This window comes from Corynebacterium sp. AOP12-C2-36, assembly GCF_052379185.1.
Taxonomy (GTDB): domain Bacteria; phylum Actinomycetota; class Actinomycetes; order Mycobacteriales; family Mycobacteriaceae; genus Corynebacterium.
The window spans coordinates 1-56,908 of sequence record NZ_JBQSYJ010000015.1 but is presented as its reverse complement, the minus strand read 5'-3'; the positions used below and the strand labels follow the sequence as shown (position 1 = coordinate 56,908).

Here is a 56,908-nt window from a genome sequence, read left to right as displayed (position 1 = left end):
GTCAGCCCGTTGGACCGGCCGTCCTGGTTCACCGCGGAACCGGCGATCACGGCGAGCACGTCGTCGCCGTCGCGGCGGGCGTCCGACAGACGCTTGAGCACCACGACACCGGCGCCGTCGGAGCGCACGATGCCGTCGGCGTCCTCGGAGAACGCGCGGATGCCGCCCGTCGGGCTCAGCACGCCGAGCTCGGAGAAGGCGATGGTGGCGAAGGGGCTGGCCAGCAGGTTCACGCCGCCGGTGACGGCCACGGAGGCCTCCCCGTCTCGCAGGGCGCGCACCGCCTGGTGGATGGCCACCAGCGACGCCGAGCAGGCCGTGTCCATCGCGACCGAGGGGCCGCGGAAGTCGAAGGCGTAGGAGATGCGGTTGGCGATGATCGCGCTGGAGTTGCCGGTCAGCGCGTACGGGTGCGCCTCGGACGGGTCGGCGCTGATCAGCATGCCGTAGTCGTTGTTCGTGGTGCCCATGAACACGCCCACGTCCGTGCCGCGCAGGGTGTTGGCCGGGATGCCGGCGTCCTCCAGCGCCTCCCACGTCAGCGACAGCAGGATGCGCTGCTGCGGGTCCATGTTCGCCGCCTCGACCGGGGAGATCCCGAAGAACTCCGCGTCGAAGGAGGCGATGTCGTCGATGTAGCCGCCGGTGAGCACGGCCTCGGCCATGCGCCGGGACATCTCCGGGTCGTCGTCGTACTCGCTCCAGCGCCCCTCCGGGAGCTCGCCGACGCCGCTGCGGCCCTGCTCGAACATGCGCCACATGCCGTCGACACCGTCCGCGCCCGGGTAGCGCCCGGCCATGCCCACCACGGCGATCTGCCGGTCCTCCGGCTCCAGACCGGCACCGGCACCACCGGCACCGCCGCCGTGCGCGGTGCGTCCTCCCGCGACGCCGCGTCCGGTACGCGTGCCACCGGCGAGGACGAACCCGGCCAGTGTGGCGATGGTGTTGTACTCGTAGGCCACCGTGGCGTCCAGGGGCACGCCGGTGAGGCGCTCCAGCTCGCCGGACAGCACCACCACGTCGCGGCTGGACAGCCCGAACTCCTCCATCTGCCGGTCGTCGGTGATCTCAGCGGCGTCCAGGCCGGTGGTGGCCTGGACCCAGTCGCGCAGCCAGGCGCGCATCCCTGCCGGGGTGCTCGGTACGGCCGGTGCAGCGGGAGAGTTCTCGGGACCGGAGAGATCAGACGTTTCAGTCATATCGGGGACGATCATCCTTGTTTCATGGTGGACGGTTGGGAGGGGCGGCCTGAACGGGCACGACGGCCACCGTCAACATGCAATCGACGGTGGCCGTCGCCACGCTACAAAAAGGACGTCAACCACTCTAGTCGACGGTGACGGCGGGGACCGGTCACTACCGGTCGAAGCGGCCGTCCAGGTAGGCGGTGGCGCACACGCGGCGGGCGATCTTGTTCGCCGAGGACCGGGGGATCGTCCCCTGGTCCACGATGCGGATGTCCGCGGGCGTCACACCGTGGGTGGCGGTGACGGCCTGGCGGATGGACGCCACGGCCTCCGCGTCACCGGACGCGGGTGCCTCCGGGTCACGCTCGGCGACGAGGACGAGCTCCTCGGAGCCCGAGTCGCTGCCCGCACCGCTCACCGCGAAGGCGGCGAGCACGCCGGGCAGGACGTGGCCCTGCGTGGCGTCGGCGGCGGTGGCCTCGATGTCCTGCGGGTAGTGGTTGCGTCCGGCGACGACGACGAGGTCCTTGATGCGGCCGGTGATGTAGAGCTGGCCGTCGACGACGACCGCCAGGTCACCGGTGCGCAGCCAGTCGTCCTGCGGGGCGTCCTGGACGGCCGAGCCGTCGGAGAGACGGTTGGCCGCCGGCAGGGAGTTGCGGAAGGTCTCGGTGGTGTCGTCCTCGCGCTCGAGGTAGCCGGCGGCGATGTTGCCGCCGTTGAGCCACACCTCGCCCACGGTGCCCTCGGCGAGCTCCTCACCGGAGGTGGGGTCGACGATGGCCATGAACAGGGACGGGCCGGGCTCGCCGACGCTCATGATCGGCACGGCGTTCTCGGCGTCGTCGGCGACCTCCACGGCCTGACCCTCGGCGAGCTTCTCGCGGTCGAAGACGCGCAGCTTCGGGCGGTCCTCGGTCTGCGGGGTGGTCACGAAGACGGTCGCCTCGGCCAGACCGTAGGACGGGCGCATCGTGGAGCGGCGGAACCCGGCCGGCTCGAAGACGTCGCAGAAGCGGTCCACGGACTGCAGGCTCACGGCCTCGGCACCGTTGATGATGCCCTCGACGTGGCTGAGGTCGATGTCCGCCAGGTCCGCGCGCTTGGCCGGGTCGGCGTAACGCGAGGCGAGCTCCAGGGCGAAGTTCGGGACACCGGTGTACACGTTCACGCCGTCGCCGCGGTCGGCGAGCTGGCCGATCCAGCGACCCGGGTCCTGGATGAAGTCGCGCGGGGCCATGATGTCCTGCGGGATGCCCAGGATCAGCACGAAGGACGACAGGATGATGCCCATGTCGTGGTGGAAGGGCAGCCAGTTGACCAGGCGCATCGGCATCTGCAGCTGGCCGGCCTGGAAGACCTGCAGCACGTTGGTCACGATGCTGCGGTGGGTCAGCACCACGCCGGCCGGGGTGCGGGTGGAACCGGAGGTGTACTGCAGGAACGCCGCGTCGCCGGCGTTCGGCGCCAGCTCCGGGTGCTCCATCAGCGCCATCATCGGGTTCTGCCACTCCTCGGCGAGCGAGTCAGGCAGGGCGTCGATGGTGAGCACGCGGGGACGCTCGGAGGACGGCAGCGCGGCGAAGTGGCTGCGCACGTGGCCGGCGGAGGTCTTGTTCGTGAGCACCACGGTGGGCGTGGACGAGTCCAGGACGGCGGCGAGGTGGTCGGCGTGACCGGGCTCGGTGGGGTCGTAGAGCGGCACCGGGACCGTGCCGGCGTAGAGCGCGCCCATGAAGCCGAAGAGGTACTCCGGGCTGTTGTTGGCCAGGATCGCCACCCGGTCCCCACGCTCGGTGACCTGCTGCAGGCGTACGCAGACCGCCTTGACGCGGGTGTTGACCTCCGCGCGCGTCCAGGTGACGGTCTCCCCCTCGGCACCGGAGGCGAAGTCGTGGAAGGTGATCAGCGGGGTGTCGACCGTCCCCTCCATCTGGGCCATGGTGAACAGCATCTCGCACATGGCGGAGAGCGAGAGCTGGTCCGGGATGGCGATCTCGCCCTTGTCGTCGTAGAACTGCGCCATCGCGTCGCTGATGTCCATCAGGTCTCCCTCGTTACTGTCTGTCGGATTGCTTTCCGCAATGAATCCTATCGTCCCCGGGACGTCTCCCGTGACAATTACCGCCCTTCGGCGATGATGTCGCCGACCCAGTTGTTGATCCACTGCGGTACGGTGCCGCCGTCGACGACGGTGCCGTTGCTGGAGTACTCCGCGTGCACCTTGTTGGCGTCGATGAGGTCGTTGGCACGCTGCACCGCGTTGCCGATGTCCCGCGGCGCACTGCACACCAGGTCGGCCGGGGCGCAGAACTGCAGCGTGCTGTCCTGGAGGGCACCGAAGTCCTGCGGGCGTGCACCGCGCATCGACGCTCCCGGGACGATGGGGCTGACCAGGGCGCTGACGGGGCTGAGCGCGATCTCCGCGCCGATACCGGTGGCGTCGGGGCTGCCGACGAGCTCACCCTTGCCGTCCTCCCGACGACCGTCGGCGATCAACGCGACGCCGGCGACGGCGTCCGCCGGCACGCTGGACTGGCCGTTGCCGATGGCGGTGGCCAGGTCGCCGGTGAGCACCGCACCCTGGCTGAACCCGACCATGATCATGCGGGTGGCCGGGCACTGCTCGTTGACGGCCGTCATCTCGGCCTCGAGCGCGGCGTACCCCTGGTTGCGGGAGTCGTCGTAGGACATCTCGCGCAGCGCCTGGATGTTGCGGAACTGTGCGGCGTAGGGCAGCGTCCAGCTCTTGAGCTGGCCCCCGTCGACACCGTCGCCGAACTCCTCCTGCAACGGCTGGGTGACGTTGAGCAGCAGCGAGTTGGGGTGCGACGTCGGGTGGATCGGGTCGTCGTCCGCGGAGGACTCCCAGGTGCCCGGCGCGGCGAACAGCTGGTAGTCCGGGCAGGACGCCGGCTGCTCCGGGTCGGTGGTGCGGGTGGCGTCCGGCTCGGCGGTGTTGTCGGAGCCTGGGCCGCCGGCTTCGCGGGAGAGCCACGAACCGATGCTGACGACCAGGACGACGGCGAGGACGATGACCGCCGCGATGGTGAGGAACTTTCTCATGGGCAGTCAGAGTACCCCGTTTTCCTGGCAGCGCTCTGCCAGGTGGTGGGCAGCTCGCGTGAGTACGCGTCAGCTCCGGTGCACGGTGCCGTCGGGATCCTGCACCAGCGTGCCGCCCTCGAACTCCACCGAGGCCGAGCCGTCGGCGTGCCCGGTGTAGTCGCCGGTGATGAAGCCGAGCTCGCCGCCCTCGTACCCCTGGGCACGGTAGGCGTCGAACAGTGCGCCGTGGCGGATCACGAAGGTGCCCTTGTCCGAGGTGTAGAGCACCCCGTGCTCGAAGTCGCGGAACTGTCCGCGGGTGCCCTCCGGCGACGCCGCGGTGTCACCGGGCGTGCGGTCCATGTCCGGCAGGCCGAGGAGCCCGTCCGGGCCGTCCAGCTCGTCGTAGCGCTCGGCGATCGCACGGTTCGGCAGGGTGTAGACGGTGTTCCCGCCGTCGGCGCCACCGACGGTGAACAGGGTGCCGCCGGTGAAGTCGGCGCGACGCGAGCCGTCCGACGCGACGGTCTCGTCGCCGGTGAGGAAGCCGTAGCGTCCCCGCTCGAAGTCCTCCCGGCGGTAGGCGTCGAAGAGCGCGCCGTGACGGATCAGCGCCGTGCCGTACTCCTGGGACCAGTAGATGACCCCGTTGTCGAAGTCGGTGAAGTAGCCGGGCACGTGCGTGGCGCTGTGGTCACCGGTCGGGAAGCCCAGCTCCTCACGCTGGGCGACGCTCGTGGCGTCCGTACCGAGGTAACGCGCGGCGATCGCACCGTGCAGCAGGTGCACGTCCCCGTCCGGGGTGCGCAGCGCCGCACCGTTCTCGAAGCGCTGGACCTGGCCGGTGCGTCCGGCGACGGTGATGTCCTCCTCCGGGGCGACCGGGTAACCCCACGCGCCGTACTCCCAGTTCGTGGCGCTCCACTTGTCGACCACGTCCTGGGCCACGGTCACCGGGCCCTTGCCGTCCTGCACCTGCGACCAGTAGATGAAGCCGTGCTCGAACTGCGCCCACGCGCCACCGTCGCGGGCCCAGGAGTCCGGCTCCACCGGGTAGCCGAGCCAGGAGTTCGGGCCGCCGAGTTCGCGGTACTTCGCGCCGGTGCGGCCCCAGGTGGCCACCGCACCGGTCTCCTCGTCCGCGCCGTCCTTCAGGTAGACCACACCGCCACGGAAGTCCTGGGCGGTACCGGTGACCTTTCCGTCCTCGTTCCTGATCTCGTAGACCTCGCTGATGCAGTCGCCGAGGTCGTAGTTGTTCTTGTTCGTGCGGTAACGCTCCACCGCCTCGGCGAAGGCACCCTCGGCCTCGCACTGCACAGAGGTGTCGGACTCGTCGAGCCCCAGGGCGTCCGCCATGTACGGCCACGCCTGCTTCATCTCGTACTCCCAGTACGGCCAGGTGTGTGTGCCATTCGGACGGAACTTCGTCACGGTCTTCACCCCGGCGAGGTTGGCGAAGTTCACGAACGTCTGGCTGGTCACCCGCGACGCCGCCTCCATCGCACCGGAGTTGATGTCCGCCGCGCTGCCCGGGATGTCGCCCTGGGCGTCCCACGCGCCGGCCAGACCGTTGCCGGCGGCCACGTAGACGGTGGTCCCCGCGCGACGGAAGTTGCCGACCAGCAGTTTCGGGTCGTGGGTGAACCACTCCGGCGAGTAGTAGTTGCCCCACATCTTGCGGGCGTCGTAGCCGGCCTGCTCGGTGATCATGCCGAACGCGCGCGGCATCAACGGCGACGAGGTGTCCAGGTAGCCGGAGAAGGACGCCGCGAAGTCGAACATCTCCGCGTTGCGTCCGGCGAGCACCATTGCGCCGGTCGCGCCCATCGACAGCCCGCTGACCGCGCGGCGGTCGTTGGTGCGCCAGCCCTGCTCCAGGATCGGCGGCAGCTCCTTGGTGAGGAAGGTCTCCCACTTGAAGCTCTTGCCGCCGTCCGCCGACTGCCAGTCGGTGAAGAACGACCCGCCGCCGCCGATCGGCAGCACCAGGTTCACGTTCTTGTCCGCGTAGAACCGGACGGCGTCGGTGGCGTAGGACCAGGCGCTCTCGTCCTCGCTGCTGTAGAGCGGGCCGAGCTGCCAGACCGAGGGGAAGGTCTTCTCCGGGGAGCTGTACCAGTCGCGCGCCAGGTGGACCTGCACCTTCACCGTCTCCCCCGGCATGGCGGCGGAGTTGATGTGGAGCTTCACCCACCGGTCGGTGATCCACTCGACCTTCTCCACCGAGACACCGTCCGGCAGTCCCGGCAGGTCCTGCTCGGTGACCGACAGCGGCTCGCGCTCGGGGGCGGCACCGGGGTCCATGAACGCCAGCGGGGAGTTCTCCGGGGCGGTGTCCGTGGCCGCCTCGGCGGCCGCGGCGGCCTCCGGGGAGACCCCCGAATCGTCCTGGGCGGCTTCCTGGGCCGCTTCCTGGGCCATATCTTGGGCGGTCACTTGGCCGGTCTCTTCGGCGGATGCCGGTGCCAGCGGCGTGAAGATGAGGGCACAGGCCAGCAACGTGCCGGTTACCCGGGCATGCCGCGATGGGCGATGGGACACTGGGGTTCTCCTTGGATGGAAACGTCGGTACAACCCCTGCCTTATCGCCGGGCCCCAGAAACCGATACACGGTAATATAGATATCACTTAAAAAGTGACGCAGGACACCCTGCGGGTGCCCCCGTCTCCGCATGTCGAGAAGTGTTACCACTTTTTCCGGGTCTGCTTTTCAGCGACCTGCGGGTATACCGCGAAAGGGCCCGGAGAAGTGGTAGCACTTCTCCGGGCCCCTTCCCCTGCGCGGGTCAGCCGCAGTAGTGGTTCTCCGCGGCCTCGGTGATGATGCGCTGGGCATCCTCGGCGGACACGTCGGTGAGCTCCTGCACCTCGAGCTGGCCGGCGATCATCGGCACGGCGAACCCGTCGCGCCCCTCCTCGTTCGCCAGGCACTGCTCACGGGCGGCGGCGATGACCTGGTCCTGGATCGCCGAATCCTCCACGTCGATGCCGTTGTCCTTGATCTGGGAGAGGAAGGCGTCGTCCTCGTCGGTCCGGGGTGCGACCTCGCCACCCGGCTCCTCGACCTCGTTGACCTCCCCGTCGCGCGGGGAGTCGCCGGAGCCGGAGCCGGTGTCCGGCGCGGCGGACGTCGGTGCGTCCGACGAGGACGGTGACGCCGATGACGAGGCGGACGAACTCACGCTGGGGACGTTGGTCTGCGTGTCGTCGTCACTGTCGACCGTGGAGTCGCCGCCGCAGGCGGCCAGGGTGCCGGCGAGCAGCAGTGCAGACGCCGCAGCGCCGAACCGCTTCATCGGGATGCTCATCGCGGATCCTTCTCGACGTTGCCGTTGACCTCGCGGATCTCACCGTTCTGGAACTTCACGACCTCGCCGCCGGCGTCGATGGACTGCTGGTCCTCGACCGGGAAGCCGAAGCGACCCTGCTCCCACTTCTCCTCGCCCCAGGCGTCGAAGATCGAGCCGTAGCGGATGATGTGCGCACCGGTGGAGGCGGACCAGTAGATGTTGCCGTGCTCGAACTGGGTGAACGCGCCACCCTTGATCTTGATCTCCTCGGAGGTCGGGAAGCCGAGTCCGGAGTCGTCGGGGCCGCCGGCCTCGACGTACTTCGAACCGATCTGCCCCTCGATCATGCGGACCTTGCCGGACTTGTCACGCACGGCGACACCGTTCTGGAACTGCTGGGCGGCACCGTCCTTGACGGTCTCCACGGCGGAGACCGGGTAGCCGAAGGCGCCGCTCTCCCACTTGGTGGCACCCCAGGCGTCGACGATGTCGTTCTTCACCGCGACGGCACCGGTCTGCGGCGTCCAGTAGATGATGCCGTTCTCGAAGCGCTGCAGGATGCCGCCGTCCTTCAGTCCGGTCTGCTCCTCGCCGGTGGGGTAGCCCAGCCAGCTGCCGGCACCGCCCATCTCGGAGTAGCGGGCACCGATGCGGCCCCAGCTGGCCCAGGCCTTCTCGGCGTCCTTCTTCCAGTAGATGCGGCCGTTGCGGAAGTCCTGCACCTTGCCGCCGTTCGCGGCGTCGTACTCGTTGGTGGTGCAGGTCCCCAGGTTCTGGCTGCGCTGGCGCTTCTCTGCCTCGGCGATGCGTCCCACGGCGGCGCAGTTGGCGCCACGGTCCTCGTCGGACAGCCCGAAGGTCTGGGCGATGTACGGCCAGGCCTGGGTCATCTCGTACTGCCAGTAGGGCCAGTCGTGGGTGCCGGAGCTGCGGTACTTGGTGACCACGTCCACGTCGGCGCGGTTGGCTGCGTTGGCGAAGGTCTGCGTGGTCATCCGCGACATCGCCTCCAGGCCGAAGGCCGCCGGGTTGGCCGGGTAGCCGGGGATCGGCCCCTGCTGGTCGTAGGGACCGGCGTTGCCGTTGCCGGCGGAGACGTAGACCGTCATGTCCTTGAGCTGGTCGACGTGCTGCTTGGGGTCGTTCTCGTTCCAGCGCTCGGAGCCGTAGGATCCCCACATGCGCTGCGCGTCGTAGCCGTTGCCCTCGTTGGTGGCGAAGTTGATGGCCTGCGGCACACCGGGCGAGGTGGTGTCGAGGTAACCGGAGAAGGAACCGACGAACTGGAAGAGCTCCGGGTGGCGCTGCGCGAGGTTCACCGCGGCGGTACCACCCATGGAGATGCCGGTGATGGCACGCTGCTCGGTGGTGCGCCAGCCTTCACGCAGCACCGCGGGCAGCTCCTGGGTCAGGAAGGTCTCCCAGTTGTAGGTGGTGCCGTCCTCGGGGTCCTCCTCCCAGTCGGTGTAGAAGGACGATGCGCCGCCGACGGGCATGATCACGTTGACGTTCTTGTCGGCGTAGAACTGCTGGATGTTGGTCGACAGGGTCCAGCCGGACTCGTCGTCGCGGGCGCGCAGGCCGTCCAGCGCCCACACGGACGGGAAGTCGCGGTCGGGCTGGCTGTACCAGTCGCGGGCCAGGAGGATCTGCACCAGCACCGGCTCGCCGGGCATCGACGGGGTGTTGATGTAGACGTTCGCCCACCGGTCGGACAGCCACTCGACGCGGTCGACGTCCACGCCGTCGGGCAGTCCCGGCAGGTCCTGGTCGGTGGTCTCCTGCGTAGGACGCTCCGGCACGTCGTCCGGGTCGAGGTAGTTGCCGAGGCCGCCGAGGCTGCCGCCCTGCGCCGCGGCAGGCGCGGCGAGGGGCAGCGCCAGGGCCACCGAGAGCGGCACCGCCAGGATGGCGGCACCGACGCGCCGTGAAGCCCCACGGGACGAGGGGCGGCGGGCGAGGGACTTCCCGGTGCGGGTGTTCGCAGCGTTACTCATGGTGGTGGCGTTCTTCCTTCGTAGGTACGTCTCGACGGTCACGGCGGCATCGGCTGTGGAGTGACCGGTGCACCGGCAGCGGGTTCCCCGCCCACTGCCGACGTCCGGTCGAAAACCGGTGCCCGCCACCGCGGCCCGGCCCCGGTACGGAGGACGGACGGAGGGCGACGGCAACACCGGCAATTATGGCAACCGGGACGCGAAATGCCCCGGACAACACGCCAGAACCTTGAAGTTTTACTTGAGACTTAGTTTCTCCACGGAGTCTAACACCCCACCACACCCCCGCACAGCCTTCAGGACAGAACGAGGATCCAGATCGCGATGTGGTGCAGTCCCCCGGCCACGATCGTCGCGGCGTGGAACACCTCGTGGAAACCGAACCAGCGCACCGAGGGGTTGGGACGCTGCCGGCCGTACACCACCGCCCCGGCGGAGTAGACCAGCCCGCCGACCACGATGAGGATCCCCGGCACCACCGGGATCGACTCCACGAAGCCCCCGAGCTTCAGCACCGCCAGCCACCCCAACGCCAGGTAGACGACCACGTCCAGCCAGCGCGGGTGGCCGATCCAGAAGATGTTCATCGCCACCGCGCCGATCGCCAGCACCCAGCAGACCGGAAGGATCCACAGCCCGTCCGACCAGGAGTCGAAGGCGAACACGGCGATGGGACCGTAGGTGCCGGCGATGAAGATGGCGATCATCGAGTGGTCCGCCCGACGCCACGCCTGCACGGTGGCCTCGCTGCGCCACGGGGCACGGTGGTAGAGCGCGGACACCGCGAAGAGCGCGATCAGGCACAGCGAGTACAGCGCGGTGATCCAGGACAGCGCGGCATTACCGTGCAGCATGAATGCGGCGGCGGTCAGGGCCGTCCCGGTTCCCCCGAAGTACCAGGCGGCGTTCTCGTGGAGCCGTCCCCGCATGAAGGGCCGCGCACCGCGGTCCACCGCCGTGAGCCGGCGACCGTTCCCACTGTGCCCGACGTGCGCCCGCTCCCCCTGCTGCCCCGGTTGGTTCTCTTCTGTTTCCATACTCGCCGAGTGTATGCCTACGGCCCGGGAGATGGTGATCATCTCCCGGGCCGTGGGGGCACTGCTTCAGTCAGGCTCTCAGTCAGGTCAGCAGACGACCTGGCCGGCGCGGTAGCAGACGTTCAGCGCGTCGAGGATCGACGTGCGGGCCTTCTGCAGCTCCGGGGTCCACAGCGTCCAGTTGTGGACGCCGACCGTGGGGTAGCTGGCCGTCACGTTCGCGCCGGAGGCGCGGGCGGCGAGCTCGAAGGTGGCGGTGGATCCGCGGGAGCCCCACTCCAGGCCGATACCGGCGATACCGCCGACCGGGTTGGCCATGAAGTCGTCGCGCGGGCCGGGGATGCCGGCCGCCGCGGAGATGTACACCGGCATGCCGGACAGCTTCGGCGCGTTGAGCAGCGGGTCGTTGGCGAAACGCATCGGGTGCAGCGGGTGACCCCACATGTCCCAGATGTTCGCGCCGCGCGAGCCCTCGTTCATGGCGAACTGCAGGGCCATGTACATGCCCGGGGCTGTGGTGTTCAGGTAGCCGGACAGCGAGGTGACCTGCTTGAACTGGTCACGGTGACGCGAGGCGAGGTTGATCGCCGCGGTACCGCCCATCGACAGGCCCACCAGCGCGTTGTTGGTGCGGCTGATGTTGAAGTTCTGCGCCAGCTGCGCGGGCAGCTCACTGGTGAGGAAGGTCTCCCAACGCGGCTTCTTCGGGGTGGTGGAACCGTTGAACGGGCCGATCCAGTCCGAGTAGAACTGGGAGGCGCCACCGACGGGCATGACCACGTTGACGTCGTCGTTGACGAACATCTCCGGGGCGTGGCCCTGGTAGGTCCAGGCGTTCCAGTCGTCACGGGCACGCAGCCCGTCGAGCAGGTACATCGCGGCCTGGCTGTTCGAGCGCTTGATCTGGACCTGGATGTCCTGGTTCATCGACGCCGACCAGAACCAGCAGTTCTGGACGTAGTAGTTGTAGTTCGCCCAGGTACAGCGCGGTCCCAGCGTCGCCCGCTCGTCTGCCGAGGCAGTCGGGGCCACGACGGCGGCCAAGCCGAAGGCGGTGCCGATCGCGACGATCAGGGCCATGATCTTGCGGCCCAGCGAGCCGGTCGCGGACCGGTGCTTTCCGGTGGCAGTCGTCATGTTTTCCTTTACTTGCGGTTGTTCAGTCAGCGTCGTCAGGGTCGTGCAGGTCGTCTCTAGTCAACGAACCGGACGTTACCAAACAGTGATCTTTTCCGCCAAGAATATCGTCAAGCCCGCCCCAAGCGTTACGCCAGGGACGGGCCAGCGGGATGCCAGGTTCGACAGGCCCCTAGGTAACGGCCGGAATCACGTACACGGCCACCGCGATCGTGGCGACCCACAGCAGCGCAAGGGCCTGCAGCGTCCTGTCGCTCAGTGCGATCTCGTCCGGTGCACCACCCTCGCCCCGGTCGACGTCCGCGGCGTAGCGCAGGATCGCCACGGTGAAGGGCACCATGGAGACCTGGTACCAGACCGAGGCGTGACCCGGGTGCTGCTGGCTCATGTCGAAGCCCCACAGGGCGTAGGCCAGCACCACGGCCGTGGCGGACAGCGTCCACACGAACCGCAGGTAGGTCGGAGTGTAGCTCTCCAGCGACTTGCGGATCTTCGCGCCCGAGCGCAGCGACAGCTTGAGCTCCGCGTACCGCTTGCCGGCGGCCATGAACAGCGAACCGAACGCGGCGACCAGCAGGAACCACTGGGACAGGTCGATGCTCGCGGCCACGCCACCGGCCATGGCGCGCAGCATGAACCCGGAGGACACCAGCGCGATGTCGATGACCGGCTGGTGCTTCCAGCCGAAGCAGTAGCCCAGCTGCAGCCCGATGTAGATGGCGATGACGATCGCCAGCGAGCCGCCGTTGGACGCCAGGAAGCTCAACCCGATGGCGGCGACGATGAGCACCACCGCCATGGCGTAGGCCAGGCCCACCGGAAGCACGCCCGCGGCGATCGGCCGGTAGCGCTTCGTGGGGTGCTGACGGTCGGACTCCACGTCCTTGGCGTCGTTGACCAGGTAGATCGACGAGGCGCCGAGGCAGAACACGACGAAGGCGATGATGATGTCGGTGATCACCCGCCCCTGGAAGAGCAGGTCACCGCCGGCGGCCGCGGGCGCAGCGACGACGAGGACGTTCTTCACCCACTGCTTGGGGCGCAGCGCCTTGACCATCGCCTCGGGCAGGTTGCGCGGGGCACGGTGGCCGGTACCGGCACCGGTGTCCTCCGTCGACTCCTTGGCGTAGGTCTGGTCCTCCCACTCCGCCGGCTCCTCGAGCCCGGAGGTGTGCGGTTCGGACCCGATGAACACCTGACGCTCCCCCGGACGCTCGTTGGTGTCGTTGGACTCGGTGGGGTCGAATTCGGGGTCCGTCCCGGGTCGGGTCATCGGTTGATCTCCTTCGCAGTTCGGTGGACGGCCTTCTCGGTCGCCACCCCGAGGGCGACGCCGGCGAGGACGTCGGTGGGGTAGTGCACCCCGAGGACCAGGCGGGACGCCATCATCACCGGCACGCCGGCGAGCGGCAGCCGGGACCCGGTGACCCGGGTCAGCGACGTCAGCGCCGCGGCGGTGGACGTGGCGTGTGACGAGGGGAAGCTCAGCCGCGACGGCGTCGCCACCCCGACGCGGATGCGCGGGTCCGAGGGCCGGCGGCGTCGCACGACCCGCTTGAGGACGACGGACGCCGCGTGGGCGGTGAACGCCGAGACGCCCAGCTCCACCCAGGGTGCCACGCCGGCCGTCGCGCCGGCCGTGTCCTTACGTCCGCGCACGGCGGCGACCGCTGCGCCGGTGCCGGCGAGGGCGAACCAGCCGAGCGCGTGCTCGCCGAAGTGGCTCAGCCCGCGGGCGGTGGCGAGGACGGTACGGTCGGCCGGCGCCTTCAGGACGGCGTCCTGCACGGCGACGAGCACGTCCGCCTCGGAGCGGACCGCAGAGGTCATGACGTCTCCCCCGGCTCGAAGATCTTCGCCCAGGCGTCCACGCTGGTCAGCTCGGGGTGTGCCACGCGGTAGCGCTGCCGCATCTCGTCGAAGCGGGTCGCCACCTCCTTCTGCAGGCGCGCGGACTCGCGGGCCAGGTCACGGGCCTTGTCACGGTCGCGCTTGCGGTAGACCACGCCACGGCCGTCGGCGGTGGTCACGGTGACCCCGTCGAGACGGCCGAGGGAGAACCAGCGGGCCTCGATCGGGGGCAGGTTGACCTGCGGCACCTCGTGGTGGTGCGGGTCGGCCGGGCGCAGGTTGTTGGCCACGACCTTCGCCAGGCGCGAGACCTTGGCGAACGGCGACAGCGGGATGTCCGTCAGCTTCGCCGGTCCACCCACCGGGGCGGGCAGCTGCGCGGCGGACGGCACGACGACGGCGTCCGGGTACTGCTTGCGCAGCGCGTTGATGCGCGGCAGCGCGGTATCGAGGATGTCGAAGAGCTGGTCCGGGCCGGCGAGGAAGTCCTTCATCGCCTCGTTCTGGATCGCCACGGTGGAGTACTCCAGGCACATGAGGTGCTTGGCGGTGGCCTTCGTCATCGAGGTGATGATGCCCGTCGGGCTGCCCTCGTGCTGCAGGGCGGCGACGATGAGCCGGTTGCGCAGGTGGAAGTAGGCCTGCCAGTCGATGGCGTCGTCCTTGTCGGACCAGGCCATGTGCCAGATCGCAATGCCGGGCCAGGACGCCGTGGGGAAGCCGTGGTCGCGGGCGCGCAGGCCGAACTCGCCGTCGTCCCACTTGATGAACAGCGGCAGGGGCTGGCCGATGGTGTCGGCGACGACGCGCGGGATCATGCACATCCACCAGCCGTTGTAGTCGGCGTCGATGCGGCGGTGCAGGTCCTTGGAGTCGACCGCCTCGCCGGAGGCGTTCTCCCCGTACTCGCCGCGGTCACGCAGCGGGTGGTTGTAGAAGTCGTGGTCGTAGTGCGTGTGCGGGGCGGCGGTCCACATGAAGCTGCCACGGTCGATGATCTCGCCCATGGTGTGCAGGTGGCTGCGCTCCTGCAGGTTCAGCATCTGACCGCCGACCAGCATCGGCGAGGTGGCGTAGCGCGACGCCGCCAGGGAGCGCAGCACGCTGTCCGGCTCGATGGCGATGTCGTCGTCCATGTAGAGGATGAACGGGCTGTCGGTGCCGCGCTCCGGGTGACGCGCCTCGTACATGATGCGCGAGTATCCGCCGGAGCCACCGAGGTTGCCCTGCACCGGCATGCGCAGCCGGTCGCCGTAGTGCTCCTCGACCGCCGGGAAGCCCGGCTCGTCCTTCGGGTGCTTCGTGCCCTGGTCGGGCATGATCAGCGTGTCCACGACCGAGTCGACGACCGGGTCGGACGACAGCGCCTCCAACGCGGCGACGGCGTCCGCCGGACGGTTGAACGTGGGGATGCCGATCGTCACGCGCGGCTCCGGGGCGGGCAGGACGTCTCCCGCCTTGAGCGTCTTCTTCCCGCCGGTGACGGGATCGGTCACCACGGTGTCGGAGACCACGCGCTGCTCCCCGGCGTCCTTCGTGGCGAACCAGCCGGCGCTGTGGATGACGGTCTCGGACTCGCAGGTGATGTCGAACCAGATCCAGCCGCCGTCCTCGAACGGGTCCAGGGACATGGTGAACTCCGCGACACCGCGGCCGTCCTCGTCGACCTCCACGATGCCGCCGGTCACGGCGATACGCGAGCCGTCGATCTTGGAGCGGTAGATGTCGATGCGCGCGTCGCCGGTGAGGTCGACGCGCAGCTGCACCTCGTCGAGCTGGCTCCACCGGCGCCAGTAGGACGCGGGGAACCCGTTGAAGTAGCTCTCGAAGCTGATCTCCTCGCCCGCGGGGATGCGGGCGGACGTGCGCGACAGGGCGGTGACGCGCCCCGGGGTCTGCTCGTTCTCCACGATGTAGAGGGAACGCACGTCCCGCGGTTCACCCCGCTTCGGCAGAATGACCCGGGCGAGGCGCCGCGGGTCGTATCGATCCTCGCTCCCGACGGCAGCCCGGTCGCCGGACTGGTCGCTCATCTCAGTGGTTGCGCTCATGAAGTTCTACGCCGGCCTCCGTTAGACAGTTGTACGCCGCCGATTATTCCCCATCAGCACCGCAGGGACGTAGTCGGGCACGCTGCATACGCCTGTGAGTCCTCTGTGGGTTCGGGCAGGGACACGGGTGCAGATACGGGTGAGGGTACAGGTGCGTAGCCTGGGCGGGCATGAATGACAGCAGAACGATCGTGATCACCGGCGCCAGCGACGGCATCGGCGCCGCAGCGGCGCGCCACCTGGCGGCGTCCGGCCACCGGGTCGTCCTGGTCGGCAGGTCGCCGGAGAAGACACGCGCCCTCGCCGACGAGCTGGACGCCCCCTACCACCTGGCGGACTTCCAGCACCTCGACCAGGTGCGCGACCTGGCGTCCGACCTGCTCGACGCCTACCCGCGCATCGACGTGCTGGCGAACAACGCCGGCGGCATCTTCTCGCAGGAGACCACGCAGGACGGGTACGACAAGACGTTCCAGGTCAACCACCTGGCCCCGTTCCTGCTGACGAACCTGCTGCTCGAGCGGCTACGCGAGTCGCACGCCACGGTGATCCAGACCGCCAGCATCGCCGCCCGCCTCTTCGGGGACCTTGATCTCTCTGACCTCGACAATTCAGGGAAGTGGAGCGCGAACAAGGCCTACGGCGACGCCAAGCTGGAGAACATCCTGTTCACCGGCGAACTGGACCGCCGGTTCGGCGACGAGGTCAACGCCGTGGCCTTCCACCCCGGCGTTGTCAGCACCAGTTTCGCCTCGGACACCTCCAGCCTCATGAAGATCGTCTACCACCTCCCCGTGGTCTCGAAGCTGCTGATGACCAGCCCCGAGGACAGTGCACGCCTCCTCATCGACCTGGCCCTGGGCGAGCCCGGCACCGATTTCACCCCTGGCGGCTACCACGAGCGCGGGAAGCTGGCCACGAAGGTGAATCCGCAGGTCCACGACGCGGCACTGGCGGAGGGGCTGTGGGAGCGCAGCGCGGAGCTGACCGGGGTGGGGCGCCCGTAGGTTTCCGCACCGACATCCCCGTCGGTACTTTAGGGTGGAAACATGACCGCCGAGATCCTGTCCCGCGACGACCTGTCCTTCCTGCTCCACGACTGGCTGCGTGTCGAGGAACTCACCGACCACGCGCCGTTCGCCGAGCACTCCAGGGACACCTTCGACGCGATGCTCGACGCCTCCCGCGAGCTGGCGGTAACGTCCTTCCGCCCGCACATGCGGGCCTCCGACCTCGACGAGCCGACGTTCACCAGCCGCGACGGCAGCGTCCACACCCACGAGGCCATCGCCCCGGCACTGCGCGCCTTCGCCGACTCCGGCCTCGCCGCCGCGTCCTTCGGGGAGGAGCACGGCGGGGTCGACCTGCCGCTCACCGTGTCCCGCGCCTGCTTCGCCTGGGTCCAGGCCGCCAACATCGCCACCGCCGCCTACCCCATGCTCACCATGGCCAACGCCGCCCTGATCATCGCCCACGGCTCCCCGCAGCAGGTGACCGACTACGCCGACCCGCAGCTCGCCGGAGTCTTCAGCGGGACCATGTGCCTGTCCGAGCCCCACGCCGGTTCCTCGCTGGCCGACGTGACGACCCGCGCCCGGCGCGACGACGACAGCGGTACGTGGCGCCTCACCGGCACGAAGATGTGGATCTCCGGCGGCGACCACCAGATGACCGACAACATCATCCACCTCGTCCTCGCCCGCACCGGCGCAGCCGGGGTGAAGGGACTGAGCCTCTTCATCGTCCCGAAGGTCCTGAAGGACGGCGAGCGCAACGACGTGACCCTCGCCGGCCTCAACCACAAGATGGGCTACCGCGGCACCACCAACACCCTGCTCAACTTCGGCGACGGCACGCACTCCCCCGGCGGGTCGGCGGGCGCGGTCGGCTACCTCGTCGGCGAGGAGAACCGCGGGCTGCAGTACATGTTCCACATGATGAACGAGGCCCGCATCGGCGTGGGCACCGGCGCGGCCGCCCTGGCGATGACCGGGTACCTGGAGTCCCTGGACTACGCGCGCAACCGCCCGCAGGGCCGGCCCGTCGGTGCGAAGGACCCCGCCCGGCCGCAGGTGCCGATCATCGAGCACGCCGACGTCCAGCGCATGCTCCTGGCGCAGAAGGCCTACGCGGAGGGGTCCATGGCCCTGTGCCTCTACGCCGCGAACCTGGTGGACCGCTCCACCGTCGCAAGCGGTGAGCAACGCCGACGGTTCGACCTGCTGCTCGACGTGCTCACCCCGGTGGTGAAGAGCTTCCCCTCCCAGTACGGGCCCGCCGCCAACGACCTGGCGATCCAGGTCCTCGGCGGTGCCGGCTACACCCGCGACCACAACGTGGAGCAGTTCTACCGCGACAACCGGCTCAACCCCATCCACGAGGGCACGCACGGAATCCAGGGCCAGGACCTGCTCGGACGCAAGGTCGTGATGCAGGACGGCGCGGGCCTGCGCCTGCTCGCCGAGACGATCACCGCGACGGTGGACGCCGCCGCGGCGTCCTTCCCCGCGTTCTCGGACGCCCTCGCCGCCCGCCTCGCACGCCTCGTGGAGGTCACCGCGACGTTGCGGAAGGACGGGGACGCCTCAGCCGCACTCGCCCACGCGACCGACTACCTCGAGGTCACCGGGCACGTCGTGGTCGCCTGGATCTGGCTGGACATGGCACACGCCGCCCGTGAGGCCGGCTCCCCGCTGGCGGCCGGCAAACGGGCCGCCGCCGAGTACTTCTTCACCCGCGAACTCCCCCTCGTCGACCCGGTGCTCGACCGGCTCGCGCACCCGGACTCCCTGTTCACCGGACTGGACTGCGCTGATCTGTGACGCCGTGTGACGCCGTGGCTACCCGACGGTCTCAGCGTGCCGGGCGCACCACGGCACCGCCGTCCAGCGCCTCGGACAGGTCGTCGAGGAACCCTTCGTCCAGCGCCCAGCGGATACTGAGCGGACTGGGACCGTTGGTCGCCGAGGCGAGCGTCTCGTCCTCGAGGATGTAGTAGTTGCCGTCCTCGATCGGTCGCCACCGCGACATCGCCGGGGTCTCCAGCGTGTCCCGCGTCTGCTGCGCACTGCTCGACCAGCCGACGAAGAGGTCGGTGTCGACCCGTCCGACGTTCTCCAGACTGACGGTGCCGAAGAAGGAGTCCTCCTCCTCCAGGTCCATCGAATCGGCGAGGTTGGAGCTGTCCACCAGGCCGAACTCCCGCAGGAAGGCGACCCGCGGGTCACCCGACACGTAGAGGCCCAGCTCCTGGGAACCGCCGTCGAAGGTCAGCCCGTAGACGAAGGACGAGTCCTGCAGGTTCGGGTACTCCGCGGCCTCGTCCGCCATCGCGGTCTCGGTCTCCCCGATGAGCTCGGCACCGCGCTCCTGCTCCCCCATCGCGGTGGCCACGGTCTCCGTCAGTTCCTGCCAGCTACCGGACTGCCAGGGGCTCTCGGTGTAGGCCACGGTCGGGGCGATGTCGGTGAGACGACCGTAGTCGACGTCGGTGATCCCGGAGTGCGGCGCGAGGATGAGGTCGGGTTCGGTGGCCGCGATCTTCTCCACGTTGATGCTCCCGTCCTCGGAGTCGGTGAGTTCGGGCATGTCGGCGTCCAGGACGTTCTCGACCTGGTCGCGGAACCACGGGCTGAACCCCTCGTCGTCGCCTCCCCAGGTCTCGTCGACCCCCACCGGGGCGGTGCCCAGGGCGGCGACGATGTCGTGGGTGATCCATCCGATGGTGACGATCCGCTCCGGCTTCTCCGGGATCTCCGTCTCGCCGTAGACGTGTTCCATGGTGACCGGGAAAGTGCCGGATCCGCTGTCACCGCCACTGCCGCCCGAGCTGTCCCCATCGTCGGACCCGCATGCGGTCAGTACCGCCGCCGACGCCAGCGCCACCGCGCTCAGCATCCCCAGCCAGGCCATTCGCATGCCCTGCACTCCACCTGTTTTTGTCATGGTCCCACTCCTGTTTTTTCTGCTTTTTCTGTTGTCATGTTGTCGTCCCGCGAGGAACTCACCGCACGGTGCGGAAGTACTGCGGGCCGCGTCCGGTGACGCGTTTCATCGCCGTGCTGAAGGCACTGGCGGAGGTGTAGCCCACCTTCCTGGACACCGCGCCGACCGGCGCGCCGTCCGACAGCAGCCGCACGGCCTCGGACATGCGGGCGGCCGTGCGCCACTCGCTGAAGGTCATGCCGGTGTCCGCCCGGAACGCCCGGGCGATGGTGCGCCCGCTGGTGTTGAGGATCCACGCCCAGTCGTCCAGGGAGCGGTCGTCGTCCGGACGTTCCATGACGTGACGCATGATCGGCTGGATCAGCCGGCTGTCCGGCAGCGGCAGTTCGAGCCCCGGCAGGCACGGCTCGGACATGAAGTCCAGGCACAGCCGCTGCGCCCGGAACCGCCGGTCGCGTCCCATCGCGTTGTAGGCCATCATCACCAGCATTTCCCTGGTGGCGGCGTTCACCGCGACATCGTGCACCCGGTCCGCCGGCCCCTCCCACGCGTCCGGTCGCACGTAGACCGCGGTCAACGTGCTGGACGCACCGGTGTCGGCGGCGTGCCCCACGCCGGCGGGCACGAAGACCCCGTGCCCGGGCGGGAGGTGGTGACGGTGCCCGTCCACGTCCACGTAGGCGCTGCCTCGCATCGGCCAGAAGACCACGTGGTGGTTGAGGTGGTGGTGCGTGTCCCCCGTGCAGACCTCCGGTTCGAGCGGACTGGGGTAGCGCAGTTCCCGCATCGTGAGCAGGTAGTCTCCGGGGATCAGGTCGTCCTGCTCGGCGGACATCGGCGGGACGGACTCCGGCGCGTCGAGTACCGCGCCCTGCAGCACGGTCACAGCCCGTTCGTCTCGTAGAGGCTGTCGACGAGGTCGGTGACCTCGTCGGGGTCGCGGTCGCTGTCGCAGAGGTCACGGACCTTGTCGGCGAACTCCTCGCCCAGCGCGTCGTAGGCGGCGATCCACCGCTCCTTGTCGTGGACCCAGTAGCCCATCGTCGTCGCCGCCGTCCGGGCCAGGCCCTTCTCCTCACGCAGCTGCCGGCGCAGCGTCCGCGAGACGCGGGTCTCCGTGCCCACCCACACCGCGGCGTCCTGCGGGATGTCCAGGTCCGACAGCGCCTCCGGCAGACGGGAGGGACCCACGCCGTTGCCACCGCCGGGCAGCCAGACGCATTCGACCTCGCCGCGACGCGGCGCGACCTCGTACCCGGCGTCCCGGACCTCGCAGACGAGGGTGGACGTCATGCCCGCCGGAGCGTCCTCGCAGATCCGCAGTGCCGCCGGCAGGCCCGGCTCGTCGCAGAGCAGGACCTGGTGGGTGGCGTCCTGCGCCCGCCGGTACACGGCGACAGGCTCGGTCAGGCCGACCTCGCCGCCGACCTCGACGGTGGTCGCCCACGTCGTCGCCACGCCGGTGCCGTGGACGACGAAGTCGACGTCCACCTCACCGGGACGCCAGTCGCGGATGGTGTAGGTGCGCATCTCCGAGGCCTCGACGCCGTCCGCGTACACCCAGCCGGTGCCCTCCACACGCGGCAGGCGGACGGGCTCGGTCGGGGCGTCCGGGAAGAAGACCCGCACCCACTCGTCGCCCACGTCCGTGGTGGGGTAGTCGGCCATGTCCGGTCCGCCAAGACTTACCCGCACCATCGCCTTGCCGACCCTCGTCACCGCCGTCACCCGGGCCCGGTGAATCCGGGGATCGGAACCTCCCTGACCTGCATCCACGCGTTTCTCCCGCCGTCCGCGCAGCACCCTGGCGGGTACCGCTGCACTTATTTTCGCTAAGGCAACCCTACATGTACCGGTCTTCGCGCAACGGACAGGTCACCTCGCACAGACGTCAGGGATGCGGTGCTGCCACGACCGGCGCCCCGGGCGCAGGGCTGTCGTGAAACAGACACAATCTGTCCGATGCCCGCAGATACCGACGGTTAGCGTCGACTCCATGTCATCACGAGGACGTTTCACCGCACCGCTGCTCGCCGGCCTGTGCGCCGTATCCCTGACCGCGCTCGCCGCCTGCTCGTCGGACGAGGACTCCGCGACGGGTGGCGACTCCGGCGCCGACACCATCACCTTCGACTACGCCGACCAGCAGGTGGAGATCCCGGCGGACCCGCAACGGGTGGTCTGCATCGAGACCCGGCTCTGCCCCGAGTTCGCCGAGATCACCGGGCTCAACCTGGTGGCGACCCCCGAGATCACCGCGGAGTCCGCACAGAACAACGTGGTCAACGACGACCTGCCGGACACCGTGACCAGGTACGACTTCAACACCACCGACCCGGACGCCGAGGCCGTGGCGGACATGGACCCCGACCTGATCATCACCACGGCCGCCTGGTTCGACACCTACGACAGCGAACAGCAGCAACGCCTCGAAGAGATCGCCCCCGTGATCGGACTCGACGGCGACCTCGCCCGGGATGCCAGGGCGTCCTCCCTCGGAGACGACGCCTGGCTCGAGCCACTGCTCGACCAGGCCGAGCAGATCGGCAAGAGGGAGGAGGCAGAACAGAGCATCGCGGACTACCACCGCGTCGTCGAGGCCGGCGCCGAGGACCTCGGCGAGTACGCCGGACAGACCATGGCCATCGTCGCACTGCAGGACGACCAGTTCGTGCTCGAGGACGAGAACCTCGCCCCCGAGGTGCTCACCGACCTGGGCTTCACCGTGCTGACCGACAGCGGGTCACGCGAAGCCGACGGATCGCTGCGGATGTACAGCAAGGAGAACCTGAACATCCTCACCGAGGCGGACGTGATCCTGGTGCAGAACCCCGACTCCGCCGTCGCCGACGACACGATCTGGAAGAACCTGCCCGCCGTGGTCGACGGCAAGACCCCGCAGCTGCTCTACAACCACCGCGCAGGGTACTCGAAGGTCGGGGCTGACTTCGCTGACTACGTCGTGGACCAGCTCACCGACTGACAGTCGAGCGCTACCCCGGCGCTACCCCGGCGCTACCCCACCGAAACGGACAGGACATCCGCGATGTCCTCGACCGCCCAGGAGAGGCTCAGCGGCGTCGAGGTCGCCAACGCCAGGCCCACGTCCGGGTCCTCGATCACCGAGGCATCACCGTCCGCGACCGGCCCCCAGGCGGCGAACGTCCGGTCGGCGTCCACCGCGGCGTCCCACTCCTCGCGGCTGACGGTGCTCACGTTGGTGTCGGCGTCGGTACTGATCAGCCTTTCGACGGCGACGTTGAAGCTCGACTCCCCGTCCGCCTGCTCCGCCAGGGCGGCCAGGTCCGGCGACGGGGTCAGACCGAGCTTCTCCAACGTCCCGACCCGCGGGTCCGCCTCGGAGAAGATCACGACCTGGCCGTCCGTCGGGAGGAAGCCGTAGAGGAAGGACACCCCGGACAGTTCCGGGTGGGAGTCCGCGACCCCGCTGATCTTCTCGTCCAGCTCACCGGTGATCTCCGCCGCCCGTTCGGCGCGGCCCAGCGCCTCACCGACCATCGTCAGGTGGTCCTGCGCGGACGTGGCCCAGGGCTCGTCCGGGAAAGCGACCGTGGGGGCGATGTCGGTCAGCCGGTCGTACTCCTCGGCGCTGATACCGGAGTTCACCGCGAGGATCAGGTCGGGTTCCTGGGTCGCCACGAACTCCGTGTCGACCTCACCACGCTCCAGCGACTCATCGGTCGCCGGCAAGGGTGCGCCGAGTTCCTCGACGGCCTCGCGGAACCACGGGTGGTACTCGGCGCTGTCACCCTCGCCACCGGCGATGCCCTGGGCGACCGGGACGGTGCCGAGCTGTACGGCGAGGTCCGCGCCGCCCCACCCGACCACGAGGACACGCTCCGCCTGCTCCTCCACCGTGGTCTCCCCGTAGGCGTGGTCGATGGTGACGGGGAACGCGCCGTCGTCGGGTTCGGCGAAGACGCGTTCCGCGCCGTCGCCTGAGCCGGACGAGCCGGACGTCTCGTCCTGCGCCGAAGAACATCCGGCGAGCAGGGCGGGGACGGCGGCGAGCGCCAGGACGGCGACGGCCGCACGGCGGCGTGCCGGACGGACCCGTCGCGGCAGGGTGGTGTTCATGTGACTCCAGTCATCGGGAATAGGGGTGGAGCGGGGACAACGACAGGTCAGCCCTGCAGCGGGGCGAGGACCTTCTCCTCGATGATGTCGAGGAAGTCGACCGCAGAGGCATAGTCGGTGACCGACCCGTCGACGGGCACGACGTGGTCGTCCTGCGCGGCCTTGAGCTGCTGGAACAGCGGGTTGTCCATGACCTCCTGCATGCCCGGGTCCACCGTCCCGTCCGCGTTGAGGGGCACCATGACCACGTCGGCCTCACCGAGGAGGGAGCCGATGTTCTCCGTGGAGTACTCCTCCCACCCCTTGGGGAACTCGCCGGTGGGCACCGACGACGCCGTGGTCATGCCCACCTCCTCGAAGATCGCGCCGAGGATGCCGGAGGGGTAGTTGATGTAGAAGTTCGTCGGGTCGTCCATCGGGCCGATCGAGGCGAAGGTGTACTCGTCGAGCACGTCGGCGTAGTCGTCCTGCAGTTCCGCCAGGCGGTCCTCGTAGGCCGCCTTCGTCTCCTCGAGCTCGTCCTCGGTGCCCACGGCCTCGGCGATGGAGGCGACGATGGCCTTCCAGTCACCCCGGTCCTCACCCTCCACGATGACCGTCGGGGCGATCTCCGCGAGCTTCTCGTAGACGTCGTCGTCGATCTCGAGGACGTCGCCGACGATCAGGTCCGGCTCAGCCGCGGCGACCGCCTCGATGTCCAGCTCGAAGAACTTGCCGACCGGTTCGGCCTGCTCCACGAAGTCCAGCTGTTCCTCGGTGAACCCCTACGTGTAGTCGCTGTAGTCCTGGGTACCGACGGGCGTGACGCCGAGGGACTTCAGCTGCCACGGGGTGTCGTAGGAGACGGCGACGACGCGCTCCGGGGTCTCCGGGACCTCCACCTCGCCGTAGGCGCTGTCCACGGTGCGGACGTTGTCGGCGTCCTGCCCGTCGTCGTCGCTGCCGCAGGCGGCGGTCGCCGCCACCAGCCCGGTGGCCACCGCCACCGCTGCGACGGTCCGGCCCACTCGCCGGCCCAGTTTCGTGGCCCAGTGCGTGGCCCCGGTTGTCGTCCTCATCTGCTGCTCCTCATCTGGTTCTCCTCGTGGCGTCCAGAAAACTCCATGGACATTCATCCAGACCGTAGCGGGCGGTCGGTCGGCGCAGCGGACACTGTCTGCAGCGCAACGGACACAGGAACCGACCCTGTCCGCTGCACGACGACTCCCGTCCGCCCCGCCGCGAGCCACGGCCCTAGCGTGAACTGTCATGCGGACCACCGACCCTTCCGGCGACCCCACTGCCGCTCCTTCCGGCGTCACCACCGGCCACGTCCTGCGCATCGCCCTGACCGGCGACGGCCGGGCGCGGCGCCTGGCGGCGTGCACCCTCGGCCTGGTGGTGCACAACCTCGGCGATGCGGCCGTGCCCGTGCTCATCGGCGTCATCATCGACCGGGCCGTCATGCCCGGAGACCCCCGGGCGCTGGCCGTGTGGCTGGGGGCGCTGGCGGGGGTCTTCCTGCTCACGTCGCTGAGCTACCAGCGCGCGATGCTGGGCATGGTGCGGGTCTACGGCCACGGTGAGCACGACCTGCACCAGCTCGCGCTCGGCCGCGTCCTGCACCCGCGTGGGCACGCCCGGCGCTCCACCGGCGAGGTCCTGTCGATCACCACGAACGACACCTTCCAGGTCGCCGGGGTCTCCTGGAGCATCGTGCAGCAGCTCGCCACCGTCGCCGGACTCGTCGCCGCGGCCGGGGCGTTGCTGGCCGTCTCCGCTCCCCTGGGCATCGGGGTCCTGGCCGGGGCGGTGGCCGTGCTGGTGCTGATGCAGCGGCTCTCGCGTCCGATGTTCGCCCGCGGACGCACCGAGCAGCGGGCCGTCGCCGCCGCCAGCGACGTCGCCGCGGACGCGATGGCGGGACTGCGCACGATCCGCGGCCTCGGGGCCGAGGACGAGGTCGCCCGCCGGTACCGCGTCGCCAGCGCACATTCGCGCGATACCGCGGTGGCCTCGGCATTGTCGCTGCGCGGCTACGAGGCGGTCAGCGACGTGGTTTCGCTGGTCTACCTGGCAGTACTCACCTTCGCCGCCGGCTGGCTCGCGCTCGACGGGACGATCACCCCGGGTGAGCTCGTCACCGTGATCGGGTTGGCGCAGTACCTCAAGGGCTCGCTGTCGCACATCGGCACGTTCGGGGCGAACTGGGCGTACAAGCGCGCCTCCGCGGCCCGGCTGCGCGCCTTCGTCGCCGAGGAGTACCAGCTGCCCGGCGCGGCGCACCCGGCGCCGCGCCGCAGCGGCGACGCCGGCGTCCTGACCTGGGAGGCGACTGCAGACGCCTCGGCGGCCACCGCGCCGACGGTGACGGCACGCGCAGGACGGCTCGTCGGCGTGCACGTCGCGACGTCCGACGCCGGACGCATCGCCGACCGGCTCGGCTTCCGCACCGTCCCGGCGCGCGGCGAACTCACCCTCGACGGGGTCGACGCGCTCGACCTCGGGCCGGACGCCTGGCATCGGGCCGTCACCGTGCCACCGCGCGACTCGACGCTGTTCACCGGCTCCCTGCGGGAGAACGTGACCTTCTCCGACGCGCAGGTGGACGCCGATGTCGCCACCGCCACCGCGTTGGACGACGTCGTCACCCACCTCGGTTCCGTCGAGGCCCCCGTCGGCGAGGGCGGCCACCGGCTCTCCGGGGGCCAGCGGCGCCGCGCGGTGCTGGCCCGCGCCCTACATGCTTCCGGGCATGTGCTCGTCCTCGACGAGCCGACGATGTCCCTGGACCCGGTGACCGCCCGCGACGTCGCCACCGGACTCGCCGCGCTCGTGCACGACAGGCCCGGGCTGGCGGTGCTGGTCATCACGTCCGACCACCTCATGCTGGACGCCTGCGACGAGGTGGTGGAGCTGTGAACACCACCACGAACCGGCTGCCCGAGGCCACCGTCCGGCAGACCGGTCGGGTCGTCGCGGAGCTGCTGCGACCCCGCCTGGGTGCGTTGTCGCTGGTGGTCGCGTGCCTCACCCTCGGCTCGGCCGCGGCGCTGGCCGTGCCCGCCCTGCAGGGGCGCCTCGTCGACGACGTGATCGACGGACGCGGCCTGGACCGTCTCGCACTCACCGTCGGCGGCGTCGTCGCGGCCGGCGTGGTCGCCGCACTGCTCGTCCTGTGGGGCGGTCGCCTGCTGGTCAGGACCCTGCAGGATGTGCTCGCCACCCTGCGGGAGGACGTGCTGGACGCCGCGGTCCACCTCGACCCAGGGGCCGTGGAGAGCGCCGGCAGTTCCGACGTGGTCTCCCGCGTGACCGGGGACGTGGAGTCCGTCACCACCGCGGTGACCGAGGTGCTGCCGCGCACGACCCAGGCCCTGTTCACCCTGGTGGTCACGGCCCTGGGCTTCGCCGTGCTGGACCCGTGGCTGGCGCTGGCCGCACTCGTCGCCCTGCCGGTGCAGGTGCTCTCCGGCGCGGTGTTCCTGCGCAGGTCACGTCCGCTCTACGTCCGTCAGCAGCGGATGGACGCCGAGCGCGGGCAGGCGCTCATCGAGACCGTGAACGGTGCGTCCACCGTGCGCGCCCACGGGCAGGGGGCGAACCGGTTACGCCTGGTGGCCGAGCGCAGCCTCGCGTCGGTGGAGATCGGGCGGGCGGCGACGAAGGTGCGCAACGTCTTCAACGGCGGGTTGAACGTCGCCGAGTTCCTCGGGCTGGCCGCGGTGCTGTGCGTGGGTTTCTGGCGGGTCGACGCCGGGGTGCTGAGCGTGGGGGCGGCCACCGCCGGCGCACTGTTCTTCCAGCGCATCTTCGCCCCGGTGAGCGTACTGCTGGCCAGCATCGACGACCTCCAGCGCGCGGAGGTGGGCCTGGCCCGGCTCGTCGGCGTGCGCGGGGTGGGTGGGGATGGGGTTGGCGCTGCTGGCGGGGCGGGCGGTACAGATGGCACTGTGCAGATCACGGACGTCCACTTCCGCTACGGCGGTGACCAGCGCAGCGGGACCGTCAGCGGGACCGGGCTCGACGGCATCACCCTCAGCGTCCCCGACGGGGCGCGGGTGGTGCTGGTCGGCGCGTCCGGATCGGGGAAGTCCACGCTGGCCCGTGTCATCTCCGGGGAGCTGCGCCCCGACCAGGGCCGGATGAGCGTGGGAGGGGTGGACGCCCACCGTGCCACAACGGCGTCCGGGAGACCGGCGGCGGTGCTGGTCACCCAGGAGGTCCACCAGTTCACCGGCACCGTGGCGGACAACCTGCGGCTGGCCTCCCCCACGGCCACCGACGCCGAGCTGACCGAGGCCCTGACCGCCGTCGGGGTGAACACCGACGCCCCTCTCACGTCCGCCGACACCCTCGACGAGGCGACGGTCCAGCAGTTGGCGTTGGCGCGCGTCCTGCTCGCCGATCCCCCGGTCGTGGTCCTCGACGAGGCCACCGCCCACGCGGGCACCGGCGAGGGTGCCGGACGCCTCGACGCCGCGGTGGACACCGTCGCCGCCGGCAGGACGGCGATCATCGTCGCCCACCACCTCTCCCAGGCGCAGACGGCCGACCTCGTGGTCGTCCTGGAGGACGGCCGGGTGGTCGAGTCGGGGACGCACACCGACCTCGTGGAGCGCGGCGGGCGCTACTCCCGACTCTGGGAGGCGTGGCTGCCCGCGGAGTGAGTCGCCTGCCCCGCTGAGCCCGTACCCAGTACCCCGCGCTGTTGTTGGTTTTCCGGAGCCAGACCAACAACAACGCGGGGTGATAGAACATCCCCCTCCGGTACGTCCGTGGGCCCCTCTACACTGATCAATGGCGAGGTCCTTTGACCGCCCTCCTCACTGCTGCGTGGCCCTGGTGCTCGCGCGCGACAGCGACGACGACCACGGCGAAAAGCCCGTTCACGGCAAAAGCAAAAGTCGCGGCCACCGTCCTCGTGCTGGGGACTCCGGTGGTCCGCGACTTCACAGAAATCGTGACCGCAGTACTTAGCTGGTTTACTAGCTAGGCGCTACAGAGCACGTTGATGTTCGGCAGCCTCCGGAGATTAGGTCCTCCGGGGGCTGTTTTTATGATCAGAGCAACTCCCGCGGCGACGTGGGATCACCCTGATAGAAACCAGCCTACAACGGAGCGACGGAAAAACACCGCCTAGTCCGTCATCTGCTCCCGGACCTCCACACGTCGCACCTTGCCGAGCTGGTCGGCCGGCAACTCCTTGAACACCTGGAACACGCGCGGCACCTTGTAACGCGCCAGCCCTTCACGGCAGTGGTCCTTGAGGACCTCCTCGTCCAGCCGGGCGCCGTCGGCGAGGACCACGCCGGCGGCGACGGTCTCCGAGCCGTCCTCCCGCGGGAGGCCGACCACGCTGGCCTGCGCGATGGACGGGTGCTCGGAGAGCACCTCCTCCACCTCCGCCGGGTACACGTTGAACCCGCCGGTGACGATCATCTCCTTGATGCGCGAGACGATCTTCACGAAGCCGTCGGTCTCCTTGACCGCCATGTCACCGGTCCGGAACCAGCCGTCGACGAAGGCCTTCTCGTTGGCGTCCGGACGGTTGAGGTAGCCGCCGAAGACCTGCGGTCCCTTCACCACCAGCTCGCCGGCCTCGCCGTCGGGCAGCTCGCGGGCGGGGTCGTCCTGGTCCACGACGCGCACGTCGGTGTCCGGGAAGGTGATGCCGACGTACCCGGGGCGACGGTCGGTGCTCATCGGGTTGCCGATCACGATCGGCGAGGTCTCGGTGAGCCCGTAGCCCTCGACCAGCAGACCACCGGTCATGTTCTCCCAGCGCTTCACCAGTTCGACGGGCAGGCCGGACGCCCCGGAGAAGCTGGCCTTCACCCCGGAGATGTCGATCTTCTGCTGCTCGGCGATGTTCATGATCGTCTGGTAGAGCGTCGGCACACCGGGGATCCAGGTGGGCTTCTGCTTCTTCATCGCCGACGCCAGCAGCGGCTTCTCCGGCGCGGGCAGCAACAGCACCGTGCCGCCGATCAGCGGCCCGAGTGTGATGTTCATCGTCAGCCCGTAGGCGTGGAAAATCGGCAGCGCACCGAGCATGCGCTCGGACTCCTCCCCCTTGCCCAGCCCCGGCACCCAGGCCACGCCCTGGATGATGTTCGCGCACAGGTTGGCGTGGGTGAGCTCCGCACCCTTCGGCTTGCCGGTGGTGCCGGACGTGTACAGCACGATCGCCGGGTCGGACGCCTCGACCTCGGCCGTCTCGATCAGCACGCGGCCCTCGGACTCCGAGGCGTCCGCCACGAGGTCCGTCCACTCGGTGAGCCCGTCGGTGCTGCCCTGCAGCTTCTTGCGCATCGCCTTGACCGGGCCGACGGGCAGCTTCAACGCCGCGCGCAGGTAGGCCGGCATCGCCCGGGTGATGGTGACCGGGATGATCTGCTCGAGCGGGGCGACGGTGCGCAGCTCCCGGGCGACGTCCACTGCCTTGTCCCAGAAGATGCCGACCTTCGCACCGTGGTCCTTGAAGGCCACGGTGAGTTCGCGGGCGGTGTACAGCGGGTTGTGCAGCGTGGCCGTGGCCCCCAGGGAGAGCACCGCGTAGAAGCTGATCAGTGCCTGCGGGCAGTTCGGCAGCGCGATCGCCACCCGGTCACCCTTGCGCACGCCGCGGTTGTGCAGCATCGCCGCGGTCTTACGGACCTCGCGGGCGTAGTCGGCGTAGGTGAGGCTCGTGCCGAAGAACGTCATGGCAGGACGGTCCGGCCACGTCCTCACCGCGCGGTCGAAGACGGCGGCGAGGGTGTCCTCGCCGGGGGCGTCGTAGTCCAGCTCCGGGCTGGTCCACTCCGGGTAGTACTGCTGCCAGGTTTTGTCGGTCATGGTGAACAAGGTTACGCCTGTAACATAGGTCACTCCCCCATGCTCACAGCGTGGATCACACCACCGAGAGGTCACCATGTCCACCTGGCTCAACCCCTACCTCAAGTTCCGCGACACCGCCGCGGACGCACTCGCCTTCTACGCCGGGGTCTTCGGCGGGAAGGCGGACGTCCTGACCTTCGGGCAGGCCGGTGCCGCCGACACCCCCGAGCGCGAGAACCTGGTCATGCACGGTCACCTGGAGACCCCCGACGGCTGGACCTTCATGGCCTGCGACACCGCCGACGCCGACCCCCGCGACTTCGAGGCACCCCCGGTCGACCTGTGCGTGGGCGGCGACGCCGACGAGTACGACAAGGTCGCCGGCTGGTTCGCCGCCCTGTCCGAGGGCGGCTCGGTGTTCCTGCCCCTGGAGAAGCAGATGTGGGGCGACTGGTTCGGCCAGGTCCGCGACAAGTTCGGCGTGTCCTGGATGGTCAACGTCGCCGCGGACGGTGCCGCCGGGGACGCCCCCAGCTGAGCCGTTCCGCGCCTCGCTCTTCAGCACCGCTTCAGCCTCGCCGTGCAACACTGGGCGCCATGCGGATTCTGCTGGTGGACGACGAGAAGCGGCTCGCCGACGGCGTGCGCCGCGGCCTGGAGGCCGAGGGCATGGTCGTCGACGTCGCCCACGACGGTGCGTCCGGACTCGACCTGGCGTCCGACGCGGACTACGACGTCATCGTCCTCGACGTGATGATGCCCGGCATGAACGGCTACCGCGTGTGCCAGGCACTGCGCGCCGACGGCGACCACACCCCCGTCCTGTTCCTCACCGCGAAGGACGGCGAATGGGACGAGGTCGAGGGCCTCGACACCGGCGGGGACGACTGGCTGACCAAGCCCTTCTCCTTCCCGGTGCTGATCGCCCGGATCCGCGCACTCGCGCGACGTGGTGCCCGCGAACGCCCCGCCACGCTCCAGGCCGGCGACCTGACCCTCGACCCGGCGGCACGTCAGGCGTTCCGCGGTGACCAGGAGATCACGCTCACCGCCCGCGAGATGGCGGTGCTGGACTTCCTGCTGCGTCGGCGTGGGGAGGTCGTGACCCGTCGGGAGATCATCGCCAACATCTGGGGCGACTCCTTCACCGGGGACGCCAACATCATCGAGGTCTACGTCGGCCACCTGCGCGCCAAGGTCGACCGGCCCTTCGGGCGGCAGGCCATCGAGACTGTCCGCGGCGTGGGCTACCGGTTGTCCGGGACGGGTGGGTGAGACGGTGCGAGGCACACGTCACTCGATCCGTGCCCGGGTCACGGCCGGCGCGACCGTCATCGTCGCCCTCATCCTCGTCACCAGCGCGGTTCTCGCCGTCCTGGTCCTCGGCCGGGTCCTCACCGCGTCCGTCGAGGAATCGGCGGAGCAGGACCTCGAGTCCCTGAGCTCCCAGATCGAGGACGACCCGGCGCGGGCGGAGAGCATCGTCGCCGGGATCGACGACGACCAGCTCGTCCGGCTGAGCACCTCCGGTGGCACCGTGGTCAACGACGAGGACGCCCACCTGCTCCCGGAGCCCGGCGACTCCCCGCAGCAGGTCACCGTCGACGACGAACCCTACCTCGTGGTCTCCGACGACGCTGAGCTCGCTGGGGACGCTGAGGACGCCGGTACGCTCACCGTCGCCCGGACCACCGAGCACGTCGACGAGACGGTCACCGCGACGACGACCCTGCTGGCGATCGCCGTGCCGCTGGTCGTCCTGCTCGTCGGCGCAGTGGTGTGGATCGTCACCGGTCGGGCGCTACGCCCGGTCGACCGGCTCCGCCGCCAGGTCGACGCCATCACCGCCGAGGAACTGTCCCGACGGGTGGACGCCGGGGACGACGAACTCGGTGCCCTGGCAACCACCATGAACCGGATGCTCGCTCGCCTCGAACACTCCCAGGCCGTCCAGCGCCGGTTCGTCAGCGACGCCTCCCACGAGCTGCGCTCACCGCTGGCGACGGTGCGGCAGCACGCGGAGCTCGGGGCGTCCTACCCGGACGCCACCTCCCTGCCCGAGCTCAGCGAGGTCGTGCTCGACGAGGGCGAACGGATGCAGGACCTCGTCGAAGGCCTGCTGCTGCTGGCCAGACTCGACGAGGACCACCGCCCGCCCACCGAGACCGTGGACCTCGACGACCTGCTCTTCGCCGAGGCGGCCAGGCTGGCCCGGGTCAGCGAACTCGACGTGGACGTCACCTGGGTGGAGGCGGCGCAGGTGCAGGGCAACCCCCGGCTCCTCGGCCGCGCCGTGCGCAACCTCGTCGACAACGCCGCACGCCACGCGGCGTCGCGCATCGTCCTCGGGCTCCGGGACGCCGGCAGCACCGGCGGCGCGACGGTCGAGCTGACGGTCGCGGACGACGGAGACGGCGTCCCCACCGGCGACCGCGAGCGCATCTTCGACAGGTTCGCACGCCTCGACGACGGACGGGCCCGCGACACAGGTGGGAGCGGCCTGGGACTCGCCATCGTCAAGGAAGTCGCCCAGGCCCACCACGGTCAGGTGACCGCTGGCGAGAGCACCGGGACCGGAACACGCGGCGGCGCTGTCTTCACCCTCACCCTGCCGACTGGCGGATCCTGAAGGCGCTTTCAGCAAGCTTCAGAATGGGTTCAGTACCTGTCGGGCAGGGTGAGTGGCATGACAGAGAACACCGCACCCCAGAACCAGCAGAACGAACCATCCACCGACACCGCGGCACAGCCGAACAGGAAGCGCACGGGCCTGGCCATCGGCGCCGGCGCAGTCGCCGCCCTCGTCCTCGCCGGCGGAGTCGCCTACGGCGTGACCGGGAACTCCGGCGGCGACGGCGGAACCGTGGGCACCGCCGCCGCAGAGTCTTCCGGGAACTCCGGAGCCTCCGAGGCCTCCGGGTCAGACGCCGGAACGCTCCGCGAGGTCGCCGAGCAGGCGGTCTCCGAGGCCGGCGGACGCGGCGCCAGCTCCATCGAGGTCGAGAAGGACGGCCACGAGGTCGAGGTTGAACTCGACGACGGCCGGTCCGCGGACGTCCACGTCGGTGCCGACGGCACCGTTCGTGTCGACCCCGAGGATGAGGACGACGACGCGGACGAGGCCGATGCGTCCGGGCAGGACGAGCCCGTCCTCGACCTCGCCGCTCTCCAGGACGCCGTGGACGCCGGCTTGTCCTCAGCCGGTGAGGCCGGTGTCGCCGACGGTGTCGTGGAATCCGTGTCCGCCTCCGATGACCGGGGCGTGGCCTACGAGGTCAGCGTCCAGGGTCAGGACGGCCGTGAGGTCGATGTCGACCTGGCCGAGGACTTCTCCGTGGTCGCGACCGACATCGACGACGACTGACTCCACTCGGAGCCGGTCACACGGCAGCGCAGCAACAGCACAACAGAGCAATCACCCTCCCAGGTAGCGATTCGGGCCGAATGGCTACCTGGGAGGGCGACTATTTTTAATGTTGATGCGCAGTTGAGACCGTTGCGCGGGTGAGGCGGGAACGCCCCTACAGCAGCGGGGAGACCTTGTTGTCGAACATGCTCAGCGCCGCGCCGATGGCCATGTGCATGTCCAGGTACTGGTACGTGCCCAGGCGCCCACCGAAGAAGACGTTGTTGTCGGAGGTCTCGGCGTCGGCGAGCTCGCGGTAGCGCAGCAGCTTCTCGCGGTCCTCAGGCGTGTTGATCGGGTAGTACGGCTCGTCGTCGCCCTCGGCGAAACGGCTGAACTCCTTCATGATCACGGTCTTGTCGGCCGGGTAGTTCTTGCGCTCCGGGTGGAAGTGACGGAACTCGTGGATGCGGGTGAAGGGCACGTCCGCGTCGTTGTAGTTCATCACCGGGGTGCCCTGGAAGTCGCCGGTGTCGAGCACCTCGGTCTCGAAGTCGAGGGTGCGCCAGCCGAGGTGGCCCTCGGAGTAGTCGAAGTAGAGGTCCAGCGGGCCGGTGTAGACCACCGGTGCGTCCGGGTTGGCGGCGCGCAGCTCGTCGCGGACGTCGAACCAGTCGGTGTCGAGGCGCACCTCGATGTTGGCGTTCTTCGCCATGTTCTCCAGCCAGGCGGTGTAGCCCTCGACCGGCAGGCCCTCGTAGGTGTCGTTGAAGTACCGGTTGTTGAAGGTGTAGCGCACCGGCAGGCGGGAGATGTTCGCCGCGGGCAGGTCCTTGGGGTCGGTCTGCCACTGCTTGGCGGTGTAGTCGCGGACGAAGGCCTCGTAGAGGGGGCGCCCGATCAGGGAGATGCCCTTCTCCTCGAGGTTGGCGGCGTCCTCCGGGTTGAGTCCGTCGGTCTGGTCCTTGATGAGGTCACGGGCCTCGTCGGGGCTGTAGTACTTGCCGAAGAACTGGTTGATCAGGCCGAGGCCCATGGGGAACTGGTAGGCGGTGCCGTCGTGCATGGCGAACACGCGGTGCTGGTAGTCGGTGAAGTCGGTGAATTCGTTGACGTAGTCCCAGACCTTCTTGTTCGAGGTGTGGAACAGGTGGGCACCGTACTTGTGGATCTCGATGCCGGTGTCCGGCTCCGCCTCGGAGTAGGCGTTGCCGCCGATGTGGCTGCGGCGCTCGAGCACGAGCACCTTCTTGTCCAGCTGGCTGGCGGCGCGCTCGGCGACGGTGAGTCCGAAGAATCCGCTGCCGACGACGATCAGGTCGTAGGCGCTCTGGTCACTGTTGTCACTCATGGACGGTAACGTTACAGCCCCTGGCCTGCCCGGGTGCGGCGCCATGCCGGTGGCCCTACTATGGGGCCCCATGAGTTCCCGTGCAATCGAGCTGCCCACCACCATGTCGGCCGTCGCGGTCACCGGTGAGTTTCCCGTGGATGACCCCCGCTGTCTCACCGACGTGACCGTCCCACTTCCCGAGGTCGGCCCGCGCGACCTCCTCGTCGAGGTCCAGGCCGTGTCCGTGAACCCGATCGACACGAAGATGCGTCGTCGGGCGGGGGACGCCCTGGCGCGCGGCGAGCAGCCGGTGCTCGGGTACGACGCCGCGGGCGTCGTGCGCGAGGTCGGCGACGAGGTCTCCCGCTTCGAGGTGGGTGACCGGGTGTTCTACGCCGGTAGCCAGTTGCGGGCCGGCACGAACGCCCGCTTCCACGCCGTGGACGAGCGCATCGTGGGCCACCGTCCCACCACGTGTTCGGCGACGGAGGCGGCGTCGCTCCCGTTGACGGCGTTGACCGCGTGGGAGGCCCTGTTCGAGCGGCTCGGCGCGTCCATCGACTCCAACGGTTCGCTGCTGGTGCTCGGCGGTGCCGGCGGGGTGCCCAGCGTGATGATCCAGCTGGCCCGTGCGCTGACCGGGTTGACCGTGATCGCCACCGCGTCGCGCGAGGAGTCGCGTGACTGGGTCGTGGAGATGGGTGCGCACGAGGTCGTCGACCACCGTCGCAACCTCGCGTCCCAGGTGCTGGACCTCGAGCCGGACGGCATCGACCTGGTCTTCACCTCGAACTCCTCCGGCCATGCCGAGGAATTGGCCGAGATCATGACGCCGCAGGCGCGGCTGTGCCTGATCGACGATCCGGAGGACTTCCAGATCGCGCCGTTCAAGAAGAAGTCGATCTCCATCCACTGGGAGTCGATGTTCACCCGCACCGTCTTCGACACCGAGGACGTGGATGAGCAGGGAGTGATCCTGGACCGCATCTCCGGCATGGTCGACGACGGCAAGCTGATCCCCACCGTCGGCGAGACGATGATCGGCATGAACGCCGCGACGCTGGCCGAGGCGCACAGCGAGATCGAGCGCGGTCACGTCACCGGCAAGATCGTGGTGCGGATCTAGCCTGGCCGTCCCCCGGCCGTCCCCTAGTAGTCGATGTCCTCCACGCCGTCCCCGAACCGCTCGGCCAGGGACGCGAACAGGATGCACCCGCCGGAGATCTCCGACAGGATGTGCTGGCTGATCTGGTCGTCGGCGGCACCGAAACGGTAGTGCACGGCATGCTCGACGGCCACGTAGATGTCCCCGTCCTCGTCCTCGGTCACCGCGGCGCTCGGCATGTGGTGCCCGGAATTCCAGTCGTTGCAGAACTCCAGCAGGTCAGCACGATATTCCGGGGGAAGATAGTCGCTCCAGTACCCGCTGACCGAGAGGATGTCGTCCGCACTACCGGCGAGATTGAAGTAGAAGCGACCGTGGTCCCACTTGCTGCTGATCTCCGCGTAGGTGTCCACCGAGTAGCCGAACTCGAGCCGTTCAAGGGCGTCCATGACGCGGTGGCGTGAGATCTGCCGCAGGACGACGTCCGGGAAATTCGTACGGGACCGGGCGGTGATGTCGGTGGAGTCGGTGGTGTCGTTGACGTGGCTCATGCCGTAGTTCTAACACGGGCCCCGGACACCGGATCCCCGTGTTCGATCGCGGTGTTCGATCCCCGTGTTCGGTCGCGGCACAACGACGGTTTCCGTCCGGCAGGTGACGACCACACCGGACAGCCGCTCAGCCCGTCAGAACCACTGCTCCAGGACCTCGGCGACCCCGTCGTCGTCGTTGGAGGACGTGCGTACGTCGGCGATAGCGGCCACCTCGTCGACCGCGTTGCCCATGGCGACGCCCACACCCGCCCAGCGCAGCATCGCCACGTCGTTCGGCATGTCCCCGAAGGCGACGACCTCCGACGGGTCCAGGGCCGGGACCTCCCCACCGCCGAGGGCGTGGGCCACACCGGAGAGCTTCGAGACCCCGGGGACGTTGATCTCCAGCAGCCCGCCGCTGAAGGACCACGTCACGTGCGCCACCTGCGGGTCCACGACCGGATTGACCAGGTCGAAGAGCTCCGCGCTACCCATCCCCTCGTGCCGGACCAGCAGCTTCACCGCCGGCTTGGCGCACAGCGACGCCAACGGCTCCACCGAGTGCTCCTCGGTCTCCCAGGCGTGCGGGTACTCCGGCTGCACCGCGAACAACTCCGAGGCACGGTCGAAGGCGCTGCGCCCGGCACGTTCCACGGCGAAGGTCACCGGCTCCAGTCCGCGTCCGGCGAGCGCCGGGCCGGTGGCCGCCATGATCTCCGAGGTCACCTGCCCCAGGACGTCCGGCGGCAGTTCCGCGGCGTAGACGATGCGGTCGGCGGCGGAGTCCCACACCACCGCCCCGTTGGCGCACACGCACATCGGGCGCAGCCCCAGCTGCTCGATTACCGGCAGCATCCACCGCGCCGGACGCCCCGAGGCGGGGATGAACGTCACCCCGGCGGCAACGAGACGGTTGATGACCGCGCAGGCGCGCGGCGAGACACGCTCGGCAGAGGTGACGAGCGTGCCGTCCAGGTCGCTGACGACCAGCGTCGGGGTGGGGGCCACCTAGCGTCCCAGCTTCCCGCGCAGCCGCGAGAGCAGGGACTTCTTCCCACCGGACGCACTCTCCGGCGTGATGCCGGCGGCCTTCTCCGCGTCCCGCCGGATCCGCTCCTCGCGGCGCTTCGCCGCGTCCTCCCGGTCCTTGGTGGTCGCCTCCTCCAGGGAGGGGGCGGAGCCGCCGAGCGAGGCGGGCATCCAGTCCTCCCCCTCGGGGAAGGGTCCGAAGGCCTCGGCGTAGCGGGCGCGGGAGGTGTCGAGGATCGACACCATCGAGTCGTGCAGCCGGTCGGTGGCCTCGCGCGAGGTCCCGTCGAGGTCGACAGGCTCGCCGACGGAGATGATCAGGGAGGCGTCCTTCGGACGCCAGATCGGCTTGCGCCCCTTCGTCCAGATGCGCTGGGAACCCCACAGCACCACCGGGATCAGCGGCACCCCGGCGTCCTGCGCGATGCGCGCGGCACCGTCCTTGAACTCCTTGATCTCGAAGGAGCGCGAGATCGTCGCCTCCGGGAAGATACCGATGAGCTCGCCACCGGCGGCGCGGCGCGTGGCCTCACGCACCGACGCCCCACCGTCCTCCCGGTCCACCGGGATGTGGTGGCAGCCGGACATCGCCGGCCCGGCGACGGGGTTGTCCCAGATCTCCTTCTTCGCCATGAACCGCACCAGTCGCCCGCCGTTGACCGCGGACGGGATGCCGCCGAACACGAAGTCCCAGTACCCGGTGTGGTTCACCGCGAGGATCGCGCCACCGTCGGTGGGGATGCGCTCGGGGTGGTAGATCTCCACCTTCAGCTTCTGGACGTGACGCATCCAGAACTTCGCGAAGGGGATGATGATCCGTCCGTAGAACAGCTCCTTCGACTCCGGGTGTGCGGGCGTGTCCGGCACGCCGGTCGGGATCTCGAAGCCTCTGGGAATCCACATGCCGTGTTACTGCTCCTTACAAGCGTTGGTCGCGTCAGGCGTACTGTCAGGCGTTCTTGGGGGTCAGGACGTCCTTGCCCACGAACGGGCGCAGCGCCTCGGGGACCACCACGGAGCCGTCGGCCTGCTGGTTGTTCTCCAGGATGGCGACGAGCCACCGGGTGGTGGCCAGGGTGCCGTTGAGCGTGGCGGCGATCTGCGCCTTACCGTCCTCATCACGGTAGCGGGTCTTGAGCCGCCGCGCCTGGAAAGTGGTGCAGTTGGAGGTGGACGTGAGCTCGCGGTAGGTCTCCTGGGTGGGGACCCACGCCTCGGTGTCGAACTTGCGCGAGGCGGACGAACCGAGGTCGCCGCCGGCGACGTCGATCACCCGGTAGGGCACCTGCACCGCGGCGAGCATGTCCTTCTCCATCGCCAGGAGCTCCTGGTGCTGCGCCTCGGCGTCCTCCGGACGGCAGTAGACGAACATCTCGACCTTGTCGAACTGGTGCACGCGCAGGATGCCGCGGGTGTCCTTGCCGTAGGAGCCTGCCTCGCGGCGGAAGCAGGACGACCAGCCGGCGTAGCGCGCCGGACCGTCCGACAGGTCGATGATCTCGTCCTTGTGGTAACCGGCCAGGGCCACCTCGGAGGTGCCGACGAGGAACATGTCGTCGGCCTCCAGGCGGTAGATCTCGTCGGCGTGGGCGCCGAGGAAACCGGTGCCGGCCATGATCTCCGGGCGCACCAGCACCGGCGGGATCATCAGCTGGAAGCCGTGGTCGCGGGCCTTCTGCGCGGCGAGGCTGAGCATGCCGAGCTGCAGCAGCGCGCCGTCGCCGGTGAGGAAGTAGAAGCGGGCGCCGGAGACCTTCGCGCCACGCTCCATGTCGATCAGGCCCAGCGACTCGCCGAGCTCCAGGTGGTCCTTCGGCTCGAAGTCGAACTCGCGGGGCTGGCCCACGTGCTCGAGCACCACGAAGTCGTCCTCGCCGCCGGCGGGCGCGCCGGTGACGACGTTGGACAGCTTCATCTGCAGGTCCTGGACGTCCGCCTCGGCGGCCGACTGGGCGTCCTCGAGTTCCTTCACCGCCGCGGAGCGGGTCTTGCCCTCGGCACGCAGTGCGTCGCGCTCCTCGTCGGAGGCGTCCTTCATGGCCTTGCCCATGGTCTTGGAGAAGGCCTTCTGCTCGGCGCGCGCCTGGTCAGCGGCGGAAATGGCCTCGCGGCGGCGCTGATCGGCCTCCAGGAGCCGGTCGACGAGCGCCGGGTCCTCGCCACGGGTGCGCTGGGATTCACGGACGACGTCGGGGTTCTCCCGCAGGAACTTGAGATCAATCATGCCCATTAGTTTAGCTACAGTGGATTCAGCAGTGTCTGTGAAGTCCGGTACTCATGAGAGAATACGTGTCATGCCGCCCAGCAATCCGTCCGCCAGCCCCGACCGCCCTGCCGCCGCAGGCGCCGAATCCACGCCGCACCGCACGCGTCGCAGGACGCTGACCGTGCTGCTCACCGCGGCCCTCGCCGGCGGCGTCGGAGCGGGCGCGTACGAGTTCTTCGCCCCGGAGGGCGCGACCGTGGTCGCGCAGCGTGGCGCGGACCGTACCGAGGAGGCCCCGGAGCTCGTCGCCTTCACCGACGCGGACACCGCCGACTGCGTGAACTGGGAGCAGGACGGCGACGTCGCCACCGACTTCGCCGTCGTCGACTGCGCCTCCCCGCACCGCTTCGAGGTGTCGACCCGCGAGGACCTCTCCCAGTACCCGACCAGTGAGTTCGGCCCGGACGCCCCGCAGCCGGACCTGGAACGCCAGGGGCAGCTGACCTCGGAGATGTGCGAAGGGCCGACCCGGACCTACCTGGACGGGCGTCTGGACCCGCAGGGCCGCTACTCCATCGTCCCGATCCTGCCCCCGGAGGCCGCGTGGGACGGTGGCGACCGCACGATGCTGTGCGGCGTCGCCGTGCCGGAGTCGGACGGCGTGTACGCCGAGGCGACGGGACGCGCCGCGGAGACCGACCAGTCCCCGGCCGAGCCGGCCGAGACGTGCATGCGCGCCGAGGGCGACTCGGTGAACGTGACGGAGTGCGAGGAACCGTACTCCTGGCAGGTCACCTCCGTGGAGAACCTCGGGGAGACCTTCGACGGCACCTGGCCGACCATCGAGGAGCAGAACGACCACCTGGACGCGGTGTGCACCGCCGCGGCCATCGAGTTCCTCGGCGGCGGGGACGACGAGAACCTGGACCAGTCCACGCTGACACCGTTCTGGACGACGCTGCCGCAGGAGTCGTGGAACGCCGGGTCGCGCACCGTGAACTGTGCGCTGACCAAGGGCCGGGAGGACGGCGGCTTCGCCGACCTGCAGGGCGACGTACGCGGCGACTTCACCATCGACGGCAACCCGCCGGCGGACCAGCCGGAGCGTAACCCGCGACGGGACGACCGGTGATCGAGGTCTCCGACGAGGCCTTCGAGGACCTCGTGGACCGCGGATTGCGGATGATCCCGCGCCAGCTGCTGGACGCGCTGGACAACGTGGCCATCGTGGTGGAGGACCACAACGAGGCGGACCCGTCGATCCTCGGGCTCTACCACGGCGTGGCATTGACGGAGCGCTCCGTGGAGTGGCCGACGTTCCTGCCGGACAAGATCAGCATCTACAAGGACGCCCTGTGCAGCTTCTGCTCCACCCACGAGCAGCTGGTGGAGGAGGTGGCGGTCACCGTGGTCCACGAGATCGGCCACCATTTCGGCATCGACGACGCCCGGCTGCACGAACTCGGCTGGGGGTAAGGCGGGGCCAGGACTGGGGCCAGCGCGGGGTCGGGCCGCCTACCCCACCCGCGGTGGTTCCCCGTGCCCGGCCCAGTCGGTGACCTTCCAGCCCTCCTCGACGGCGTCGGCGGCTCCGCTGAGTCCACTGGCTCCGCTGAGTTCCGGGACCTCCAGTTCCACCCGCATCGTGTTCGGCAGCAGGGTGCGCACCGCGAACTCCGGGTCGACCCGCCCGAGGTAGGCGGCGATCAACCGGATCACCGCCCCGTGGCTCACCACCGCCAGGTCCGCCCCGACCCGCTGCGTGGTCGCCAGCACCGGCAACAGCGTGCGGAGGTAGCGTCCCACCACCTCCCGCCCCGTGGAGGCCCCCGGCACCGGCAGGTCCATCGCCCCGCCGAGCCAGTCGGCGAAGGTGCGGTGGTAGCCGTAGTGGGCCTCGGCGTCCTCACGCATCTCGTAGCGTCCGGCGGGGATCTCGGAGATCCCCGGCACCGCACCCGGCATCACCAGAGGCAGCGCGGCAGGCGCGGCAGGCGTGTCCGTCTTCACCGACGCCTCCCGCTCCGCGGCACCGGCCTCCGCCACTCCCCCGCCCAGGGCGACCGGTGCACCGGCCGTCGCGGACTCCTCCGGGCCCAGCTCCCCGAGCTCCACCTCACCGTGGTCGACCCCGTCGGTCACCTCGAGCTCGGCGAGGTCCGCCAGGGCGTCGGAGAAGTCGCTGCCCGGGGCCGTGGACTGCAGCTGGAGACCGAGACCGCTGCCACCCACGACGATCCCCGCCGCCGTCTGCCGGGCGCGCAGGGCCTGCGACGACACCAGCGCCAGCGGCGCGTCCTGCGTGTCCTGCTCGCCACCGAGGCGCTCGCCGGCGGCGCGCGCCTGCGACCAGCCAAGGTCGGTGAGGGCGGCGCCCGGCAGCCGTGTGTCCAGGGCATGGCTGATGTTCGAGGTCGTCTGCCCGTGGCGGATCAGCAGCAGTCGGCTCATGCCGGACCCCCCTCGGCCAGCTGCCGCACCCAGTCCCACGACGCCGCGTAGTCCGGCGGCACCGAACCGTCCGGCCCGTCGGCGCCACCGACCCAGCCCTCCTGCGGCCAGGACCCCAGGAACCGGATGCGTTCACAGTAGCGGTGCAGGCCTGCCAGGGCCTCCGACACCGCGGCGTCCTCCAGGTGCCCCACGATCTCCACGTGGAAGTGGTACGTGCCCGCCTTCTCCCGCGTGGGCCGCGACTCGATGCGCGACATGTCCACCCGGCGCGTCGCCAACTCCATCAACGCCATCACCAACGACGCCGGGACGTTCGGCACCTGCAGCACGATGGCGGTCCGGTCGTGCCCCGTGCGGGGCGTGGGTGTCTGCGGCAACCCGACGAGCACGAAACGCGTGTGCGCCCCGGCGACGTCCGCCACCCCGTCCGCCAGCGACTCCAACCCGTGGATCTCGCCCGCCCGGGCCGGTGCCGCCGCGGCGTCCGCCTCCCCGGCGGCGACCGCCGCGGCAGCCGCACCGTTGGAACTCGCCGGGACGAAGGAGGCGTCCGGCAGGTGCCCGCCAAGCCAGCGGCGCACCTGCGCCTCGGCGACGGGGTGCGTGGTGAACGTGCGCACGTCCTGAAGGCGTGTGCCGGGGCGCACCAGGATCGAGAAGACCACCGGCACATCGTGCTCGCGCAGGATCTGCACCGGCACGCCCGAGGCCAGGGAGTCGAACGTCTGGGTCACCGGGCCGTCCACGCTGCTCTCCAGGGCGACCACGGCGCGGTCGACCTCGCCGGAGCGCACCAGGTCCAGCGCCGCGGCCGGGGAGCTCACCGTGCGGTGGACGACGTCGGACGGCAGGTGCCCGGCGCCCGTGAGGTTCAGGACGGCCTGCTCGGTGAACGTGCCGCGGGGCCCGAGGTAGGCGACCTGCGTGGTGGCGGGAGATGCGGAGGGTGTGCTGGCCGGTGGGGCGGTCTGCTTCATGCCACCAACCTACCGGGGCGCCGGTAGTGTGTCCGACATGAATCCCTCCCCGCGCACCACCGAGGCGGTGACGGCCCGACTCGACCGCGCCTGCGCCCGCACCGGACTGACCCCCGCGGAGCTCGGGGTCGCCAGGATCTACGACCGACCCCACAGCGACGACACCGAGTTCGGCCCCCTGCGCGGGGTGGACGTCCTGGTCAAGGACCTCAACCTCGTCGCCGGGGAGGTCACCTCCTTCGGCTCGTTCGGCAACGACGTGGTCCCCACATCCCACGACACCGCCGTGGCCCGCCTGCTGCAGGACGGCGCCCGCCTCGTCGGCGCGAGCGTGACCGCCGAGTTCGGCGCCACCGTGTACACCGAGCCGGCGCACGGGCCCGGCCCGGTGAACCCGGTCGACCGGCGGATGACCACCGGTGGTTCGTCCTCCGGGGCGGCCGTGGCCGTGGCGCGCGGCATCGTGGACGTCGCCCACGCCAACGACGGCGGCGGGTCGATCCGCGTGCCCGCCGCCGCGGTGGGACTGCCCGGGCTGAAACCCGCGCACACGGTCGGCGGCGGCGTGCTCCCCAACCCTGCGGCGCAGGGGGTGATCGCCCGCGACCTGGAGCTCACCGGACGCGCGCTGGGCATCACGCACGGTGGTGCCACCGGTGCCGGCGCTTCCGCACCGGGCCGTCGGCTGAACCTGGGGCACACCAACCGGCCCTTCCACACCGACACCGCCGTGGACCCCGCCGTGGCGAACGCGACGGCGGCCGCGGCGTCCCTGCTGGTCACCAGCGACGCCGTCGCCGGGGTTCGTCCGGTGCCCGCCCCCTACCCGGTGGAGCACTTCGAGGTGTACTCGCGCATCATGGCCGCGCGGTGCCGGGACCTTCCTGACCCGTCGACGGTGATGCCCGGCTGGCTCCGGCAGCAGGGCCGGGCGCTGAGCCCCGCCCAGGTCGCGGACTCCGCGGCCGCCGTCGCCGACCTGCCTGCACAGGTGCTGGACGCCTGGGGTGCCGGGGACGCCGACGCGCCGGTGGACGTCGTGGTGACCCCGATGCTCGCTTGCGCCCCACCGCCGGTCGGCGCCTTCTCCCGCTACTCCGCCGCCGGTGACCCCGCCACCGACTTCCTCGCGCAGACCGCGTGGACGCCGTGGGCGACCCTGTGGAACCTCACCGGTTGGGCCGGACTGTCCGTCCCGCTGGTCACCCCGGAGCATGCCGCCGGACGCTGGCCGGTGTCCGTCCACCTGGGCGCCGTCGCCGACCGCGCGTCGGCCGCCGACCTGCTCGGCCTGGCGTCCCACCTGCAGGACGCCGTCCGGCGCATGATCGACGCCGACCCTGCCGTCCTGCAGGCGCTGACCCTCGACGGGCCCGGCGACATCACCCGGCTGCTCCAGGACACACCGTGACCTCGGTGACTGGCACGCAGGTGGCCTCTGCCGGGCCCGCCGACCGTCGGGCGATCCGGTGGGAACTGCTCATCGTCCTGGCGGTGACCTTCGGTGCGTCCGGCGTGCGCTCGGCCCTGCGGCTGCTGGAGGCCGCGACCCGACCGGAGAACCTCAACGAGCAGACCACCACCCTGAATGCCCGCCAGTCCACGCTGGCGTGGCTGGACCCCGCCTTCCAGCTGATCTCCACCGGGGTACTGGTCGCCTGGGGCGGGCTCGCCCTGTTCCTACTGCTCCGCCACGTCCCACCGACACTGTCCCTGCGTCCCCGGTGGCGCGACGCCCTGCCCGGCGCGGGACTCGCCGCGCTGATCGGGGTACCCGGGCTGGCGTTCTACGTGGGTGCGGTGCAGCTGGGGCTGTCGAAGGAGGTCGTGCCGACCGGGCTGGACCGCAGCGTGCAGGACCTGGTGCTGCTGGTGCTGAACTCCTGGGCCAACGGCTTCGCCGAGGAGATCCTGGTCGTGGCGTGGCTGTGCTGCCGGCTGCGCCAGCTACGCGTGCCGTGGGTGTGGGTCTTCCTCGCCTCCGCCGTGCTACGCGGGAGCTACCACCTGTACCAGGGCTACTCCGCCGGCCTGGGGAACATGGTGATGGGTCTGGTGTTCGTGTGGTTCTTCTACCGCACCGGCCGGGTGTGGCCGCTGGTCATCGCCCACGGGTTGATCGACACCGTGGCCTTCGTCGGCTACCAGGTGCTGGGGTCCACGCCGGGGTTGTGACCGGCGGCGCGGACGACAGCATCGGAAGCCCTGGACAGGTGCGGCTCAGCCGAAGACGGTGAGCTCGCGCTTGACGACCTTGCCGATCGGGTTACGCGGCAGCGGCTGGTCCATGAGCACCACGTCGCGCGGGACGGCGGGGGCCATGAAGTTGTCCCGCACGTGGTCGCGGATGTCGTCCTCGCTGACGCCCACGCTGCCGTCGGTGACCACGTAGGCCTTGACCCGCTGGAACTTCTCGTCGTCCTCCACGCCCACGCAGTAGGACTCCGACACCCCGTCGACACGGTCGATGATGTCCGCCACCGAGGTGGGCCAGATGTTCTCGCCGCCGACGATGATCATGTCGTTGTTGCGGCCGAGCACGCGCAGCCGCCCGGTGACCGGGTCGACGACGCCCTTGTCGCCGAGGTCCAGCATGCCGTCGCGGTACTCAGGCTTGTCCCGGTCGCCCAGGTAGCCCTTCATGGACATGGCGTTGTGCGCGTGGATGATGCCGACCTCGCCGGGGGCGACCTCGCGGCCGGTCTCCGGGTCGAGCAGTTCCAGGCGGCCGTTCCACACGCGGTGGCCCGCGGTGGTGGGGTCCTCAGCCAGGTCCTCCGGGGTGGCGTAGGCGACGAGCAGTCCCTCGGTAGAGCCGTAGCCGCTGGACAGGATGTTGCCGTAGCGCTCCTGCAGACCGCGGACCAGGTCCTCGCTCATGGCGTTGCCGGCGTTGAGGATCCAGGTCATCGTGGACAGGTCGTAGGAGCCGTCGTCCTCGGCGAGCACGTCCTTGAGGAAGACCGCGGAGCTCAACGTGCCGGTGCACTTGTAGTCCTGAATCTGCTGCAGCACCACCTTCGGGGTGAACACGCGCTGGGTGACCAGGGTGCAGCCGGCGGTGATGGCGAGCACGGCCGCGCCCCAGCCCAGTACGTGGAAGAGGCTGGCGGTGAGCTGCAGCCGGTCGCCGGCCTTGACGTCCAGTCCCTTCAGGACGGGACCGAGGACGCCGACCGGGAAGCTGGGCTCGCTGTGCGCCACGGCCTTCGGCGTGCCGCTGGTACCCGAGGACATGAGCACCACGCCGCCCTGGCTGGGGCGGGAGGGGAACCGGTCGTCGGCGGCCCCGGGGTTGGCCCAGAAGTCCTCGATCGTGGGGTAGTCGATGTCCGTGCGGTGGCCCTCCGCGGCGTCGGCGTGCACGAGGGTGGCGCCGAAGTCGGCGAGCTCTGCCGGGTCCTCGGGGAAGCGGTCGTCGAACTCGGAGTCGTAGAAGATCACGTCGAGCTCGTGCTCGCGGACGATCTCGGCGATCTGGTGCTTGCTGGCGCCGACGTTCAGCAGGAACACGGTGAAACCGAGGTAGCCCTTGGCGGCCAACGGGAAGAGGAAGCCGCGGCCGTTGCGGGCCATGATGCCCACGCGGCTCTCCGAGGTGATGCCGTGGCTGGCCAGGGTGTGCGCGGTGAGCCGGGAGTAGTTGGCGAGCTCCTGGTAGGTCAGTTCACCCTGGTCGTCGACCAGTGCCAGGCGGGAGGGGAACCGTGCGGTCGATCCCTCGAGGAGGCCGGCGAGGCTGGTGCCGTAACGTCCCAGGGCCTTGGCGACGCCCAGGCCCCCGGCCGGTGTGGACCCCTTGAGGAATCCGGTGTCTACGAAGGCCTTGGCTCCTTTTACAGCGCCTTTGAGGTCATAGGACAGCTGCTCGAACACTGTCTCTCCTTTACGTGGGTTGTTGGTCGTGTCTGTTCACGGAAGATGTTCACGGGGTCCGCCACGGGCCCGGGTGTCCCGTGCAAGGTACGCCGGGGCGGGACGTGGCGAAAGTCAGGGTGCGGTCGGCGGGCGGTCGGCGGCGGGCGGGAAAAATTACTTTCGTCCACCATACCGGCGTACGGGTGCTCTACGTTACCCGCAAGTCCGGATCGCCCCGCCCCCTCATGTCACTTGCGCAACATAGGTAACTTTAACCCCAGGGGTTACATTCCCGCAGATTAGCGGTTAAAGTCACGCTAATGTAACGTCGTTGCCCCGGGGAACGGTTGAGGAGACCGGATCCGTCCACGACCTGTCGGGGACACGTCGGGACACCACATGACACGTTTCACGAGAGGAACCTCAGCAATGAGCGCACGACACCGCACCGCGTCGCGGGCAGGACGCCGCATCGCCGGACTCGCAGCCGCAGCCGTGGCCACCGTCGCGGCCCTGTCCGGGACGTTGCTCTCGGCACCGGAGAGCCAGGCCGCCCCCGGCAACACCGTGGTCCTCGGCGACTCCGTCGTCGCCAACCCGGACATCTACAACTACCTGGCCGGCAAGGGACTGCCCCTGCCCGACCCGATCCTCAGCGGCTCGGGCTGCGGCACGGACAACCGGTTCACCAACTCCTACGCCCAGGCGTCCAAAAAGAACGTCGACAACTACTCCTGCGCCGGCGGCTCCTACCGCACCGGCGGCATGCAGGTCAGCGAGCAGGCCCGGCGCGCCCAGGCCGGCGGCGCCCTGAACGCCGGCACCAGCGAGGTCGTCATCTGGGCCGGTGCCAACGACACCTACCCCTACATCCTCGGCGACAAAATGCCGGTCTCCCAGATCGAGTCCCAGCTGCGCGCCTCGGTCAACCGCACCGTCGCCCAGGTGAAGGCAGCCGCACCGAACGCGAACGTGAAGGTCCTCGGCTTCCCGCACATCACCAATGGTGCCGGCCAGGTCTGCCCGATCAACGTGATCCCCAACGTGCAGGTGCCCAGCGCCTTGTTCCAGGTCTCCGACATCGAGTGGGCCCTGGAGCGCGCCCTGCGCGCCGGTGCCAACGACGCCGGCGGCCAGTTCGTCGACCTCAAGGGTCCGAGCAACGGGCACGAGATGTGCTCCAACGACCGGTGGGTCGTCGGCCTGATCGACACCACCTCGCAGCGTCGCAACCTGCCGCTGCACATGACGGACGTCGGACTGCGCGCCATGGGCCGCGCCGCTGCCGCCGCCTGACACCGGACGAACAGCCCTCCTGACGCGGGGCCCGTCGGTCATCTGACCGACGGGCCCCGCGTCATTTCTTCTGCCCCACCCTCCCCCGCCTTCCCCCGCCCTGCTCCGGCCAGCCGGCCCCCGGACCGGCCCCACATTTCGCACCCCATAAGAATCTGCACCGAATATGACCTGGTGTTTCATGCCGATCAGGCGCTTATGGGGTGCGATGATTGCCGTCGGTTCGGAGCATCAGTCCACGGTGTCGGCGAGCAGCGGGGCGAGCGTGTCCAGCGCCCAGCGCGACGACAGCGGACCGGGGTAGGCCACGGCCCACGCCAGGTTGCCCTCGTAGTGCTCACCGTTCGCCTCGAAGGACGCCTCGTTGCCCTGCTTGAAGGCGTTGTTCGTGATCATCAGCACCTGGCCGTCCTGCACGGCGGGGATGCTGCGGAACACCGCGTTGTCCTCGAGGTCACCGGCCTGGCCGTCGGAGTTGTCCAGGACCACGACCACGTCGGCGGCGAGGTCGTCCACCCGCTCGGCGCTGAGCTGCACGCCCTTGAGTTCCGCGGTACCCGGGCCGTCCTCGAAACCGATGTCACCGAACAGCGTCGCGGCATCGGTGCCGGACGGGTTGAGCAGCCGCATCTCGTCCATCCCGAAGTACTGGATCAGCGAGACCGTCTTCCCGGCGAACTCCGGGTGCTGCTCACGGATCGTCACGGCGGCGTCCTCGGTCTGCTCGATGACCTGGTCGGCGCGCTCCTCCTCGCCGAGGGCCTCGCCGAGACTGGACAGGGTCTGCTGCCAGTTCCCCGCCACGTCCTCCATGTCCTCCGCGGCGATGACCGGGGCGATGTCCGAGAGCTGGCCGTAGACGTCCTGCAGGTCGAGCTGGCTGGCGACGATGAGGTCGGGCTCGGCGGCGGCGATCTCCTCCAGCGGCGGCATCCCGTCGCCGTCGTAGGCGAAGGTCGTGTCGGGGACTCCGCCGTCGGTGTCCTCCAGGGCGTCGACGGTCCACACCTCCTGCTTCGGGGTGTTCTCCGGCCAGATCACCGGACTCTGCCCCATCGAGGCGATGATGTCGGGATCCTTGTAGCCGACCGCGGCGATGCGCTCCGGCGGCGCCTCGAGGGTGCTCTCACCCCAGGGCGTGGTGAACGTGACCGGGGTGAAGTCCGCGGCGGAGGTCTCCCCGCCGTCCTCCCCGTCCTCGGAGGTGCACGCCGTCAGCGTGAGCGCGGTGGCCGCGGCGAGGGCCGTGAGGCTCCCCAGCACACGACGGGAACGGTGGACGGGGTGTGGTGATGAAAGCACAGGCGCATCCTTCTCGGTGGGGCGACGGCCGACGGTCGCGGCACGGTCGCGGTGGACTGGCACACGTCAGAGTGCCGGTCCGTCGAGAATACACCAAGGTCAGGCTGCCCTGACCGGTTGCAGCGCCCCGGAGGCGACTACCGCTTCTTCCCCTTCTTCTGCTTCGCCTTGCCCTTCGCCTTACCCTTCTTTCCCTTCTCCGCCTCAGCCGCCTCAGCCTCCCTGGCCGCGCGGTTGGCCGTCAGCGTCACCGGAACCAGGCTGACCACGACCACGAAGAAGGGGACCACGCCGAGCGCGGTGACCCAGGCACCGTCGAAGAAGAAGGAGAGGACGATGATGACGAACGCCAGCAGCGACACCCCCAACGTCACCCTCCGCGTGACCGGTTCGGCGGCGGTGTGGCCGGCGGTCCAGGCCGCGTCGCCGGACTTCGTGGCCGGCGTCCTGATCCCCACCGCGCCGGAACGCGGCAGGTCTCCCCGGGCGGCAGCCTTCGTCACCTGCGAGACGACCATGGCCAGGACCACCGCCATGACCGCGGGAAACGCGACCGCCATCAAAGAATCACTCATGGTCAGCATCCTACTGGACTCCGTTTTCGACCCCTCCAGCCCGTAGTATGTCCCCATGTCACCAACCTCCCCCGACAACGACGGTCGCTCCCGGCACTCCGCCGGGGACTCCTCCGGGGACTCCGTCGCCCGCGACAGGAACGGCCGTCCGATCCTCGACAGGTACGGACGCCCCGTCCCCCGCCGGTCGTCGGCACCGGTCCCGCCCCCGCAGGACGCCACCCGCACCTACGGGGACGGCGCCGGGCACGCCGGACGCCACGAGGCGCCGCAGGCACGGCAGGAGCCGGCGGCGCAACCGCCGCAGTACCGTCGGCAGCCGGAGCAGCCGCCGCAGACGGCCCCCTACCAGCCGCCCCAGCAGTACCGGCAGAACCAGTACCAGAACCAGCAGCCGTACCAGCAACAGGCGCCGCCGCGTCCTGCCGAGCCGGCGGAACGTCCTGCGCAGCCGCGCCGCCCCCGTAAGAAGCGGCGCATCCGTCCGCTGCGCATCATCGGCGCGTTGCTACTGGTCATCGTGCTCGTCGTCGCCGGCACCGCCTGGTGGGTCGACTCGCACATCAACCGCATCGACGCCCTCACCAACTACGAGGGACGCATCGGCAACACCTCCGGGACGAACTGGCTGCTCGTCGGCTCGGACTCACGCGTGGGCATGAGCGAGGAGGACGGCGAACGCTACGCCGCCGGCGACCTCTCCGACGAGGGTGCGCGTACCGACACCATCATCGTGGTGCACGTCCCCACCTTCGGCGGCAAGCCCACCATGGTGTCGATCCCCCGCGACTCCTACGTTGACGTCCCCGGCTACGGCCAGGACAAGATCAACTCCGCCTTCTCCTACGGCGGCCCGCAGCTGCTGCAGCAGACCGTGGAACAGGCCACCGGCATGCGTATGGACCACTACATGGAGATCGGCTTCGGCGGCTTCGGCAAGATCGTCGACGCCGTCGGCGGTGTGGAGCTGTGCCCCGCCGAGGCCATCGACGACCCGATGGCCGGCCTCAACGTGGAGGCCGGCTGCCAGGAGATGGACGGTCCCACGGCCCTCGGCTACGTGCGCACCCGCTACACCTCGGCGAACGGGGACCTCGACCGGGTGGAGCGCCAGCGTGAGTTCCTCAGCGCCGTGGTCTCCAAGGTCGGGTCCTTCGGCACTCTGGCCAACCCGTTCCGGGCGTTGCCCCTGATCAACGCCTTCTCCGAGGCGCTGACCGTGGACGAGGGCGACCACGTGTGGCACCTGGCGCGCCTGGCGTTCGGCATGGTCCGCGGTGCGGACCAGCAGACCGTGCCCGTCGGCGGCTTCGCCGACACCGACGCCGGCAGCGTGGTGCTCTGGGACGACGAGGCCGCCGAGGAGCTGTTCAGCGACATGCGCTGACCGTTCAGTTCAAGTCCGGTCAGCTCAAGCCCGCTCAGTTCAGGACGGCGAGGGCGGCGTCGTAGTCCGGCTCGGTGGTGATCTCCGGGACGAGCTGCGAGTGCAGGACGGTACCCTCGGCGTCCAGCACCAGCACGGCGCGGCCCAGCAGGCCGGCCAGCGGGGAGTCGGTGAGGGTCACGCCGAAGTCCTCGCCGAAGGAGGAACGGAACGCCGAGGTCGCCTCGACATTCTCGATGCCCTCCGCGGCGCAGAAGCGGCCCAGGGCGAAGGGGAGGTCCTTGGAGACGGACACCACGGCGGTGTTCTCCAGCCCGGCGGCGCGCTTGTTGAACTCACGCTCGGAGGCGGCGCACACGCCGGTGTCCACCGAGGGGAAGATGTTGAGCACCACGCGCCTGCCGCGCAGGGAGTCGCCGTTGACGTCCTTGAGCTCTGCGGAGACGGTGGTGAAGTTCGGGGCCTGCTCGCCGACTGCGGGCAGGTCACCGACGGTGTGGGCGGGGGTTCCTTGGAATGCGGTATCAGCCATGCCACCCATGGTGGCACAGAATGCCCGTCAGCGGATCGTGACCTCGCGGGCGACGATCGTCTGACGCGACTTCTGCTCCTCACCGGTCAGCGGCGAGGAGTCCCCGGAGAGCTCGGTCAGGGCGGCACCGATCCGCTCGTCCAGCTCCTTGAGCGGGGCGGCGAACTCGGAGGCGTCCACGGTGTTGTCCAGGTCGAAGACCGGCACGAGGATGCCGTGGGTGCGGAAGACACCGGCGAAGCGGGTGTCCTCACCCAGGTTGAGCTGGCCGGCGGCGTGCACGCGCGCCAGGGCGGGCAGCAGCTGTGCCTCGGTCTCCGGACGCACCCAGCGGATGTGGGCCTTCTCGCCCGGGTCGATCCACCAGGCGGCACCGGTGACGTCGACGTCCACACGCACGCTCGGCAGCACCGAGGCGTTCGCCTGGTCGAGGGTCGCCACGACCTGCGGGTTGGCCCGCTGGTCCTCGGTGAGCCACCAGTTGAAGTCCTCACGGACCTCGATGGACGGGGTCTGCCCGGCGACGAGCAGGTCCGCCAGTGCGGGCTCGGAGCCGTCGGCGACGGCCACGTCCAGGCTGGTGCCCGGCTCCGCGTCCTTCACCCAGTTCAGCGCGAAGGCGAGGTCGCGGTTGGGGTTGTCGCCACGGTGCTGGGTCTGCAGGGCGACGAGCGCCTCGCCACCCTCCTCCTCGGCGCGGACGAGGGCCGCCGCCGCACCCGGCAGGACGGTGCACACCGTCACCGGGCGGGTGAAGCCGGCGTCCGCCACGGTCTCGGCGGTGAAAAGGGCCGAGGGGACGAACTCCTGCAGCGCGATCAGGTCGGCCTCGGCGGCGAACCCGTCGTACGGGCGCGGGTCGCGTTCGAGCGCGGCACGCTCGGCGGCGCGCTTGGCGAGCTTCGCCTGCCGGCGGCTCATGCCCTCCGGCAGGTCGTCCTGGTTCTGGTTCTTCCTGTTCTTCTTAGCCACGGGGCACAGTCTAGCCGGTGCACCGCCGAGGTCGCCGCTACCGCAGGGCCACCGCGCCGCGCAGCGTCTCACGCGCGCGGTCCGGGTAGTCCGTGGCGGCCCACCGCACACCGTGACGGTGCAGCCACAGCAGGTCGTCCTGCCGGTTGGCGGTGAACACGTAGGTGGAGTCACCGACGCCGGCGACGTCCTGCGGCGCCTGCCGGGCGCGCGCGACGGAGAACCCCTGGCACTGCGCCACGCCGGCGGGCTCCAGGTGCTTCGCCAGACGCCACATCCGGTACTCCTTGCGCAGGTAGATCCGCGGGATCTGCGGGTTGAGCGCGGCGAAGCGGGCGAGGGAACCGTGGTCGAAGGAGATCAGGTGCACCCCGGCGTCCTCCTGCGCCAGGCCGGTGGCGTGCAGCTCGCGGTTCACCGCGGCCTCCAGGCGGCCGTCGCGCTCACCGGCACTGCCGAGGCGTTTGGTCTCCACGAAGAGTTCGGGACGGTACGTCGCGGTGCGCGCGTCGCGCACGAACTCCAGCAACTCGCGCAGGGTCGGGACCTGCTGGGGACGCTGCGTGGTGCCCACGTTGACCTCCCGCAGCTGTGCCAGCGTCATGTTCACCACGGTGCCGGTGCCGTCGGACGTGCGGTCCACGGTGGCGTCGTGGATGACGACGGGCACCCCGTCGGCGGTGAGCCGGACGTCGCCCTCCAGGCCGTCGGCGCCGAGCTCCACGGCGAGTTCGTAGGCTGCCAGGGTGAGCTCGGGGCGGTAACCGCTCGCCCCACGGTGCGCGATGATCTTCACGCCCCCATTGTTACCCGATACCCACGGTGGTGCCGCCGTCAGCCCTGTACTATGAATTCCCGTGGAAGATTATCCGGCAGTCGCCCGCCCCACGCCGGGAGTGGGGCAGGGACGGGGCGTCCCGAGCAGGTCGGTCAGCGACACCGCCCTGGTCTTCGAGGGCGGGGCGATGCGCGCGGCGTTCTCCTCGGCGATGGTGCAGGCACTGCTGGAGGAGGGGATCCAGTTCGACTGGGCCTACGGCAACTCCGCCTCCGCGGTGCACGTGGCCACCTACCTGTCCAAGGACACCCGCCTGGCCCGCGACTACTTCACCGTGTTCCCCGGCGACCCCCTGTTCGGCGGCATCCGCCCGTTCCTGCGCGGCGACGGGTTCTTCAACGCCCGCTACATCTTCGGTCCCGACGCCCAGGTCGAGGACCGCAGCATGGTCCCCGACTGGGACGCCATCAAGGCCAGCCCCGGCAACTTCCGGATCTCCGGGTTCAACGGGCGCAGCGGTGAGACCGTGCACTGGTCGCGCGAGGACATGAACGGCTTGGACGACTTCCTGCGGCACGCCCGCGCCTCGGCGTCGCTGCCGATCGTCATGCCGCCGACGAAGATCGGCACGGAGACCTACTTCGACGGCGCCTTCGGCTCCACCGGGGGCATCCCGGTGGACTCCGCGATCGAGATGGAGGGCTTCGACCGGTTCCTCGTGGTCATGACCCGCACCCGCTCCTACCGCAAGAGCGCCTCCCGGTTCACCTGGTTCGTGAAGAAGGCGTTCCCGCAGTACCCGGCGTTGGCGCAGTCGATGCTGGACCGGCACGCCCGCTACAACCGCACACGCGACTGGATCTTCGAGCAGGAACGCCGCGGCAAGGCCTATATCTTCGCCCCGCACCGCATGCCCCTGGGCAACGGCACCCGCAAGCTCAACGAGCTGGCGGAGACCTACGAGGCCGGGCTCGCCCAGGCGCGTGAGGAGATGCCGCTGATCCGGCGGTTCCTGCGGGTCTGACGGTGTTTACAGCTCGAAGACCCCGGCGTCCGTCATGACCTGCTGCAGGGTGCCGGCGGAGGCGTCGAACTGCTCCTGCTCGGTGTCGTCGAGGTCGAGTTCGACGACCTCGCGGATACCGCGGTTGTTCACCACCGCCGGGGTGCCGATGTACAGCGCCGGGGCGTCCCCGCGACCGTACTGGCCGTCCACCAGCGCGGAGACCGGCAGGACGACGTCCTCGTTGCGTAGCACCGCGCGGCTGATCCGCGCCATGCCCACGCCGATGCCGAAGCTGGTGGAGCCCTTGGCGTTGATGATCTCGTAGGCGGCGTCGCGGGTGCGGCGGAAGATCTCCGCCACGCTGTCCCCACCGTCCGGCGCCTGCGCCAGTCGCGCCGGCAGCGGGACGCCGGCGACGCTGCCCGCCGACAGGACGGGCAGTTCGGTGTCGCCGTGCTCACCGATGACGTAGGCGTGCACCGAGGTCGGCGACACCTGGAAGTACTCGCCGAGGGCGGACCGGAACCGGGCGGTGTCCAGCACCGTGCCGGACCCGATGACCTGGTTCGACGGCACCCCGGCGATCCGCCAGGTGGCGTAGGACAGGATGTCCACCGGGTTGGAGGCGACCAGGTAGACGCCGTCGAACCCGGAATCACGCACCTTGCCCACGATGTCGCGGAAGATCGACACGTTCTTGCCCACGAGGTCCAGGCGGGTCTCCCCGGGCTTCTGGGCCGCGCCGGCGCAGATGCACACGATGGAGGCGTCCGCGCAGTCGGAGTAGTCGCCCTGGGACACCCGCGTGCCGTGGCCGGACCACGGGACGGCGTGGTTGAGGTCCTGGACGTGGCCCCAGGTCTTGCGCTCGTCGACGTCGATGATGACCAGGTGGTCGCAGAGCCCCTGGTTCACCAACGCGTAGGCGTAGGCCACGCCCACGTCCCCCGCGCCGATCAGAACGATCCTCGTACCTGTGCTGGCTCTCATGGGCTGCTCCTGTCGGGTGCTGGTGGGTGTCAGTCGGTGCGAGCGTGCCGCCGTGAATCGAACCCCAGGGTACGCCGACCCCACGATCGGTGCAGGTGGCAAGACCTTTATGACCACATCCCCTTTGTTCTTCCTATTGAACTTAGCGATTCAATAGGCAAATCATTGCGAGCGGACCGGAAACTGACCAGACTGGTGGACGGAATTAACGATTACCCGCAACGGAAGGATCTTCAACCATGGCTGTCTACGAGCTTCCCGACCTGCCCTACGACTACGACGCCCTCGAGCCGCACATCTCCGCCGAGATCATGCAGCTGCACCACGACAAGCACCACGCGACCTACGTCGCCGGCGCCAACACCGCCCTCGAGGCCCTCGAGAAGGCCCGCGAGGAAGGCACCAACCCCGACCAGATCCGCGCGCTGTCGAAGAACCTCGCGTTCAACCTGGGTGGCCACACCAACCACTCCATCTTCTGGAAGAACCTCTCCCCCAACGGCGGCGGCGAGCCCACCGGTGAACTGGCCGAGGCCATCACCCGCGACTTCGGCTCCTTCGACAAGTTCAAGGACCAGTTCTCCTCGGCCGCCCTGGGCCTCTACGGCTCCGGCTGGGCCGTGCTGGGTTACGACCACATCGCCGGACGCCTCGTCGTCGAGCAGCTCACCGACCAGCAGGGCAACACCTCGATCAACCTCACCCCGCTGCTGATGCTCGACATGTGGGAGCACGCCTTCTACCTGCAGTACAAGAACGTCAAGCCGGACTACGTCAAGGC

Annotated in this window: 50 protein-coding genes (1 of these 50 cut by a window edge); 18 read left to right on the top strand and 32 right to left on the bottom strand. The window is 69.7% G+C overall.

What is annotated here, in order from left to right; all coding sequences use genetic code 11:
• From pks13 to ACT3UN_RS12775, 11 genes are all read right to left on the bottom strand, one after another.
• On the bottom strand, positions 1–1,202 hold the 5' end (the start) of the coding sequence (gene pks13, locus ACT3UN_RS12825; RefSeq protein WP_444657231.1) for a polyketide synthase Pks13. It extends 3,823 nt beyond the left edge of the window; 1,202 of the gene's 5,025 nt are visible here — the first part of the coding sequence; it begins with the start codon at positions 1,200–1,202; the stop codon falls past the left edge of the window.
• A 157-nt stretch (positions 1,203–1,359) separates the two neighbouring features.
• A complete protein-coding gene (locus ACT3UN_RS12820) occupies positions 1,360–3,234 on the bottom strand; it encodes a FadD32-like long-chain-fatty-acid--AMP ligase (RefSeq protein ID WP_301441660.1) in 1,875 nt (624 codons plus the stop codon).
• A gap of 77 nt (positions 3,235–3,311) precedes the next feature.
• On the bottom strand, positions 3,312–4,256 hold the full coding sequence (locus ACT3UN_RS12815; protein WP_301441661.1) for a cutinase family protein: 945 nt from the start codon (positions 4,254–4,256) through the stop codon (positions 3,312–3,314).
• A 69-nt stretch (positions 4,257–4,325) separates the two neighbouring features.
• Positions 4,326–6,677 (bottom strand): alpha/beta hydrolase-fold protein, encoded by a 2,352-nt coding sequence (locus ACT3UN_RS12810; RefSeq protein WP_444657230.1) that lies wholly within the window; start codon positions 6,675–6,677, stop codon positions 4,326–4,328.
• A gap of 350 nt (positions 6,678–7,027) precedes the next feature.
• A complete protein-coding gene (locus tag ACT3UN_RS12805) occupies positions 7,028–7,549 on the bottom strand; it encodes a DUF732 domain-containing protein (protein ID WP_301441663.1) in 522 nt (173 codons plus the stop codon).
• Positions 7,546–9,528: an alpha/beta hydrolase-fold protein gene (locus tag ACT3UN_RS12800; RefSeq protein WP_301441664.1), complete on the bottom strand. Its 1,983-nt coding sequence runs from the start codon at positions 9,526–9,528 to the stop codon at positions 7,546–7,548. The genes ACT3UN_RS12805 and ACT3UN_RS12800 overlap by 4 nt, the downstream gene beginning before the upstream one ends.
• Positions 9,529–9,824: 296 nt before the next feature.
• Positions 9,825–10,457: a PAQR family membrane homeostasis protein TrhA gene (trhA, locus tag ACT3UN_RS12795; RefSeq protein ID WP_301441679.1), complete on the bottom strand. Its 633-nt coding sequence runs from the start codon at positions 10,455–10,457 to the stop codon at positions 9,825–9,827.
• Positions 10,458–10,652: 195 nt separating this feature from the next.
• A complete protein-coding gene (locus ACT3UN_RS12790; RefSeq protein WP_444657229.1) occupies positions 10,653–11,702 on the bottom strand; it encodes an alpha/beta hydrolase in 1,050 nt (349 codons plus the stop codon).
• 172 nt (positions 11,703–11,874) lie between these two features.
• The gene (locus ACT3UN_RS12785) at positions 11,875–12,975 is read right to left on the bottom strand and encodes a decaprenyl-phosphate phosphoribosyltransferase (protein WP_301441666.1); all 1,101 of its coding nucleotides are present in this window, start codon (positions 12,973–12,975) and stop codon (positions 11,875–11,877) included.
• Positions 12,972–13,532, bottom strand: coding sequence for a phosphatase PAP2 family protein (locus ACT3UN_RS12780; protein ID WP_301441667.1), 561 nt, complete (start codon positions 13,530–13,532; stop codon positions 12,972–12,974). The genes ACT3UN_RS12785 and ACT3UN_RS12780 overlap by 4 nt, the downstream gene beginning before the upstream one ends.
• Complete coding sequence (locus ACT3UN_RS12775) at positions 13,529–15,586, bottom strand: glycosyltransferase (RefSeq protein ID WP_301441680.1); 2,058 nt, start codon at positions 15,584–15,586, stop codon at positions 13,529–13,531. Before ACT3UN_RS12775 ends, ACT3UN_RS12780 begins: the two co-directional genes overlap by 4 nt.
• 188 nt (positions 15,587–15,774) lie before the next feature.
• Here ACT3UN_RS12775 and ACT3UN_RS12770 point away from each other — a divergent pair, with 188 nt between their 5' ends.
• Together ACT3UN_RS12770 and ACT3UN_RS12765 are read left to right on the top strand one after the other, a co-directional pair.
• Complete coding sequence (locus tag ACT3UN_RS12770; protein WP_444657228.1) at positions 15,775–16,611, top strand: SDR family NAD(P)-dependent oxidoreductase; 837 nt, start codon at positions 15,775–15,777, stop codon at positions 16,609–16,611.
• A gap of 42 nt (positions 16,612–16,653) precedes the next feature.
• A complete protein-coding gene (locus tag ACT3UN_RS12765; RefSeq protein WP_444657227.1) occupies positions 16,654–18,426 on the top strand; it encodes an acyl-CoA dehydrogenase in 1,773 nt (590 codons plus the stop codon).
• Between the two features lie 31 nt (positions 18,427–18,457).
• Here ACT3UN_RS12765 and ACT3UN_RS12760 read toward each other — a convergent pair whose 3' ends face one another.
• The 3 genes from ACT3UN_RS12760 to ACT3UN_RS12750 are packed head-to-tail and all read right to left on the bottom strand — an operon-like array spanning position 18,458 to position 21,277.
• Positions 18,458–19,549, bottom strand: a complete 1,092-nt coding sequence (locus ACT3UN_RS12760; protein ID WP_444657226.1) for an ABC transporter substrate-binding protein — start codon at positions 19,547–19,549, stop codon at positions 18,458–18,460.
• A 58-nt stretch (positions 19,550–19,607) separates the two neighbouring features.
• Positions 19,608–20,435, bottom strand: a complete 828-nt coding sequence (locus tag ACT3UN_RS12755; protein ID WP_301441671.1) for a helix-turn-helix domain-containing protein — start codon at positions 20,433–20,435, stop codon at positions 19,608–19,610.
• Positions 20,432–21,277, bottom strand: coding sequence for a siderophore-interacting protein (locus tag ACT3UN_RS12750; RefSeq protein WP_444657225.1), 846 nt, complete (start codon positions 21,275–21,277; stop codon positions 20,432–20,434). The genes ACT3UN_RS12755 and ACT3UN_RS12750 overlap by 4 nt, the downstream gene beginning before the upstream one ends.
• Before the next feature lie 268 nt (positions 21,278–21,545).
• Here ACT3UN_RS12750 and ACT3UN_RS12745 point away from each other — a divergent pair, with 268 nt between their 5' ends.
• Positions 21,546–22,532 (top strand): ABC transporter substrate-binding protein, encoded by a 987-nt coding sequence (locus ACT3UN_RS12745; RefSeq protein WP_444657224.1) that lies wholly within the window; start codon positions 21,546–21,548, stop codon positions 22,530–22,532.
• A gap of 32 nt (positions 22,533–22,564) precedes the next feature.
• Here ACT3UN_RS12745 and ACT3UN_RS12740 read toward each other — a convergent pair whose 3' ends face one another.
• From ACT3UN_RS12740 to ACT3UN_RS12730, 3 genes are read right to left on the bottom strand one after another with little or no spacing between them, the layout of a single operon-like run.
• Positions 22,565–23,647, bottom strand: a complete 1,083-nt coding sequence (locus tag ACT3UN_RS12740) for an ABC transporter substrate-binding protein (protein ID WP_444657223.1) — start codon at positions 23,645–23,647, stop codon at positions 22,565–22,567.
• A gap of 47 nt (positions 23,648–23,694) precedes the next feature.
• On the bottom strand, positions 23,695–24,384 hold the full coding sequence (locus tag ACT3UN_RS12735; RefSeq protein WP_444657222.1) for an ABC transporter substrate-binding protein: 690 nt from the start codon (positions 24,382–24,384) through the stop codon (positions 23,695–23,697).
• Positions 24,385–24,411: 27 nt separating this feature from the next.
• Positions 24,412–24,705: a hypothetical protein gene (locus tag ACT3UN_RS12730; RefSeq protein WP_444657221.1), complete on the bottom strand. Its 294-nt coding sequence runs from the start codon at positions 24,703–24,705 to the stop codon at positions 24,412–24,414.
• A 190-nt stretch (positions 24,706–24,895) separates the two neighbouring features.
• Between ACT3UN_RS12730 and ACT3UN_RS12725 the strand changes: the two genes are divergently transcribed.
• Both ACT3UN_RS12725 and ACT3UN_RS12720 read left to right on the top strand, forming a co-directional pair.
• Positions 24,896–26,548 carry an ABC transporter transmembrane domain-containing protein gene (locus tag ACT3UN_RS12725; RefSeq protein WP_444657220.1) on the top strand — a complete coding sequence of 551 codons (1,653 nt, stop codon included), beginning with the start codon at positions 24,896–24,898 and terminating at the stop codon, positions 26,546–26,548.
• Positions 26,545–28,296 (top strand): ABC transporter ATP-binding protein, encoded by a 1,752-nt coding sequence (locus ACT3UN_RS12720; RefSeq protein ID WP_444657219.1) that lies wholly within the window; start codon positions 26,545–26,547, stop codon positions 28,294–28,296. Before ACT3UN_RS12725 ends, ACT3UN_RS12720 begins: the two co-directional genes overlap by 4 nt.
• Positions 28,297–28,765: 469 nt before the next feature.
• On the opposite strand, the gene ACT3UN_RS12715 is transcribed toward ACT3UN_RS12720, so the two are convergent.
• Positions 28,766–30,466 carry a long-chain-fatty-acid--CoA ligase gene (locus ACT3UN_RS12715; protein ID WP_444657218.1) on the bottom strand — a complete coding sequence of 567 codons (1,701 nt, stop codon included), beginning with the start codon at positions 30,464–30,466 and terminating at the stop codon, positions 28,766–28,768.
• Positions 30,467–30,542: 76 nt separating this feature from the next.
• On the opposite strand from ACT3UN_RS12715, the gene ACT3UN_RS12710 reads away from it, so the two are divergent.
• Genes ACT3UN_RS12710 through ACT3UN_RS12695 form a run of 4 tightly spaced genes read left to right on the top strand, consistent with a single transcriptional unit; the run spans position 30,543 to position 33,812 of the window.
• Positions 30,543–30,986, top strand: coding sequence for a VOC family protein (locus tag ACT3UN_RS12710; RefSeq protein WP_301443833.1), 444 nt, complete (start codon positions 30,543–30,545; stop codon positions 30,984–30,986).
• Between the two features lie 59 nt (positions 30,987–31,045).
• On the top strand, positions 31,046–31,723 hold the full coding sequence (locus ACT3UN_RS12705) for a response regulator transcription factor (protein ID WP_301443832.1): 678 nt from the start codon (positions 31,046–31,048) through the stop codon (positions 31,721–31,723).
• 4 nt (positions 31,724–31,727) lie between these two features.
• Positions 31,728–33,077, top strand: a complete 1,350-nt coding sequence (locus tag ACT3UN_RS12700) for a sensor histidine kinase (RefSeq protein ID WP_301443831.1) — start codon at positions 31,728–31,730, stop codon at positions 33,075–33,077.
• A 57-nt stretch (positions 33,078–33,134) separates the two neighbouring features.
• Complete coding sequence (locus ACT3UN_RS12695; protein WP_301443830.1) at positions 33,135–33,812, top strand: hypothetical protein; 678 nt, start codon at positions 33,135–33,137, stop codon at positions 33,810–33,812.
• 157 nt (positions 33,813–33,969) lie between these two features.
• On the opposite strand, the gene glf is transcribed toward ACT3UN_RS12695, so the two are convergent.
• Entirely contained in the window at positions 33,970–35,145 is a 1,176-nt protein-coding gene (gene glf / locus ACT3UN_RS12690; RefSeq protein WP_441578815.1) for a UDP-galactopyranose mutase, read from the bottom strand.
• Positions 35,146–35,215: 70 nt separating this feature from the next.
• Between glf and ACT3UN_RS12685 the strand changes: the two genes are divergently transcribed.
• Positions 35,216–36,253 carry a zinc-binding alcohol dehydrogenase family protein gene (locus ACT3UN_RS12685; RefSeq protein ID WP_301443986.1) on the top strand — a complete coding sequence of 346 codons (1,038 nt, stop codon included), beginning with the start codon at positions 35,216–35,218 and terminating at the stop codon, positions 36,251–36,253.
• 23 nt (positions 36,254–36,276) lie between these two features.
• On the opposite strand, the gene ACT3UN_RS12680 is transcribed toward ACT3UN_RS12685, so the two are convergent.
• The 4 genes from ACT3UN_RS12680 to serS all read right to left on the bottom strand — a co-directional run bounded on the left by ACT3UN_RS12680 (position 36,277) and on the right by serS (position 40,018).
• Positions 36,277–36,783, bottom strand: a complete 507-nt coding sequence (locus tag ACT3UN_RS12680; protein WP_444657217.1) for a YbjN domain-containing protein — start codon at positions 36,781–36,783, stop codon at positions 36,277–36,279.
• A gap of 135 nt (positions 36,784–36,918) precedes the next feature.
• Positions 36,919–37,773, bottom strand: coding sequence for an HAD family hydrolase (locus ACT3UN_RS12675; RefSeq protein WP_441578814.1), 855 nt, complete (start codon positions 37,771–37,773; stop codon positions 36,919–36,921).
• Positions 37,774–38,697, bottom strand: coding sequence for a lysophospholipid acyltransferase family protein (locus tag ACT3UN_RS12670; RefSeq protein WP_301443983.1), 924 nt, complete (start codon positions 38,695–38,697; stop codon positions 37,774–37,776). It lies immediately after the preceding gene.
• Between the two features lie 46 nt (positions 38,698–38,743).
• On the bottom strand, positions 38,744–40,018 hold the full coding sequence (serS, locus tag ACT3UN_RS12665; protein WP_441578813.1) for a serine--tRNA ligase: 1,275 nt from the start codon (positions 40,016–40,018) through the stop codon (positions 38,744–38,746).
• Positions 40,019–40,088: 70 nt separating this feature from the next.
• Here serS and ACT3UN_RS12660 point away from each other — a divergent pair, with 70 nt between their 5' ends.
• Together ACT3UN_RS12660 and ACT3UN_RS12655 are read left to right on the top strand one after the other, a co-directional pair.
• Entirely contained in the window at positions 40,089–41,132 is a 1,044-nt protein-coding gene (locus ACT3UN_RS12660; RefSeq protein WP_444657216.1) for a septum formation family protein, read from the top strand.
• On the top strand, positions 41,129–41,476 hold the full coding sequence (locus ACT3UN_RS12655) for a metallopeptidase family protein (protein WP_301444157.1): 348 nt from the start codon (positions 41,129–41,131) through the stop codon (positions 41,474–41,476). Before ACT3UN_RS12660 ends, ACT3UN_RS12655 begins: the two co-directional genes overlap by 4 nt.
• A 39-nt stretch (positions 41,477–41,515) precedes the next feature.
• Here ACT3UN_RS12655 and ACT3UN_RS12650 read toward each other — a convergent pair whose 3' ends face one another.
• Positions 41,516–42,451: a histidine phosphatase family protein gene (locus tag ACT3UN_RS12650; RefSeq protein WP_441578812.1), complete on the bottom strand. Its 936-nt coding sequence runs from the start codon at positions 42,449–42,451 to the stop codon at positions 41,516–41,518.
• The gene (gene pheA / locus ACT3UN_RS12645; RefSeq protein WP_301443443.1) at positions 42,448–43,431 is read right to left on the bottom strand and encodes a prephenate dehydratase; all 984 of its coding nucleotides are present in this window, start codon (positions 43,429–43,431) and stop codon (positions 42,448–42,450) included. Before pheA ends, ACT3UN_RS12650 begins: the two co-directional genes overlap by 4 nt.
• A gap of 37 nt (positions 43,432–43,468) precedes the next feature.
• On the opposite strand from pheA, the gene ACT3UN_RS12640 reads away from it, so the two are divergent.
• A complete protein-coding gene (locus ACT3UN_RS12640) occupies positions 43,469–44,842 on the top strand; it encodes an amidase family protein (protein WP_441582302.1) in 1,374 nt (457 codons plus the stop codon).
• 5 nt (positions 44,843–44,847) lie between these two features.
• Positions 44,848–45,606: a CPBP family intramembrane glutamic endopeptidase gene (locus tag ACT3UN_RS12635; protein ID WP_301443445.1), complete on the top strand. Its 759-nt coding sequence runs from the start codon at positions 44,848–44,850 to the stop codon at positions 45,604–45,606.
• A 45-nt stretch (positions 45,607–45,651) separates the two neighbouring features.
• Here the strand turns inward: ACT3UN_RS12635 and ACT3UN_RS12630 are convergent, their stop codons facing one another.
• The gene (locus tag ACT3UN_RS12630) at positions 45,652–47,307 is read right to left on the bottom strand and encodes an AMP-binding protein (RefSeq protein WP_444657215.1); all 1,656 of its coding nucleotides are present in this window, start codon (positions 47,305–47,307) and stop codon (positions 45,652–45,654) included.
• A 411-nt stretch (positions 47,308–47,718) separates the two neighbouring features.
• Between ACT3UN_RS12630 and ACT3UN_RS12625 the strand changes: the two genes are divergently transcribed.
• On the top strand, positions 47,719–48,585 hold the full coding sequence (locus tag ACT3UN_RS12625; RefSeq protein WP_444657214.1) for a GDSL-type esterase/lipase family protein: 867 nt from the start codon (positions 47,719–47,721) through the stop codon (positions 48,583–48,585).
• A 231-nt stretch (positions 48,586–48,816) separates the two neighbouring features.
• Here the strand turns inward: ACT3UN_RS12625 and ACT3UN_RS12620 are convergent, their stop codons facing one another.
• Positions 48,817–49,887, bottom strand: a complete 1,071-nt coding sequence (locus ACT3UN_RS12620) for an ABC transporter substrate-binding protein (RefSeq protein ID WP_444657213.1) — start codon at positions 49,885–49,887, stop codon at positions 48,817–48,819.
• Positions 49,888–50,024: 137 nt separating this feature from the next.
• The gene (locus tag ACT3UN_RS12615; RefSeq protein ID WP_301444273.1) at positions 50,025–50,462 is read right to left on the bottom strand and encodes an SdpI family protein; all 438 of its coding nucleotides are present in this window, start codon (positions 50,460–50,462) and stop codon (positions 50,025–50,027) included.
• A gap of 55 nt (positions 50,463–50,517) precedes the next feature.
• Here ACT3UN_RS12615 and ACT3UN_RS12610 point away from each other — a divergent pair, with 55 nt between their 5' ends.
• On the top strand, positions 50,518–51,849 hold the full coding sequence (locus tag ACT3UN_RS12610; protein WP_444657212.1) for an LCP family protein: 1,332 nt from the start codon (positions 50,518–50,520) through the stop codon (positions 51,847–51,849).
• A 34-nt stretch (positions 51,850–51,883) separates the two neighbouring features.
• Here the strand turns inward: ACT3UN_RS12610 and tpx are convergent, their stop codons facing one another.
• From tpx to ACT3UN_RS12595, 3 genes are read right to left on the bottom strand one after another with little or no spacing between them, the layout of a single operon-like run.
• Positions 51,884–52,381, bottom strand: coding sequence for a thiol peroxidase (gene tpx, locus ACT3UN_RS12605; protein ID WP_301443674.1), 498 nt, complete (start codon positions 52,379–52,381; stop codon positions 51,884–51,886).
• 27 nt (positions 52,382–52,408) lie between these two features.
• Complete coding sequence (locus ACT3UN_RS12600; protein WP_301443673.1) at positions 52,409–53,353, bottom strand: DUF5926 family protein; 945 nt, start codon at positions 53,351–53,353, stop codon at positions 52,409–52,411.
• Between the two features lie 37 nt (positions 53,354–53,390).
• Positions 53,391–54,149: a glycerophosphodiester phosphodiesterase gene (locus tag ACT3UN_RS12595; protein ID WP_301443672.1), complete on the bottom strand. Its 759-nt coding sequence runs from the start codon at positions 54,147–54,149 to the stop codon at positions 53,391–53,393.
• Positions 54,150–54,210: 61 nt separating this feature from the next.
• Here ACT3UN_RS12595 and ACT3UN_RS12590 point away from each other — a divergent pair, with 61 nt between their 5' ends.
• A complete protein-coding gene (locus tag ACT3UN_RS12590) occupies positions 54,211–55,155 on the top strand; it encodes a patatin-like phospholipase family protein (RefSeq protein ID WP_301443671.1) in 945 nt (314 codons plus the stop codon).
• A gap of 6 nt (positions 55,156–55,161) precedes the next feature.
• Here ACT3UN_RS12590 and ACT3UN_RS12585 read toward each other — a convergent pair whose 3' ends face one another.
• Positions 55,162–56,127: an L-lactate dehydrogenase gene (locus ACT3UN_RS12585; protein WP_301443670.1), complete on the bottom strand. Its 966-nt coding sequence runs from the start codon at positions 56,125–56,127 to the stop codon at positions 55,162–55,164.
• Positions 56,128–56,366: 239 nt separating this feature from the next.
• On the opposite strand from ACT3UN_RS12585, the gene ACT3UN_RS12580 reads away from it, so the two are divergent.
• Positions 56,367–56,908 (top strand): superoxide dismutase (locus ACT3UN_RS12580; RefSeq protein ID WP_444647539.1); only part of this gene is annotated, 542 nt, incomplete at its 3' end.

What these genes read in the sequence shown, in the direction of transcription:
- ACT3UN_RS12820 (WP_301441660.1), bottom strand. Translation starts at nt 3,234, where the DNA reads ATGGACATCAGCGACGCGATGGCGCAGTTCTACGACGACAAGGGCGAG.
- ACT3UN_RS12815 (WP_301441661.1), bottom strand. Translation starts at nt 4,256, where the DNA reads ATGAGAAAGTTCCTCACCATCGCGGCGGTCATCGTCCTCGCCGTCGTC.
- ACT3UN_RS12805 (WP_301441663.1), bottom strand. Translation starts at nt 7,549, where the DNA reads ATGAGCATCCCGATGAAGCGGTTCGGCGCTGCGGCGTCTGCACTGCTG.
- ACT3UN_RS12800 (WP_301441664.1), bottom strand. Translation starts at nt 9,528, where the DNA reads ATGAGTAACGCTGCGAACACCCGCACCGGGAAGTCCCTCGCCCGCCGC.
- trhA (WP_301441679.1), bottom strand. Translation starts at nt 10,457, where the DNA reads ATGCGGGGACGGCTCCACGAGAACGCCGCCTGGTACTTCGGGGGAACC.
- ACT3UN_RS12790 (WP_444657229.1), bottom strand. Translation starts at nt 11,702, where the DNA reads ATGACGACTGCCACCGGAAAGCACCGGTCCGCGACCGGCTCGCTGGGC.
- ACT3UN_RS12785 (WP_301441666.1), bottom strand. Translation starts at nt 12,975, where the DNA reads ATGACCCGACCCGGGACGGACCCCGAATTCGACCCCACCGAGTCCAAC.
- ACT3UN_RS12780 (WP_301441667.1), bottom strand. Translation starts at nt 13,532, where the DNA reads ATGACCTCTGCGGTCCGCTCCGAGGCGGACGTGCTCGTCGCCGTGCAG.
- ACT3UN_RS12775 (WP_301441680.1), bottom strand. Translation starts at nt 15,586, where the DNA reads ATGAGCGACCAGTCCGGCGACCGGGCTGCCGTCGGGAGCGAGGATCGA.
- ACT3UN_RS12770 (WP_444657228.1), top strand. Translation starts at nt 15,775, where the DNA reads ATGAATGACAGCAGAACGATCGTGATCACCGGCGCCAGCGACGGCATC.
- ACT3UN_RS12765 (WP_444657227.1), top strand. Translation starts at nt 16,654, where the DNA reads ATGACCGCCGAGATCCTGTCCCGCGACGACCTGTCCTTCCTGCTCCAC.
- ACT3UN_RS12760 (WP_444657226.1), bottom strand. Translation starts at nt 19,549, where the DNA reads ATGACAAAAACAGGTGGAGTGCAGGGCATGCGAATGGCCTGGCTGGGG.
- ACT3UN_RS12745 (WP_444657224.1), top strand. Translation starts at nt 21,546, where the DNA reads ATGTCATCACGAGGACGTTTCACCGCACCGCTGCTCGCCGGCCTGTGC.
- ACT3UN_RS12740 (WP_444657223.1), bottom strand. Translation starts at nt 23,647, where the DNA reads ATGAACACCACCCTGCCGCGACGGGTCCGTCCGGCACGCCGCCGTGCG.
- ACT3UN_RS12730 (WP_444657221.1), bottom strand. Translation starts at nt 24,705, where the DNA reads ATGAGGACGACAACCGGGGCCACGCACTGGGCCACGAAACTGGGCCGG.
- ACT3UN_RS12725 (WP_444657220.1), top strand. Translation starts at nt 24,896, where the DNA reads ATGCGGACCACCGACCCTTCCGGCGACCCCACTGCCGCTCCTTCCGGC.
- ACT3UN_RS12715 (WP_444657218.1), bottom strand. Translation starts at nt 30,466, where the DNA reads ATGACCGACAAAACCTGGCAGCAGTACTACCCGGAGTGGACCAGCCCG.
- ACT3UN_RS12710 (WP_301443833.1), top strand. Translation starts at nt 30,543, where the DNA reads ATGTCCACCTGGCTCAACCCCTACCTCAAGTTCCGCGACACCGCCGCG.
- ACT3UN_RS12705 (WP_301443832.1), top strand. Translation starts at nt 31,046, where the DNA reads ATGCGGATTCTGCTGGTGGACGACGAGAAGCGGCTCGCCGACGGCGTG.
- ACT3UN_RS12695 (WP_301443830.1), top strand. Translation starts at nt 33,135, where the DNA reads ATGACAGAGAACACCGCACCCCAGAACCAGCAGAACGAACCATCCACC.
- glf (WP_441578815.1), bottom strand. Translation starts at nt 35,145, where the DNA reads ATGAGTGACAACAGTGACCAGAGCGCCTACGACCTGATCGTCGTCGGC.
- ACT3UN_RS12685 (WP_301443986.1), top strand. Translation starts at nt 35,216, where the DNA reads ATGAGTTCCCGTGCAATCGAGCTGCCCACCACCATGTCGGCCGTCGCG.
- ACT3UN_RS12680 (WP_444657217.1), bottom strand. Translation starts at nt 36,783, where the DNA reads ATGAGCCACGTCAACGACACCACCGACTCCACCGACATCACCGCCCGG.
- ACT3UN_RS12670 (WP_301443983.1), bottom strand. Translation starts at nt 38,697, where the DNA reads ATGTGGATTCCCAGAGGCTTCGAGATCCCGACCGGCGTGCCGGACACG.
- serS (WP_441578813.1), bottom strand. Translation starts at nt 40,018, where the DNA reads ATGATTGATCTCAAGTTCCTGCGGGAGAACCCCGACGTCGTCCGTGAA.
- ACT3UN_RS12660 (WP_444657216.1), top strand. Translation starts at nt 40,089, where the DNA reads ATGCCGCCCAGCAATCCGTCCGCCAGCCCCGACCGCCCTGCCGCCGCA.
- ACT3UN_RS12650 (WP_441578812.1), bottom strand. Translation starts at nt 42,451, where the DNA reads ATGAGCCGACTGCTGCTGATCCGCCACGGGCAGACGACCTCGAACATC.
- pheA (WP_301443443.1), bottom strand. Translation starts at nt 43,431, where the DNA reads ATGAAGCAGACCGCCCCACCGGCCAGCACACCCTCCGCATCTCCCGCC.
- ACT3UN_RS12640 (WP_441582302.1), top strand. Translation starts at nt 43,469, where the DNA reads ATGAATCCCTCCCCGCGCACCACCGAGGCGGTGACGGCCCGACTCGAC.
- ACT3UN_RS12625 (WP_444657214.1), top strand. Translation starts at nt 47,719, where the DNA reads ATGAGCGCACGACACCGCACCGCGTCGCGGGCAGGACGCCGCATCGCC.
- ACT3UN_RS12615 (WP_301444273.1), bottom strand. Translation starts at nt 50,462, where the DNA reads ATGAGTGATTCTTTGATGGCGGTCGCGTTTCCCGCGGTCATGGCGGTG.
- ACT3UN_RS12610 (WP_444657212.1), top strand. Translation starts at nt 50,518, where the DNA reads ATGTCACCAACCTCCCCCGACAACGACGGTCGCTCCCGGCACTCCGCC.
- tpx (WP_301443674.1), bottom strand. Translation starts at nt 52,381, where the DNA reads ATGGCTGATACCGCATTCCAAGGAACCCCCGCCCACACCGTCGGTGAC.
- ACT3UN_RS12585 (WP_301443670.1), bottom strand. Translation starts at nt 56,127, where the DNA reads ATGAGAGCCAGCACAGGTACGAGGATCGTTCTGATCGGCGCGGGGGAC.